The organism is Mucilaginibacter sp. P4_E8, from assembly GCF_056401495.1.
Map to the genome: position 1 here is coordinate 1 of NZ_JBFUJG010000041.1, position 42,801 is coordinate 42,801.

Annotated in this window: 44 protein-coding genes and 1 tRNA gene; 29 read left to right on the forward strand and 16 right to left on the reverse strand. The window is 42.2% G+C overall.

Annotated features, from left to right (window positions below; translation table 11 throughout):
- From AC1DRQ_RS15955 to AC1DRQ_RS15970, 4 genes are all read right to left on the reverse strand, one after another.
- On the reverse strand, positions 1-1,099 hold a 1,099-nt coding region (locus AC1DRQ_RS15955), incomplete at its 3' end, for a site-specific integrase (protein WP_477425655.1).
- Positions 1,100-1,220: 121 nt separating this feature from the next.
- Positions 1,221-1,778: a transposase gene (locus tag AC1DRQ_RS15960; RefSeq protein WP_477425656.1), complete on the reverse strand. Its 558-nt coding sequence runs from the start codon at positions 1,776-1,778 to the stop codon at positions 1,221-1,223.
- 99 nt (positions 1,779-1,877) lie between these two features.
- Complete coding sequence (locus tag AC1DRQ_RS15965) at positions 1,878-2,429, reverse strand: NAD(P)H-dependent oxidoreductase (protein ID WP_477425657.1); 552 nt, start codon at positions 2,427-2,429, stop codon at positions 1,878-1,880.
- Between the two features lie 92 nt (positions 2,430-2,521).
- Positions 2,522-3,067, reverse strand: coding sequence for an NAD(P)H-dependent oxidoreductase (locus AC1DRQ_RS15970; RefSeq protein WP_477425658.1), 546 nt, complete (start codon positions 3,065-3,067; stop codon positions 2,522-2,524).
- A 92-nt stretch (positions 3,068-3,159) separates the two neighbouring features.
- Here AC1DRQ_RS15970 and AC1DRQ_RS15975 point away from each other — a divergent pair, with 92 nt between their 5' ends.
- From AC1DRQ_RS15975 to AC1DRQ_RS16030, 12 genes are all read left to right on the forward strand, one after another.
- Positions 3,160-3,531: a winged helix-turn-helix transcriptional regulator gene (locus AC1DRQ_RS15975; RefSeq protein WP_477425659.1), complete on the forward strand. Its 372-nt coding sequence runs from the start codon at positions 3,160-3,162 to the stop codon at positions 3,529-3,531.
- Positions 3,532-3,990: 459 nt separating this feature from the next.
- The gene (locus AC1DRQ_RS15980; protein WP_477425693.1) at positions 3,991-4,635 is read left to right on the forward strand and encodes a DsbA family protein; all 645 of its coding nucleotides are present in this window, start codon (positions 3,991-3,993) and stop codon (positions 4,633-4,635) included.
- A gap of 37 nt (positions 4,636-4,672) precedes the next feature.
- On the forward strand, positions 4,673-5,761 hold the full coding sequence (locus AC1DRQ_RS15985; protein WP_477425660.1) for an NADH:flavin oxidoreductase: 1,089 nt from the start codon (positions 4,673-4,675) through the stop codon (positions 5,759-5,761).
- A gap of 52 nt (positions 5,762-5,813) precedes the next feature.
- The gene (locus AC1DRQ_RS15990; protein ID WP_477425661.1) at positions 5,814-6,467 is read left to right on the forward strand and encodes an NUDIX hydrolase; all 654 of its coding nucleotides are present in this window, start codon (positions 5,814-5,816) and stop codon (positions 6,465-6,467) included.
- Between the two features lie 255 nt (positions 6,468-6,722).
- Positions 6,723-7,088 carry a hypothetical protein gene (locus AC1DRQ_RS15995; RefSeq protein ID WP_477425662.1) on the forward strand — a complete coding sequence of 122 codons (366 nt, stop codon included), beginning with the start codon at positions 6,723-6,725 and terminating at the stop codon, positions 7,086-7,088.
- 40 nt (positions 7,089-7,128) lie between these two features.
- Complete coding sequence (locus tag AC1DRQ_RS16000) at positions 7,129-7,836, forward strand: TetR/AcrR family transcriptional regulator (protein ID WP_477425663.1); 708 nt, start codon at positions 7,129-7,131, stop codon at positions 7,834-7,836.
- Positions 7,837-7,952: 116 nt separating this feature from the next.
- Positions 7,953-9,089, forward strand: a complete 1,137-nt coding sequence (locus AC1DRQ_RS16005; RefSeq protein WP_477425664.1) for an efflux RND transporter periplasmic adaptor subunit — start codon at positions 7,953-7,955, stop codon at positions 9,087-9,089.
- Between the two features lie 11 nt (positions 9,090-9,100).
- Positions 9,101-12,304 (forward strand): efflux RND transporter permease subunit, encoded by a 3,204-nt coding sequence (locus AC1DRQ_RS16010; protein ID WP_477425665.1) that lies wholly within the window; start codon positions 9,101-9,103, stop codon positions 12,302-12,304.
- 17 nt (positions 12,305-12,321) lie between these two features.
- Positions 12,322-13,728, forward strand: coding sequence for an efflux transporter outer membrane subunit (locus tag AC1DRQ_RS16015; protein ID WP_477425666.1), 1,407 nt, complete (start codon positions 12,322-12,324; stop codon positions 13,726-13,728).
- Between the two features lie 176 nt (positions 13,729-13,904).
- Positions 13,905-14,990 carry an NADH:flavin oxidoreductase gene (locus AC1DRQ_RS16020; protein WP_477425667.1) on the forward strand — a complete coding sequence of 362 codons (1,086 nt, stop codon included), beginning with the start codon at positions 13,905-13,907 and terminating at the stop codon, positions 14,988-14,990.
- Between the two features lie 386 nt (positions 14,991-15,376).
- On the forward strand, positions 15,377-15,820 hold the full coding sequence (locus AC1DRQ_RS16025; protein WP_477425668.1) for a nucleoside deaminase: 444 nt from the start codon (positions 15,377-15,379) through the stop codon (positions 15,818-15,820).
- A gap of 5 nt (positions 15,821-15,825) precedes the next feature.
- Complete coding sequence (locus AC1DRQ_RS16030) at positions 15,826-16,707, forward strand: helix-turn-helix domain-containing protein (protein ID WP_256539303.1); 882 nt, start codon at positions 15,826-15,828, stop codon at positions 16,705-16,707.
- Positions 16,708-16,966: 259 nt separating this feature from the next.
- On the opposite strand, the gene AC1DRQ_RS16035 is transcribed toward AC1DRQ_RS16030, so the two are convergent.
- Positions 16,967-17,377: a winged helix-turn-helix domain-containing protein gene (locus AC1DRQ_RS16035; protein WP_477425669.1), complete on the reverse strand. Its 411-nt coding sequence runs from the start codon at positions 17,375-17,377 to the stop codon at positions 16,967-16,969.
- Between the two features lie 62 nt (positions 17,378-17,439).
- Positions 17,440-17,901 (reverse strand): hypothetical protein, encoded by a 462-nt coding sequence (locus AC1DRQ_RS16040; RefSeq protein ID WP_477425670.1) that lies wholly within the window; start codon positions 17,899-17,901, stop codon positions 17,440-17,442.
- 210 nt (positions 17,902-18,111) lie between these two features.
- Here AC1DRQ_RS16040 and AC1DRQ_RS16045 point away from each other — a divergent pair, with 210 nt between their 5' ends.
- Positions 18,112-19,233 (forward strand): Fic family protein, encoded by a 1,122-nt coding sequence (locus tag AC1DRQ_RS16045; RefSeq protein ID WP_477425671.1) that lies wholly within the window; start codon positions 18,112-18,114, stop codon positions 19,231-19,233.
- Between the two features lie 13 nt (positions 19,234-19,246).
- Here the strand turns inward: AC1DRQ_RS16045 and AC1DRQ_RS16050 are convergent, their stop codons facing one another.
- Positions 19,247-19,594 (reverse strand): helix-turn-helix domain-containing protein, encoded by a 348-nt coding sequence (locus tag AC1DRQ_RS16050; protein WP_477425672.1) that lies wholly within the window; start codon positions 19,592-19,594, stop codon positions 19,247-19,249.
- 1,330 nt (positions 19,595-20,924) lie between these two features.
- A complete protein-coding gene (locus tag AC1DRQ_RS16055; RefSeq protein WP_477425673.1) occupies positions 20,925-21,785 on the reverse strand; it encodes a type 1 glutamine amidotransferase domain-containing protein in 861 nt (286 codons plus the stop codon).
- A gap of 15 nt (positions 21,786-21,800) precedes the next feature.
- Here AC1DRQ_RS16055 and AC1DRQ_RS16060 point away from each other — a divergent pair, with 15 nt between their 5' ends.
- From AC1DRQ_RS16060 to AC1DRQ_RS16075, 4 genes are all read left to right on the forward strand, one after another.
- Entirely contained in the window at positions 21,801-22,043 is a 243-nt protein-coding gene (locus tag AC1DRQ_RS16060; RefSeq protein WP_477425674.1) for a hypothetical protein, read from the forward strand.
- 156 nt (positions 22,044-22,199) lie between these two features.
- Positions 22,200-23,144: a helix-turn-helix domain-containing protein gene (locus AC1DRQ_RS16065; RefSeq protein WP_477425675.1), complete on the forward strand. Its 945-nt coding sequence runs from the start codon at positions 22,200-22,202 to the stop codon at positions 23,142-23,144.
- 85 nt (positions 23,145-23,229) lie between these two features.
- Entirely contained in the window at positions 23,230-24,075 is an 846-nt protein-coding gene (locus tag AC1DRQ_RS16070; protein WP_477425676.1) for an SDR family NAD(P)-dependent oxidoreductase, read from the forward strand.
- 124 nt (positions 24,076-24,199) lie between these two features.
- Positions 24,200-24,493 (forward strand): PaaI family thioesterase, encoded by a 294-nt coding sequence (locus tag AC1DRQ_RS16075; protein WP_477425694.1) that lies wholly within the window; start codon positions 24,200-24,202, stop codon positions 24,491-24,493.
- Between the two features lie 3 nt (positions 24,494-24,496).
- Here AC1DRQ_RS16075 and AC1DRQ_RS16080 read toward each other — a convergent pair whose 3' ends face one another.
- A complete protein-coding gene (locus AC1DRQ_RS16080) occupies positions 24,497-24,976 on the reverse strand; it encodes a winged helix-turn-helix transcriptional regulator (RefSeq protein WP_477425677.1) in 480 nt (159 codons plus the stop codon).
- 177 nt (positions 24,977-25,153) lie between these two features.
- Between AC1DRQ_RS16080 and AC1DRQ_RS16085 the strand changes: the two genes are divergently transcribed.
- Entirely contained in the window at positions 25,154-25,876 is a 723-nt protein-coding gene (locus tag AC1DRQ_RS16085) for a hypothetical protein (RefSeq protein WP_477425678.1), read from the forward strand.
- An 807-nt stretch (positions 25,877-26,683) separates the two neighbouring features.
- On the opposite strand, the gene AC1DRQ_RS16090 is transcribed toward AC1DRQ_RS16085, so the two are convergent.
- Positions 26,684-26,771: transfer RNA gene (locus AC1DRQ_RS16090), tRNA-Ser, on the reverse strand.
- Between the two features lie 262 nt (positions 26,772-27,033).
- Between AC1DRQ_RS16090 and AC1DRQ_RS16095 the strand changes: the two genes are divergently transcribed.
- The 3 genes from AC1DRQ_RS16095 to cdaA all read left to right on the forward strand — a co-directional run bounded on the left by AC1DRQ_RS16095 (position 27,034) and on the right by cdaA (position 29,460).
- A complete protein-coding gene (locus tag AC1DRQ_RS16095) occupies positions 27,034-28,005 on the forward strand; it encodes a polyprenyl synthetase family protein (protein WP_477425679.1) in 972 nt (323 codons plus the stop codon).
- 87 nt (positions 28,006-28,092) lie between these two features.
- Positions 28,093-28,575, forward strand: coding sequence for a group II truncated hemoglobin (locus AC1DRQ_RS16100; protein ID WP_477425680.1), 483 nt, complete (start codon positions 28,093-28,095; stop codon positions 28,573-28,575).
- 93 nt (positions 28,576-28,668) lie between these two features.
- Positions 28,669-29,460, forward strand: a complete 792-nt coding sequence (cdaA, locus tag AC1DRQ_RS16105) for a diadenylate cyclase CdaA (protein ID WP_429400310.1) — start codon at positions 28,669-28,671, stop codon at positions 29,458-29,460.
- Positions 29,461-29,468: 8 nt separating this feature from the next.
- Here the strand turns inward: cdaA and AC1DRQ_RS16110 are convergent, their stop codons facing one another.
- Complete coding sequence (locus AC1DRQ_RS16110; protein ID WP_477425681.1) at positions 29,469-29,843, reverse strand: hypothetical protein; 375 nt, start codon at positions 29,841-29,843, stop codon at positions 29,469-29,471.
- A 199-nt stretch (positions 29,844-30,042) separates the two neighbouring features.
- Between AC1DRQ_RS16110 and frr the strand changes: the two genes are divergently transcribed.
- The 3 genes from frr (at position 30,043) to AC1DRQ_RS16125 (ending at position 33,468) form a co-directional block, all read left to right on the forward strand.
- Positions 30,043-30,606 (forward strand): ribosome recycling factor, encoded by a 564-nt coding sequence (gene frr, locus AC1DRQ_RS16115; RefSeq protein ID WP_429400308.1) that lies wholly within the window; start codon positions 30,043-30,045, stop codon positions 30,604-30,606.
- A 74-nt stretch (positions 30,607-30,680) separates the two neighbouring features.
- Complete coding sequence (locus AC1DRQ_RS16120) at positions 30,681-32,447, forward strand: ABC transporter ATP-binding protein (RefSeq protein ID WP_477425682.1); 1,767 nt, start codon at positions 30,681-30,683, stop codon at positions 32,445-32,447.
- 160 nt (positions 32,448-32,607) lie between these two features.
- Positions 32,608-33,468 carry an SDR family NAD(P)-dependent oxidoreductase gene (locus AC1DRQ_RS16125; protein ID WP_477425683.1) on the forward strand — a complete coding sequence of 287 codons (861 nt, stop codon included), beginning with the start codon at positions 32,608-32,610 and terminating at the stop codon, positions 33,466-33,468.
- Between the two features lie 30 nt (positions 33,469-33,498).
- Here AC1DRQ_RS16125 and AC1DRQ_RS16130 read toward each other — a convergent pair whose 3' ends face one another.
- From AC1DRQ_RS16130 to AC1DRQ_RS16140, 3 genes are read right to left on the reverse strand one after another with little or no spacing between them, the layout of a single operon-like run.
- A complete protein-coding gene (locus tag AC1DRQ_RS16130; protein WP_477425684.1) occupies positions 33,499-34,224 on the reverse strand; it encodes a LytR/AlgR family response regulator transcription factor in 726 nt (241 codons plus the stop codon).
- A gap of 41 nt (positions 34,225-34,265) precedes the next feature.
- Complete coding sequence (locus AC1DRQ_RS16135) at positions 34,266-35,015, reverse strand: 3-keto-disaccharide hydrolase (protein ID WP_429400304.1); 750 nt, start codon at positions 35,013-35,015, stop codon at positions 34,266-34,268.
- Between the two features lie 15 nt (positions 35,016-35,030).
- On the reverse strand, positions 35,031-36,083 hold the full coding sequence (locus AC1DRQ_RS16140; protein ID WP_477425685.1) for a sensor histidine kinase: 1,053 nt from the start codon (positions 36,081-36,083) through the stop codon (positions 35,031-35,033).
- Between the two features lie 237 nt (positions 36,084-36,320).
- Here AC1DRQ_RS16140 and AC1DRQ_RS16145 point away from each other — a divergent pair, with 237 nt between their 5' ends.
- The 3 genes from AC1DRQ_RS16145 to AC1DRQ_RS16155 are packed head-to-tail and all read left to right on the forward strand — an operon-like array spanning position 36,321 to position 38,226.
- On the forward strand, positions 36,321-36,530 hold the full coding sequence (locus AC1DRQ_RS16145) for a hypothetical protein (RefSeq protein ID WP_477425686.1): 210 nt from the start codon (positions 36,321-36,323) through the stop codon (positions 36,528-36,530).
- A complete protein-coding gene (locus AC1DRQ_RS16150) occupies positions 36,524-37,423 on the forward strand; it encodes an ABC transporter ATP-binding protein (protein ID WP_477425687.1) in 900 nt (299 codons plus the stop codon). Before AC1DRQ_RS16145 ends, AC1DRQ_RS16150 begins: the two co-directional genes overlap by 7 nt.
- A gap of 5 nt (positions 37,424-37,428) precedes the next feature.
- Positions 37,429-38,226 (forward strand): ABC transporter permease, encoded by a 798-nt coding sequence (locus tag AC1DRQ_RS16155; RefSeq protein ID WP_477425688.1) that lies wholly within the window; start codon positions 37,429-37,431, stop codon positions 38,224-38,226.
- 377 nt (positions 38,227-38,603) lie between these two features.
- Here the strand turns inward: AC1DRQ_RS16155 and AC1DRQ_RS16160 are convergent, their stop codons facing one another.
- Complete coding sequence (locus AC1DRQ_RS16160; protein ID WP_477425689.1) at positions 38,604-39,986, reverse strand: OmpA family protein; 1,383 nt, start codon at positions 39,984-39,986, stop codon at positions 38,604-38,606.
- Between the two features lie 138 nt (positions 39,987-40,124).
- Here AC1DRQ_RS16160 and AC1DRQ_RS16165 point away from each other — a divergent pair, with 138 nt between their 5' ends.
- Entirely contained in the window at positions 40,125-41,414 is a 1,290-nt protein-coding gene (locus AC1DRQ_RS16165; RefSeq protein WP_477425690.1) for an aminopeptidase P N-terminal domain-containing protein, read from the forward strand.
- Between the two features lie 65 nt (positions 41,415-41,479).
- On the opposite strand, the gene meaB is transcribed toward AC1DRQ_RS16165, so the two are convergent.
- Positions 41,480-42,346: a methylmalonyl Co-A mutase-associated GTPase MeaB gene (gene meaB, locus AC1DRQ_RS16170; protein ID WP_477425691.1), complete on the reverse strand. Its 867-nt coding sequence runs from the start codon at positions 42,344-42,346 to the stop codon at positions 41,480-41,482.
- A gap of 144 nt (positions 42,347-42,490) precedes the next feature.
- Between meaB and AC1DRQ_RS16175 the strand changes: the two genes are divergently transcribed.
- A partial coding sequence (locus AC1DRQ_RS16175; RefSeq protein WP_477425692.1) for a glycosyltransferase family 9 protein occupies positions 42,491-42,801 on the forward strand: 311 nt, incomplete at its 3' end.

The following is a 42,801-nucleotide window of genomic DNA, read 5'->3' on the forward strand; positions in this document are numbered from 1 at the left end:
CCATTGGTACTCCATTATTGAGCGTTATCGTTGTGGCAAAAGTATGCCTGGCGGTATGAAAAGTAAGTTTCTTTTTTATGCAACATGTATCTGCTATTTCTTTCAGGTATGAATTCATTTTTTGATTTGTCAGGACAGGCAAAATAGTTCCGTTATCTAAGCATTTCGGATGATTTTTGTATCGCTTTAAAATCTTTAGTGCACAAGGAAGTAATGGAAGCCTTGTAGGGGAATCTGTCTTTTTTCGGGCCGTCATTATCCATTTTTCTCCATCAATTCCTGTTACTATATCAGAGCTTTGTAATCTATATACATCAATGTATGACAGTCCGGTGTAACAGCTAAACAGAAATATGTCACGCACATATTTTAGTCTTTCAATATCATACCTTTTATTAATTATTTTAACTATTTCCTCTTTAGTTAAGACAGTAGGATATACTTCTATGCGTTTGATTTTAACACCTTGAAAAGGATCTTTTTTTAATAGTCCGCTTTTCAGACTTCCGATTATAATTTTTTTAAAGTTGCCTAAATACTTTATAGCTGTGTTGTGCCCGCAATTCTTTTCGCTCTTAAGCCAGAATAAGAATTGGTCTATAAATTCGTAATTTAACTCTCCTAGTTCCATATCCTCTTTTTCATATCTCCATCTAATAAAATTGCTTATATGCGAGTAGGCTGTCTTATATCGAGTTAGCGTACCTTCAGCAACATTTTTTCCTACTAAAGCTTTCATTTGAATATTGTGTTCCAGAAACACTGCCTTAATGAAATATTTCTTTTCATCTTTTCCTAAAAGTACCTCTTTTATAGTTTCAGCAGTTACGGGCTTATTGCGTTCATATAGTTTGGTTTTTGCTTGATAAACCTTGCTTAAAATAAGATCCAGATAAGAGTTTAATTCCCTTGTTTCTTTATTGTCACCTATGGCTCTACCAAACGATGTATTCCATTGGCTAAGCGCCCATTGCCTTTTAATTGAAAGTTCACGATGAATGCCATCTACTGTAATGCGGAGATAAACATATCTTTTTTCATCCTTTTGATTTTTAGCTTGCTTTAAGTAATAAAATACACCGAAGCTTTTTTCTAACATAAAATTTAAAATTTCGCTAAAGCTTACAAGAGATCTTTTCAAATCAAAATATGTCAAACGTGCTATTAACGCCACATAGAAGACGGTTTATGTAGTCCCGAGTTGTTTTATTGCGACCGTTTTACCTATACCTGGGATCTTTACAATTATGGCTGTCTTTGAATGTAGGAACAACTAATTCTTTGCCCCATATTTTGTTGCCTGCCTTTTGCGCGTTTAATATAAAATGATTGTTCCTGGTTTGAAAATATAAGGTGATAGCTGCCTTGCATTCGTCAAGACTTGTATAATCGCTATTGTGAATAATGGATTTAGCCAGTCCACTGAATACAGATTCAATCACATTTAAAAATTGTGCAGAAGCCGGGAGTGGTGCCAATTCCACCAATGGTGTCTTGTGGACAAGCCGGTAACTGTCGCTATTCAATTGCTCAATATAGCTGACCAACTTTTTAGAGGCGTGCCAGGATGCAGCATCCCAGGAAAAGTAAAGTTTTTCCTCATTTTGATATTTGATTAGTAGCAGGTCTATGAGTTTGACCATTTCTTCGGTATCTTTTTTTTGTGAATAGAAATGCGTGATCTGATTTTGAGATAGTTCCAATGCCGCCGTACATATAGTCCAGCCTTTGCTTTTTTGAATCTGCGGGAACGTTTTTCTTTCGCTCCTCTTGACCAATTAAGCCGACCATTCCGTTTCTATCGGAGATTAATAAAATATATTTTAAGTTATTTAATCATTTATCAAAACTTCCGGTATTGTTATTATTTCCCGTAGTTAGGCCGCGTTGGTTCCCTCAGTTAGCTGACTCAGGAAATCGATGTACAACGGAACGCTTTTTTCTATCCATTCTTCTGAGGGATTATAAGCCATTCCATAATAAGCAAATAGCGGCTGGTAATCGGCTTTTACATAACTAAATGTACGTTCAAATGGGCGGGTTAGTTCTTCAAGTGAATACTTGTAAGCCCCACCAGTTTGCAGCTCTTCTTCTTTTAAGCCAACAGAGGTAGCCATTGCTATTTTTTTCCCCCTTAATTTATAACCGCTGGTGGTGCCATATGCCCAGCCATACGTAAGAACCTCGTCCATCCATTTTTTTAACAACGCAGGTACATAATACCAGTAGTAAGGAAACTGAAAAACGATCTGATCATGTTCTTCGATCAGTTTTTGTTCCGCTGCAATGTCAAATTGTTGGTTAGGATACACCTCCTGTAGTTGATGTACATGATACTTGTCAGGGAATTTTTCTAACTCCTGGACCCATCTCTTATTTATTACTGATTTATTAATATCAGGATGGATGACGATAATCAAAGTTTTCATATTATATAAACTATGTCGCACACCTGTGTCGACAGAAAATTGTCTTTAAACTTTATCTATGCAATTGCAAAATTTGGTTATGCGGCGTTTAGCTAATCATTGTCAGCAGCCAATTGATTCAGAAAATCAAGGTATAACAGCACGCTTTTTTCAACCCATTCTTCCGAAGGATTATAGGTCATTCCGTAGTAAGCAAAAAGAGGTTTGTAAATTGCTTTTAAATACTCAAATGTTAATTCAAAAGGCCGGGTTATTTCTTCAAGCGAATACTTGTAAGTTGCGCCAGGCTGCACTTCTTCTTCCTTTAGACCTAATGATGTAGCAATGGCGAATTTTTTTCCTTTTAACTTATGGCCACTTTGACTGCCATATGCCCAGCCTCGTGTAAACACCTCGTCCATCCATTTTTTTAATAAAAACGGGCAATTGAACCAATAATAAGGGAACTGCAAAACGATCCGATCATGTTCTTCGATCAGCTTTTGTTCTGCCGCTATATCAAATTGCTGTGTAGGATAAACCTCGTGTAATTGGTGTACACGATACCTTTCCGGGAATTTTTCTAACTCTCTGACCCATCTTTTATTTATTACAGAATTTTCAATATCGGGATGGATTACGATAATTAATGTTTTCATATTATAGTCAAATTATGCATCAAAGGTAGGTGCGCTTATTTAGATAGTGTACATTAGCAACCCATTGTAGGGTACTATAAAAAATGTAAGTAGTGTCTAAAATCAAAGAAACATCCACCAATTTTGCCAACAAGCAGGCCCTGGCTGACCATTGTTCAGAGGTTTACGCATCCATCCTCCTGGGCGGACAATGGGCTATCCCCATCTGTTCCTGGTTGATCAATGGTAAGCTTAGATTTTGCGAACTGAAAAAATCCCTGCCAAACATCACGGAACGTATGCTCACCCTACAACTCCGGAAACTGGAAGACCATAAGATCATTAGCCGGTCAGTTTATGCTGAAGTRCCAGTCAGGGTGGAATACGAGTTAACCTCTATAGGCTATGAGTTGGCCCCCATCATTCAATTGCTCGAAAGCTGGGGGGAAAAACACAGGCAATGCATTAAAGGATCAAATACTTAATTGGCTCAATGCTTGGATATACCGCTGATATATGCTATCTTTCCATCAATATTTCCTGGGAATGCAAAATAACCTGATATCTCAAAACCATGGCGTTTCCATATCATCCGGAAAATCACGGCTCCCCTGTCCTTGGCTATCTTACCCCGTTAAAGAAATTGACTTATCAGGAATAATGCAGTTTGACATCTGCTGAATTGTCTCATCGGATAAGCTGTTACCTGACAGCACAACATTAATTTTAATCGTGTGAATGCCTATGCCAAATACCCTGGTCAGCGTCCTTCATCACTCCCGGCAATAAGTCAATGCGGACTTGTCAACTTTTAAAAAATCCTCCATCAGATAGTAAAAATCCTCCATTCTATTAAAAGGATTGACACAGCACCTTTGCTAAGTAAACAAAACTATTCAGAAGTAAAAGTTGGAATTATGAAAATGTATTATTTCACAGACCCAATGTGTTCGTGGTGCTATGGCTTTAGTCCTGCCGTAAAAAAATTGAAAGAGAACTACAAAGATATAGACCTTGAGATCATTTCAGGCGGATTTTCGCCCTATAGCAAGCAAGTTGTTGACGATGAGTATAAGGAATTCCTGGCTTATCACTGGAACAATGTAAACGCGCGGAGCGGACAGTTTTTCGATCACTCGATGAAGTTCATCTCTGATACCTTCCGCTATGATACCGAACCGTCAAGCCGTGCATTGATGGTGATAAAGGAATTGTTGCCTGATCAGGACTTCGTGTTTCTGAGCCTGATGCAAAAAGCATTCTACGTAGGAGGAAAGGATATTACCAATGGCGCGGTACTCGCAGAACTGGCTGCAGAAATCGGCGTTGAGAAGCCGGTCTTTTTGGAGCGGTTCCATTCCGAAGAAATGAAGCTAAAAACAAATCAGGGCTTTCAATTTAGCCGTCAGCTAGGCGTTCAGGGCTTTCCGACGCTGCTTACCATCGATAACGGAAACATTAAAGTCATCACCCGTGGATTCCAGGATTATGACGGCCTGAAAATCGTTGTCAACGATTGGTTAAACAGTCAACATGTTCTGCTGCCAAGTAACGGGGGATCGTGTTCAGGTGATACTTGTGAATGCTAAACAATAGAAATGATGTATAAAGTAAAATATAATCAAGATGGCTGTATCTGATCTGTTTAAGCCGCTGCCGTTGCTACATGGTCCGGCCATGCGAAACCGTTTCATGCTGGCACCGCTTACAAATCAACAAAGTGAATTCGACGGTACGGCATCCGAATTTGACCATATATGGTACGAACAGCTTGCAGAAAGCGGTTATGCACTGATCCAAACCTGCGCTACTACTGTGGAAGCAAGTGGCATTGCGTTTGCCCGCCAGCTTGGTATTCACAGCGATGAACATTTGCCGGGGCTGACAAGGATAGCGTCAACCATACGAGTGGGCGGCGGTTTGTCCGCAGTGCAATTACACCATGCCGGACACCGTGCCAATCCGCTCTTAGGAGGTATACCTGCACCCGCTTCGAGCGACACGGTACCTGGAGTTGATGCGATCACCACCGAAGAGGTGGAGCGGATCCGCGACAGCTTTATCACGGCCGCAAAGAGAGCCCAGCTCGCAGGGTTCGATGGCGTCGCCGTACACGGAGCTTTTGGTTGGATCCTTTCCGAATTTATGTCACCCTATTTGAATGGCCGTAATGATAAGTACGGGGGAAGCCTGGAGAACCGTGCACGTCTGACAATCGAAGTCATCGAGGGTATTCGCCGGGAATGCGGCCCTGATTTTCAAATCGGCTGGCGCTTATCTATCGAGCGATATGGACTGGTTTTGGAAGAACTGCGTGCTGTTACCGCTTATATCTTTGATCGCGAGCTGATCGACTACCTGGACCTGGCTTTATGGGATTCAGCCCAGGTCGTTCACGAAGGACAATTCAAGGGAAAAAGCATGCTCAGTCTTTTTACAGAGCTTCCCCGCAAGGGCGTTCGCCTGGGTGTAGCCGGCAAGATCATGACCGCCCGGCGTGCCGGAGAGTTGCTGGATGAAGGCTGCGATTTTGTGCTGATCGCGCGGGCAGGAATTATTCAGCGGGACTTTCCGCTTCAGGTAAAGGCAAACCCGGCTTACGAAAGCGTAAAAATGCCGGTGATGGCAGAACATTTACGTCAGGGAGGACTTCCCGAGCGCTTTATCAATCACTTACGGGGATGGCAGACGATCGTTTTTCCAAACTCGCCGTGATCAATGGCTGCTAACTCTCACTACGGCAATGAACCGTTTTAAAATACCTGATATGGCTGCAAAAAAAACATTCTCTTCATTTATAGAAAAGCTTAGTTGTAACCTGAAAGAGCAGCTTCCCGGTGAAGCGGCTCACCAGATGATGGAAGCCACATCCGCGGCATATCTTGGTATCAAACCTAACGAAGGATCCCGGAAGAGCGCTGTATTAATGTTGTTATATCCTTTCAGGGATGGGATCTATTTGCCTTTGATATTGCGGAATTCCTATGATGGCGTTCATTCGGGGCAGGTTGCATTTCCGGGCGGCAGGCACGAAGTGACTGACAGCGATCTGATCCAAACCGCGCTCCGCGAGGCGCAGGAAGAGATCGGGTTGAAGATAGCAGACGTAACAATATTGGGAACGCTCACCGAGATCTATATCGCACCAAGCGATTTTCTGGTGCTTCCGGTCATCGGCTACCTCAATTACAGGCCGGAATTCCTGCCCGATCCCAGAGAAGTCAAAGCTGTTTTTGAAACCCGGATTGATCATTTTTGGGAGCCAAACAGCGTCGGATGCAGCGAAATCCTGATTCCTGGTGACCGGGTTTTAACACCGCATTATGAAGTAGAGGGCCACAAGATCTGGGGCGCCACGGCTAAAATGATCCGTGAACTATTGTCAGTTATAAACGCTGATCTTATGCACACTGAAAGGTGATATTGTCTGTTTCACCGTCGCCTTAGTATCTGTCAAACCATATGGAAAGGCCTGCGAGTATTCTACTTGCAGGCCTTTTTATTTTCAAAAAATGATGTGGCTGGTCAATGAAAGCCGGTCTGTCATATGAATCATTTCTGTTAGCGCAACGGTGCCAGCTTTATAAAAAATCATCCATTAGATAGTAGGAATCCTCCATTCATGACGAATGAATAGCAGGGCATCTTTGCATTGTAAATAAATACAAAAGATAATATGAGCAAAACAGCTATCATAATTCTGTCTGATCCCAAGGCTGGTTCAGAAGAAGCACTCGGACGCGTATTCAACGCTTTGGCATCGGCATATGAATTCAAACATGCAGGTGAAGATGTAAAAATTATTTTCCAAGGTGCCGGCATCAGGTGGCCTGAGCAACTGGAAAAACCTGAGCATCCGGTTTACGGGCTTTATAAGGAAGTGAAGGATCATGTTCACGGGCTTTCCAATGGCTGCGTTGCTGTATTCGGAACCGAAGTATCGGGTTACGACCTGTTGGGTGATAACGAAGTACCCGGAACACCAGGACTTCCAAGTTTCCTTAACCTGAGAAATGAGGGGTATAACATCCTGATCTTCTAAAATTATTACTGATCACTGTTTCCGGCCAGATCCGGGAGCAGTGATCTTATTCCCGGCTAATCGAAATACTTTAAGGAAATCAACACAAGTAACAAAGTTTCCGTTTCGTAACGCCGTTAGACAATTTAATAACACAAAAGTGGCAAGTAAAGACAGAATTCAACGCTTAAAAGATGAAACCCGGATCAATATCCTGGATGCATCGCTGCGCATCGCGATTGAGGAAGGATGGCAGTCTTTAAGCATGCGCAAAATTGCTGATGCAATTGAATATACGCCGCCCGTTATCTATGAATATTTCAATAACAAAGAAGCCATATTGCTTGAACTCACGAGGCGCGGCTACCTGATCCTGTCAAAAGATATACAGGCGGCCCGAAATAAGCACGATCTTCCGGCAAGTCAACTGGAAGCGATGTGGCTGGCCTACTGGGACTTCGCATTCGCGAACCAGGAACTCTACCAGCTCATGTTCGGTGTACAGATCAACTGTTGCTGTGGTGTAGTCGAAGAGCTGCCGGAGTCCAAGAATCCGCTTAACCAATTCAGGGAAGTGATCGTAAGCCTGATGAATTCGGCTAACCCTTCCCCGGATGTCATCTGCTTAAAATATTACACTTTCTGGTCTGTTGTTCACGGGCTAATTTCTATTAATATCTTGAAAAGAGGGTATTCCGATGAAATGAATAACCAGGTACTGAAAGTCGCGATAAGCGATATCATCAATTCCATTGCAAAAGCAACTTAGCTTTTGACCCTTCGTTAACGGTGTTCTTTTATTTTTCGCCGTTAACCGATTTAACTCATTGTCTGCCATCAGGCAGTACTGATTCTTCCAATTAACATCATTAAAAAATTAATCAAATGAAAAATATCATTTTAGCGCTTGTCGCCATTGCATTATACGGCTGTTCATCAACACCGCAAACACCCCAGGCCCCGCCGCCGTCATTGCCGGTAGGCACTATCGCCAGTGCTTCCGAAACTACTTTCCAGGAATACCCGGCATCCATTCAGGGTGCGGTAGATATTGATATCCGCCCACAGGTCAGCGGATATTTACAAAGTGTTTTAGTTAACGAGGGCGCTTATGTTTCTGCAGGGCAAACCTTATTCCAAATCAATGCGCAGCCTTTTAAAGAGGCGTTAAATAATGCCAAAGCAAGCTTGCACGCTGCTGAAGCGGCAATCCTGAACGCGCAACTGGAAGTGGATAAACTCACCCCGCTCGTAGAGAATAAGGTCGTTTCAGATTTTCAGCTAAAAACCGCAAAGACCACGCTTCAGATCGCCCGGTCGAATGCAGAACAGGCCAGGGCAAATGTTGCGTCGGCCCAGATCAATTTAAGCTATACCAATGTTAAAGCAACCGTAAGCGGTTATATCGGCCGCATTCCCAAGAAACAGGGAAGCTTAGTTTCCCCTGCTGACCAGATCGCCTTAACGCAGCTGTCTGATATCCACGAGGTGCATGTTTACTTCGCTTTGGCAGAAAATGATTTTAACAGTTTCAACCTGCATTACCCAGGCAAAACGCCTGCTGACAGGATCAAACATTTACCGCCGGTTGAACTGGTTCTGGCTGACCAGTCCGCGTATCCTGCAAAGGGTAAAATTGATATGATCGATGGTCAGTTCGATAAAAACACCGGAGCGATCACTTTACGAGCCAGCTTTCCAAATGCCAGCGGCATTTTACGCTCGGGTAATACCGGTAAGATCAGGCTGGGCCTGCAGCATGACGATGCCATCCTGGTACCCCAATCTGCCACCGTAGAGATGCAGGATAAGGTATTTGTTTTTGCAGTCGGCAAAGATAACAAAGTAGCCAAAACGCAGATCTCGGTCATTGGCAAAAGCGGCGACAAATATCTCATTAAAGATGGTGTAAAGTCGGGCGACCAGATCGTACTGAGCGGTTTTGACCGCTTGCAGGACGGGCAGGAGATTCACCCGGACAAAGCCGCGGATAAAACAGCCCAATTAATTAACAAAAACTAAGTTTTACGACCATGTTCAAAGTATTTATACAAAGACCAGTATTGGCGACAGTGATCTCCATCATACTGGTGATATTGGGTGTGATCAGTTTGATCAAGTTGCCCATACAACAGTTCCCCGATATTGCACCGCCCTCAGTAGTGGTAAGTGCTCTTTATCCGGGCGCGAATGCAGAAACCGTGTTGCGTTCCGTAGCACCATCGCTGGAGGAATCCATCAACGGTGTTGAAGATATGACCTATATGAATTCAACTGCCAGTAATGATGGTACCTTATCGATTGCCGTTTACTTTAAACTGGGCACTAACCCGGACCAGGCAGCGATCAACGTACAAAACCGGGTATCACAGGCATTAAGTCATTTACCCGCTGAAGTTATCCAGCAAGGGATCACCACTTCTAAGCAACACGTTACCTTCATGATGGGTATCGGCCTGTATACAGAGGATGAATCCAAATATGACCAAACCTTTGTGGGCAATTATGCAGAGATCAACATCCTCCCTGAATTAAAACGTATTCCGGGCGTAGGCCAGGCAAGTATATACGGCGGGTCCAAGGATTATTCTATGCGGGTATGGTTAAACCCATCACAAATGTCGGCCCACCAGGTCACTCCCGACGAAGTGACGCGTGCCATCCAGGATAAAAGTCTGGAAGCCGCGCCGGGTAAATTCGGTCAGCACAGTAAGGAGATATTCGAATATGTGATCAAATACAAAGGTAAGTTAACCAAGCCGGAAGAATATGAGAATATCGCGATCAGATCCAATGCCGACGGATCAGTACTTCGCTTAAAAGATGTGGCGAGAGTGGAATTAGGTACTTTTTCTTACAACAGCTTAACGCGTTTAAGCGGTAAAAAAGGCGTGGTCCTCGGTATCCTTCAGTTATCAGGTGCCAACGCAAATGAGACGCAGATTGCGGTTAGGAAAGCGATGGAAAAGGCCTCGAAAAGCTTTCCGGCAGGGATCAAACACCAGATCTTTTTTAGTACTAAAATAGCCTTGGATGAATCAATTGACCAGGTTAAAGATACATTGATAGAAGCATTTGTTTTGGTATTCATCGTGGTATTCCTGTTCCTGCAGGATTTCAGGTCGACATTGATCCCGGCTATTGCTGTCCCCGTGGCGATATTAGGCACATTCTTTTTCATGCATATCTTTGGTTTCTCGATCAACTTACTGACACTGTTTGCGCTGATCCTGGCCATCGGTATCGTAGTGGATGATGCGATCGTGGTCGTCGAGGCGGTCCATGCCAAGATGGAGCATAAAGGTCTGGGGGCGAAAGCGGCTACCCATGAAGCCATGCATGAAATTTCCGGTGCGATCATCTCTATCACGTTGGTGATGGCGGCCGTGTTCGTGCCGGTGGGTTCTATGGAAGGTTCAACCGGCCTGTTCTACCGCCAGTTTGCCTTTACCATGGCCATAGCAATCGTCATTTCGGCAGTGAATGCTTTAACTTTAAGCCCGGCATTAGCTGCATTGTTCCTGAAAGATGTCCATTCGCACGATCATGTAGAAGGAACAGCTGTCAACAGAAGCTTTAAAGAAAAGTTCTTCATTGGGTTCAACAGCAGTTTTAACGCCATCACCAATCGTTATATAGGCGGCTTAAAATTCCTGATCAATCATAAATGGCTCAGCATGGCTGGTTTAGCACTCGTAACGGTGGCCACTGTCGTGATGATCAAATTTACGCCGTCCGCATTTATACCCACCGAAGATCAGGGATTCATCGCTATTGCTGTAAATACACCATCCGGTACCACACTGGACGGTACTCAAAAGGTAATGAAGGAGGCCGAAATCAGCTTAAAGAAAATGGATGCTGTGCGCTTTGTGACCGCCATTTCCGGTTTTGACGTACTGACCAACTCCATGAGTCCGTCCAAAGGCATCATATACATTTTATTGAAGCCGAACAAAGAGCGGGGTAAAGTAAGAAACCTCGATGCGGTTATGGACGTGGCAAGAGGTAAAATGAGTGCAATTACCGGGGCCGGTGCATTCGTTTTCAGTTTCCCGACAGTTCCGGGTTTTAGCAGTGTGGAAGCATTAGACCTGGTGTTGCAGGACAGAACAGGTGGTAAACTGGATAAGTTCAGTAATATCTCCCAGCAGTTTATCGCAGAATTAATGAAACGTCCTGAAATTGGCGTAGCCTTTACCAGCTTTAAAGCAGACTACCCGCAATTACAGATGGAAATCGATGATGACAAAGCAGGTCAGCTGGGTGTCAACGTAAAAGATATCCTGGAAACCATGCAGGCTTACTTCGGTAGCGCCCAGGCATCAGATTTTAACCGTTTTGGTAAATATTACCGCGTGATGGTGCAGGCGGATATTGTTGACCGGGCGGATCCGTCATCCATAGACCGTGTTTTTGTTAAGAACAAAATGGGTGATATGGTTCCAATGAACACGCTGGTGAAACTAACCCGTGTATATGGATCAGAGACGGTTTCCAGATATAACATGTTTAACTCAATCTCGGTCAACGCCATACCGAAGACCGGGTTCAGTTCCGGTGCTGCTATCAAAGCGGTTGAGGAAGTAGCTGCAAAGCAACTGCCGGAAGGCTATTCCTACGAATTCTCCGGTCAAACGCGTGAAGAGATCGCATCCGGGGGGCAGTCAACACTTGTCTTTATCTTATGTCTGGTGTTTGTTTACTTCTTGCTGGCAGCGCAATACGAAAGTTATATCCTTCCACTGGCGGTAATCTTATCCCTGCCAGCAGGAATATTCGGTGTGTTTGTGGCCATCGGGTTAACCGGTATTTCCAACAGCATCTATGTACAGGTAGCCCTGATCATGCTGGTTGGTCTGCTTGCTAAGAATGCGATCCTGATCGTGGAGTTTGCCGTTCAGCGAAGAAAGGCCGGGCAGTCGCTGGTTTCAGCAGCGATAGAAGCAGCGAAACTCAGGCTCCGCCCGATCATCATGACCTCGGTTGCGTTTGTGGCCGGTTTGTTTCCGATGAGTATTGCTACAGGGCCATCTGCGCAGGGTAACCATTCTATCAGCATTGGCGCAGCCGGCGGCATGGTATCCGGTGTGTTATTAGGCTTGTTCATTATACCGGTCCTGTTCATCATATTCCAGCACCTGCAGGAAAAAGTTAGCGGGGCACCGGTTGAAAAGCATCCGGACGATGCTAAAGACGGGCATGACATCAAACAGTTAGAACCGGAATTATCATAATATCAATATCTCAACAAATGAAAAAAATAATAAGCGGGCTCACCTTACTGATGATCATAAGCGCCTGCAACGTTTCCAGGAACATAGAGACACCGAAACCGGCATTGCCTGCTGCTTTCAGGAATGCCGTTGCCACTGCCGATACAAGCAGCATTGCTGACATACAGTGGAAAAACTTTTTTACTGATGCTACCCTGCAACAGCTGATCGATAGTGCGATCAGCAACAATTATGATATGCAGATCGCATTAAAAAACATCGAATCCTCGCGGCTGCTGTTCAAACAGACCAAATTTAATTACACGCCACAGGTCAACCTGAACGTTTCGGCGAATACCAGCAATCCGTCAAACAATAGTTTGAATGGTTTAACCGTAGGCCAGTTTTTAGGTACTAACCATATCGAAGATTACAACGCTAATCTTTCGTTATCATGGGAGGCCGATATCTGGGGTAAGATCCGTAATCAGAGTAAAGCCGCGCTGGCTCAATACCTGCAAACGGCTGAAGCCAGGAAGGCGATCCAAACCAATATCGTCTCATCGGTATCACAAGGCTATTATAACCTGTTGATGCTGGACGAACAGCTGGACATTGCCCGTCGCAATGTAAGGCTGAACGATAGCACGCTTCAAATTATCAAATTGCAGTTGCAGGCGGGACAGGTGACTTCCCTGGCTGTTCAGCAGGCTGAAGCACAGCAACTGGCAGCCGCTCAACTGGTGCCCGAATTTGAGCAGAACATCGCCATACAGGAAAATGCCCTGCGCATCCTTACCGGTGCTTTGCCTGCTCAGATCGGACGCAATACGCGTTTAGATCAGCTTAGGGTAACAGAGGGCGTGCCGACCGGGCTGCCATCAGAAGTCGTGAGCCGCAGACCGGATGTACGGAGTGCCGAGTTAGCGCTTAATGTCGCCAATGCAAATGTTGGTTTCAATAAAGCCAACATGTATCCCGTGCTGAATATAACAGCCGCGGGTGGCGTAAACTCCTTAAAGGCCAGTAACTGGTTCAATATACCGGCATCCTTATTCGGCACGGTAGCGGGTAGTGTTTTGCAACCCATATTTAACCGCAAAAAATTAAAAACCCAATACGAGGTATCAAAAATTGAGCGCGAGAAGGTCGTGCTGCAATTCCGCCAGTCTGTACTCAATGCCGTTGGTGAAGTATCGGATGCCCTCGTAAAAATTGAAAAATTGAAAGAACGGCAGGCCATTGCTGCAAATCGTGTAACCACCCTGCAGCAGGCTACAGGCAATGCCAACCTGTTATTTAAGAATGGCATGGCTAACTACCTGGAGGTGATTACGGCACAAAGTAATGTGCTGCAAAGTGAACTCGAACTGGCCTCTGTTAAGCGCCAGCAGTTAAGTGCCGTAGCAGAGCTTTACCGCTCGCTTGGCGGTGGCTGGAAATAATCTTTATTGATGAGTGATGTGAGGGAAGCCATTCCCAACTTCGGTTGGGGTGGCTTTTTTTGTACGATATCCAAAATCATCCATTAGATAGTGCAAATCATCCATTCTATAGGGGCAATTTCCTGGGCATCTTTGTCATAGAGTATATAAAAACAATATCAATAAACTTAATCGAAATGGCAGTCTGTGATCTATTCAAACCCCTTACTTTGCTGCACGGCAAGGCAATGAGAAACCGTTTCATGATGGCCCCTTTGACCAGCCAGCAAAGTGAATTTGACGGCACGGCATCCGAATATGATCAATTTTGGATTGAGCAGCTTGCGCAAAGCGGTTACGCGCTGATCCAAACCAGCGCGGCTACTGTAGAAGCCGGGGGTATCGCGTTTGAGCGACAGCTGGGAATTCATAGTGATGACCACTTGCCGGGGCTGACCAGTATGGCTACAGCGATCCGCGAAGGCGGCGCTTTATCGGCAGTGCAGTTACACCACGCGGGCCATCGCGCCGTTCCGGAAGTCGGGGGAATTCCCGCGCCTGCGTCAGACAAAACGGTAAAAGGTGTCAAAGCGATCACGACCGAAGAGGTTGAGCGGATCCGTGACAGTTTTATAGCGGCGGCCAAAAGAGCTCAGCTGGCAGGGTTTGACGGCGTTTCAGTTCATGGAGCTTTCGGATGGATCCTTTCAGAATTCCTGTCGCCGAATCTGAACGACCGGACGGATAAATACGGCGGCAGCATAGAGAACCGCGCGCGTTTCACGATTGAGGTCATTGAGGGTATTCGCCGGGCCTGCGGACCGGATTTCCAGATCGGCTGGCGCTTATCGATCGAGCGTTATGGACTACGCCTGGAGGAACTGCGGGAGATCACCGCAGAGATCTTTGATCGTGAGCTCATCGACTACCTGGACCTGGCCTTATGGGATTCGGCCCAGGTCGTCAGAGAAGGAACATTCCAGGGAAAGACCCTGCTCAGCATATTTACCGAACTTCCCCGCAAGGGCGTCCGTTTAGGGGCAGCCGGAAAGATCTACAGTGCGCAGCGTGCGGGCGAATTACTGGATGAAGGCTGTGACTTCGTACTGATCGCGCGGGCGGGCATTCTTCAGCGGGATTTCCCGCTTCAGGTCAAAGCGAACCCGCTGTACGAAAGCCCAAAGATGCCGGTAACAGCGGAATATCTGCGCCAGGGCGGACTGAGCGAGCGCTTTATCGAAACCATGCGGGGATGGCAAACTTTCGTACGCCCGGGCTCCTGATAAATAACACCTGCCATAGCAGAGCTCTACCGCTATGTTTTTATTGGAAGGAAATGATTTTACTAATGACTGATCTCAGAAAAGCCGTTCCCGATTTATGTTGGGGCGGCTTATTATGTGCCGGACAAACTGCCAGCATTTGAATTTTGCAGCCTCAAAAATTTTGCAATATCAGGAAACAGCAAGGCTTTTGAATTAAAAAATCATCCATCATAAAGTAAAAATTGTCCATTCCCCGGTAAGGAAGACTACCACATCTTTGCAGTGGTTACCTGTGCGTACACCATGATTATTTATTTTTAAGTAATTTTATGTATTGTGCCATCCCAATTTCCAATGGGGCAAACGTTATAATGGAGCTCATGGAGGAGGAATATAATATTTACATGCGCCAGTGTTTAGAGCTTGCTAAGATCGCTTTGGCGGCCGGCAATCCACCTGTGGGCGCGATCATCGTTTCTGATGGAAATGTGATCGGCACCGGTATAGAATCAGGGAGGTCCTCGGGTGATGTTACCAACCATGCGGAAATATTAGCGGTAAGGGATGCTGTAAAAAACGGACATGCAGACCAATTGGAAAGATCGATCATGTATACTACGCATGAACCCTGCATCATGTGTTCCTACGTGATCCGGCATCACAAGATCCCTGAACTGATATATGGGGCCTCTGTACCATATATTGGTGGTTCAACTTCCCGATTTAATATCCTGTCTACAGCGGACGTACCAAAATGGGGAACCGGTCCAAAGATCACCAGCGGAATTTGTTCGGATGAGTGTAAAGCCCTCAGCGAACAGTTCAGTAAAACATTTATTAAATCGTAAGTACCATGTTATCTCAATCTGTATATACACTCGTCAATCAGCAGAACGGAAATTTGTCGTTCAAACTATTTGAGTTCGACAATAACAGCTATTTTGATCATATTCAGCGGAATAATTATTTCACGCTCATCTTCATCACTTCCGGTGAAGGGTTGGCCAGGGTTGATATGTGCGACTATTCCTTCCAGGAAAATACCCTTTTCGCATTCTATCCTTACCAGCCATTTATGTTGCTGTCAAAAGGGACTTTGACGGGTATCGCGATCCAGTTTCATCATGACTTTTTCTGTATTTACAGGCACCATAAAGAAATAGCTAATAACGGCCTCCTGTTTAACAATATCTATGAACAGCCATTTGTCTGCATCAACAAAAGCTGTAAAAAAACGATCTTAAACCTCATCGAACAAATAGCCAATGAATTAAAAGACGAAGAGTTCAGGAAAGATGAGGTGCTTGTCTCTTACGTGAAAATATTACTGGTGATGGCCACCAGGATAAAACTTGAACAGCAAACCCTTCAGGATGCTGATAACACCAACAGTAAACAACATTTTTTGATCCAGAACCTGAAAAACGCGATCGAGGACAATTTCCGGTTAAAACATTCTGCAAGCGATTACGCCGATATTTTAAATCTAACGCCGGTTTCACTTGCCCGGATCACCAAAAATCATTTTAATAAAACACCATCAGACCTGATCACCGAACGGATCATTATTGAGGCCAAAAGGGAATTATATCTTACTGATAAGACCATTAAAGAAATCGCGTGGGAACTCGGCTATGAGGACGAGTATTATTTCAGCCGGGTTTTTAAAGGCAAAACAGATATTTCGCCGCAATTTTACAGGGATACGATAGGATTTAACCGGGGGGCATCTTGATCAGGCTCAAAATTCTTTAAGAATTCAATACCTAATTTGGCGCTCAGAAATTTATAAAGTTGAATATAGTGGATAAACCACACCTGATTGACACCGTTTGGCCAATTTCAAAATGACCACCTTCTAGTGCTTAAGTTCAATCTTCTAGAAAAAGAAAGGAAATTGGCGGTAAGGGGTCAGTCCTATTGGTTTATCCAATATATCTATCAATATCCAAATCTGCAAAGTAAATAACCACACCCGGGTGCTGACTCTATTATCAATGTTCCAGAAAAGGAGCTACGATCTTTTCCCGGAAGTTGGGATCTGGACTTGTCAACACTTCCCTTGTCTTGCGGTAAACATAACCCTCTTTTTTAAGATAAGCCGATATGGTGGAGCCGGATATGTAAATGCCATATACCTTTTGATAAACGGCAGATAAATCTGCCAGAAACCAGGATGTACGATTGATCCCGTGTAATTTGGGGGACTCATGAATTAGCCTTACCAAATTGTCGCGCTTTTCCTTGATTCCGTTTATGATATCCTTATTCGCACGACGGGGTTGCTTTTCGAATCCTTTAATGCCTTTTGCTTTGTAGTCCCTGATCCAATCCGATACTTTATCAGCGCCGCGATCTACCTTAATAGCAATATCAGCCGCCGATTTAGAATGAAAAGACTCCATGATGACCACTGACCGTTCCCATTTACGTCTGTCGGAGGATCTACGCCATCGTTTCAATATTTTCAAGTCTTCCGCAGGTATCGTAAGCACTTGCAAAAAGTGACGAAGCACGACTTTGTTCTCTTTTGCCCATTTTGAAAAATGCAGGCAAAACGCGGAGCGATTGTAACCTTTTGGATAAATCGCCAAATTACGTAGCCAGACTGGATATACCGCTGATATTGCCAGACATCCTTTGCGCTGGCGGGTTTATCTAAACCTATTAATAATGACAAGACGTTTATCAATTCCTGATATTTATCATTCTGTGGATATTCGATTTTGAAAACGGGAATTCCAACATCTTGATAAACTGCTCCGCCTGGACGGTTATCGGCAAATGCCTTGTATTTTTTGATATAACTTTTCACTGTGTTTCTGGAAATGGCTAATTGCCGGGAGGTTTGTCTGATATTGATTGCTCCGTTTAAAAGCATGCGACCAATAGATATTTGTTTTTTCTCAGGGATTCTTGTACGTGCCATTCTTAAAAATTTAGTGTACCGACAGTATTACCTAATAAAACTTCGTTATGTTAATATGGTTTCCAAAGACGTGTTAATGCGAAATTTAAGTTATACCTTAAAATTGCATTATTTTAAGGTAGTCAATATCATCCGAGATGATTTTAATGCCATTAAACTCATTGACATTAAAATAGTTAATTTTTAAGGTCAATAGTATATATTTGTATTATGCCATACCCGATAAACCCTGACCGGAATGTTCCCTGGAATACCTTGCCGGAACTGCCAATTGACAAAAACCTCTATGAGGATGTCGAAATTTACAGTCAATTGGGTAATGCCAAAGCCGCGCTTGGCCGCTTACAGGGCAGAAGTATCGTCATTCCAAATCAAGGGCTGCTTATTAATTCCATTAGTTTACAGGAAGCGAAAGCATCCAGCGCAATAGAAAATATCTTTACAACTGATGATGAATTGTACCAGGCCTACAGTGAAGAACAAATCCAGCAATTAAACGGGCCGTCCAAAGAAGTACTGTATTATCGGGAAGCTTTATGGGAAGGTTATACGTATTTAAAGGAAGAGCAGATTTTTGACGAAAATTACTTTGTGAAAATGTACCGGATAGTCAGCCAGTTTAATGATGGCATCAGAACACCCATCGCCCAAATTGTTATCAAAGAGGGCGGCACCGGGCCAAATGCTGGGAAAGTATCCTACACGCCGCCAAGGGGCAAAGGAATAGTCGAAGCAAAACTCCACAACCTGATCGAATTTTTGAACGACGACAAAACTTATGCCATAGACCCATTGCTCAAAATGGCCATCGGTCATTTCCAGTTTGAAGCAATACACCCTTTCCGCGATGGCAATGGCCGCACCGGCAGAATTTTCAACATTCACTACCTGACAAAAAAAGGCTTGCTGGATTATCCGATCCTTTTTTTAAGCCGTTACATCATGGACCATAAAGAAGATTACTACGCCGGACTTGCCGGGGTAACCCAAAGAGGAAGTTGGAAGAGCTGGTTGTTGTATATGCTGAAAGCTGTCGAGGTGACATCGAACATCACCTATGACAAGATCAACGACATCGTTGGTGCAAAAGATGCCATTTTAAAAGCCATCATCGAAGATACCGACATCGCACGCCCCGAATCGCTGGTCAACGCCATATTTACCCAACCTTACACGCGGGTAAAGCATCTTGTTGGTGGCAATATTTATGCGGAAAATACTGCCAGAAAATATCTTGACCAGTTAACAGACATGGGGGTTTTGGAAAAAAGAGTGATTGGTAAAGGTAACTATTACCTAAATCTGGAACTGTACAGGATACTATCTGAATAATTTGTGCTAAACATTATTTTCTTCGCAGCTTACGCTTAAGTTTCAGGGTTTCCGCTTTTTCCTCTATTTCCTGGTGCGTAAGCTTTTGATGAGATAGCAACCAGTTCATTAACATCTTTTTTGAAAACCGGATACCCCCGCCGGGTAAACCTATATAAGGTAATTCTCCGGTAGATTTTAACTGGTAAAGCGTTTGACGGGAATACCCGGTTATTGTTTCGGCGATCTCGTATCCGCCAATTTCGTCTTCGTCATTTAAGGTTTCATCAACCGACATGAACCCGGTCATGCATTCTTTTATAATGACCTTTAAATCAGCGACGGTCAGATCAATCAAACGCGTATTTTTATCTATACTCATAGTTGCAAATTTACCATCACCAACCGGTAACCATTATCTCTATTACCTTCTTTATTACCATCTCTATTACTTGCCTACCATCAGATGTCTCAGCAGGTTTACTCTGATTTTTGTGTATTAAGCCTGAATGGATAAGGCTGTAGCACGGGTAATCCAATATAAAGGCATGAGGTTTAGCTTGTTTCATCAGTACTATAAAATTACGGCCGAATTCCGCATAGTAACTCTCAAAGTAATCTTAATATATCTGGGATTTAAAGTGGGATTATACTCGATTTTTTTAAAAACCATAACTAACTTATTATTAGATAGTTATATTTTCTTATAAAGCATGTTTATACTTTATTGTAACTCATTCATTTACAATAAACTAAGTCAGAAAGCGTCTTTTTTTGGAAAAAAAAGACGATACGAAAGACGCAATGGAATTGTGATTGTTTTTTGATTTTTAAAGAGAGTTAAAATTGAAAAACCCCTTAATTTCGCTAATTAAGGGGTTTTTCAATTTAAAAAAGCAAGATTCAAAATCTTTTGCGATCCTTAAAATATCGCCATAACTGTCTGTTTATCAGTTGGTTACTGCTTCAGCGGAGAGGGCGGGATTTGTATTTTGTTTAAAAATCCACCCTATTTCACCTTTATGATAGTTTCTCAAGAAGAGGTCTCCTTTAAGCCTCTATCAAATTCGATTAAAATTGACAAAATCTGATTACCAAATTTACAGATATTAAATAAATAAAAAAAGATTTGATCGAGTAAACTACTGAAAATCCTTGTGTCGCTGGTTCGATCCCAGCTGATACCACTAAAATGAGTGTCAACTCCAATCACAACCCTGTAAATGTCTGATTTACAGGGTTTTTTTGTTTCCCACCAGATCAAAATAACCCATAGTTTCTCAATGTTTATGACACCTAAAAGGATACCTGTTTTAGTTCCTTACCTTCGAGGTATCAGAAAGTGGCATAATTATCTGTAATACAGTTAATTATACTAAATAAAATTGAGGTATTTTAACCCGTTTTGAGCCTTTTTGATACCAGTTTTTTAGGAACGTTTTGCACCTATTTATCAAATCGTAACAAAACAAACAGTATTAAATGAAAACAACAAACACATTTGGCGTACATTTTCTTATCCGCCAGGATAAGTTAAAAGAGGGAACCATGACCTGCTCTTGCATTTTGATAACGACTTCTTTTTTATGGTTAAACTGATCAGGAAAATGAGCTAAATCACAGCGGCCGGCTATTTAAGGGCCGGCTGCTGTTATCGTTATTGATCTCCGCCTTGGGATGAACAGATCTCCGCTGATCTTATAAAAAGATTATTAGTTCAGGGCGGCGATCACAGCATCTGCCATAGCAGCTGAAGAAGCCGGGTTCTGGCCGCTGATCATATTGCCGTCGCGAACCACGAACTCACCCCAGTTCTTTTCGCCGCGTACATAGTCGGCACCGCATTCTCTTAATTTGGAAGCTAATAACCATGGGGCATTATCGGCAGTACCGAATTCCACTTCTTCCTCATCACTGAAGGCGGTTATTTTACGGCCTTTGAACAGCCATTTGCCGTCAGGGCCCACAGCGCTCAGTAATGAAGCCTGGCCGTGGCACACAGTAGCAATGATCTTTTTCTGCTTGTCTGCTGAGATCAGCACCTGGCCCATGCCTTTATCTTTGTAAAGGTCCACAACCGGGCCGTGTCCGCCGGGGATCACGACTGCATCGTAATCTGCCATATTGATCTTGGTCAGCGCATAGGGATGGTCAAGGTCTTTGGAAATCTTTTTCAAATAGCTTTTGAAATGCTCCAGGTTCTTGCCGGCAAATTTTTCGGTCAGGCTGTGTGGGTCAGCTGTCGGTTTTACGCCGCCCGGAGTGGCCAGGTCCACGGTATAACCGGCATTCGCGAATTTTTCATGGATAACGATAAATTCTTCAGCCCAGTAACCGGTTGGATATTTGGTGCCATCTTTCCTGATCCAGGTATCTGCCGCAGATAACACGATCAGTACTCTTTTACCGGCCTTTGCCGGAGTCTTTTTACCCGGATTCCCGGCGAATGAAGTGCCGGCAAGGGTGATCAATAATAAAACGCTAAGCATGGCGCGTTGCGCGAAAGTTGCCATATCTGATAAGGTAACTTTTGATACCGGGTTTACCGGCATGTTGTTGTTATTTGTTTTCATTTTGAATAGACCTTAATGTCTGATACAAAGGAACGGCGCCTCCTCAGTCCGGCATTTGCGCAAATCATAGGGATAATTGCGAGTTTCAAAGATGTGCCTTCAATTCCGCCGGAGCTGACCATGATCTTTGAGGTGCCCATTATGATCGGAACAGCAACCGGGAACCTGCTCCTGCGACTGGCCGGCGCCGATCGCCCGCTGGCAGGCAATGGACGATATAAGTGTTTTTTAGCGGTGCAAAGTTTCATTGCCTTTTAATGTATTTCCGGTATATAAAAAGCTTTTTAAATGATATACCTGTATATACATATACTTGTGAGGAATGGACGTGCAGTGCTGTCCGGTTTTTGTCAGGCTGGACAGCACCATTAAAATTCCCTAACTTTGCGCCGGATCAAATTACATTACCGGCACATGGAAAATTCAACGATACCCCGGATGGCATTGGAAACGTTCGCAGCGGAAAGCTACCAGCAGCCGCTTTTCAACGTAGAGCATTACCCTGTCGACTCGCATTATTTCGTGATCCAGAACAGGGACACTTATCCGGTCAAGGATTATATCTCGCCGCACCGCCGTAAATTCTACAAGATCTTCCATATGACACGAGGAACGGGAGTTTTGACCATTGGGCTGCACCGCTATGAAATGGGCCCGAACGAGATCGCTTTCCTGCACCCTGACGAGATCATGTCCTGGCAAACCACTTCTGAAGAGACCGGCGGGCATTTCTGCCTGATCCATCCCGATTATTTCGGGCGCGAAGCGGACCACGTCCTGCATCTTTTCCGCCAGTTCGCCGCATTTGAGACCGATAAAGCGGTGATCCAGCTGACCGAAACTCAGTCCGCAGCAATAAACGGTTATTTTGAAGTGATGTACCGGGAAGACCGCGGGGATAGCGAGGATAAGAAGCAGGCGATCCTAATACAGCTGCAAATGCTGCTGCTGGAAAGCCAGCGCGCCGGCAAGAACCGGATGCGGACAGCGGCACCCGAAGGGTACGGTTATATCTACCGGTTCCTTGCGCTGCTGGAATCAGCATTTCAGGTGCAGGACCGCGACTCTTATGTTAAATTGAAGACAGCGACAGAATTTGCGGATCAGCTGCATGTACATCCGAATTATTTAAATTCACTGGTCCGCAGCCAAACCGGTAAGACTCTGCGCGATCACATACAGGACCGACTGATCCACGAAGCTAAATCCCTGCTGGTCCAGACGGACTGGGGCATCAGCGAGATCAGCGATGGCCTGGGCTTCTCCGGGCAGGCCGCATTCACCTCCTTCTTCAGGAAGAAAGCGAATGTTTCCCCCTCGGAGTTCCGCAAAAACACCGCACTTCCTGCTCATATTTGAAATTCACAAATATCCCTGTGATTTGAATAAGGCCTTCCAGACTGTTCGTGGCCACCTTTGTATCATACAAATAAATGATCACGACATGAAAACACAAAAAGTATGGTTCGTTACAGGAGCCTCAAAAGGATTAGGATTAACATTAGTAAAACGTTTATTAACTGAAGGCTATAAAGTGGCGGCCACCTCAAGGGATGCCGCAGCCTTACGCAGCGAAGTTGGCCACGAAGGCGATGACTTCCTTCCGCTGCAGGTCAACCTGACCGACAATGCCAGCGTCGGCGAAGCCGTTGCTGAGATCGTTGCCAAGTTAGGCACCATCGACGTAGTAGTGAACAATGCCGGTTACGGTCAGCTGGGTACACTGGAAGAACTGAGCGACGAGGAAGCCCGCAAAAACTTTGATGTGAACGTATTCGGTTCACTGAATGTGATTCGCAACGTAATGCCTATTTTCCGTGCTAAAAGTTCAGGTGCCTACTTCAACATCTCATCTATCGCCGGTTTCCTGGGTACTTTCCCTGGCTGGGGCATCTACAATGCCACTAAATTTGCGGTAGCCGGTTTCACTGAAGCACTTTCCGCAGAAGCTAAATCTTTAGGTGTTAGCGCGACCATCGTCTACCCTGGTTATTTCAAAACCAACTTCCTGCTGCAGGGCTCACTGCGTACTGCTGCACATCCGATTACCGAGTACAAGGAAGCCCGCGACCTGGAGGTGATCCACAACGAGCAGATCATCGGTAACCAGCCTGGTGACCCTGAAAATGCGGCTTTAGCATTTATCAAGGTGGCTGAGATGGAAGAACGCCCACTGCACCTGTTTCTGGGTTCGGATTCGTTCGGCATGGCACACGGCAAGATCGAAGCCGTACGGAAAGACCTGGCCGCTTTCGAGAGCATCAGCAAATCAACTGATTTCCGGAAATAATATGATTAATAGCCCCTGTTACAATGGCCGGCCAGTGATGGCCGGCTTTTTTTTTGGCCTGACCAGGCACGATGCACGGGCGGCATGGCCGGACAAACCCCGCCGGTTCTTTACATAGGGGATCATCGCTGCGATCATGGACGACCTTATCGGGGCTGCAATAATCAGTCTTGGTAAAAGCGTATTTTACGTAACGATAAACAATGTTATTGAATACTTTGCTGCTGCAAGGCCGGGCGATGTGGTACAGGGTAGAACTAGGATCATTAAGTTAGGCCGACAAATTATCTCAGTTGAGTTTGAGCTTTGGCTTCCCATTAAAAATAGATTGCTCGCACGCGGTTCATCAAATTTAATGAAAACCGAACTGCCAATGTCGGAGGAAGGCAAACAGGTAATATTGGCACAGAATGTTTAATCTTTAGACGCTGGCGAGATCAGGTTCTATCCTTGATTCCTTCCTTTGCTCATATATCTCTAGATGTGTATCCGCCAATGCCGATAAAACACCTGCCTTATCATTTTTGAGTGCTGCCGTCAATTCCTTTTTGATCTCGATGTTATTTTCTGACACCCCCCAAAGGGCCATTTCCATAATGATAGGGATAAGTCCGACACCCCTCTCCGTAAGACAATATGCCACCCTCGGCTTGCCGGGAACTGGGTATTTCATAATGAAACCTTCGCTTTCCAGCATTTTTAACCGATCTGTTAATACATTTGTCGCGATGCCCTCAGTTGACTGAATGAACTCGCCAAAGGTATTTTTATTGTTAAGCAAAATGTCCCGGACGATCAAAAGCGTCCATTTATCGCCGAGAAAGTCAAGGCTGAAGCTAATAGGACAAGCCGAACGTTTCTTAATCTTTTTTATCATATCGTCGTAATCATTACCGTTCATTGCGCTTGCTGATTACAAGTGCAAATTTAAGCATAAAAGGTCAACAGTAAAATAAAAATCAATAACAAAATTTGCACTTGCAAATAACAAGTAGAAGTATGTATATTTGCACTTGTAAAAAGCAACTGAAAATATATACTTAGTTTCTTTTGATCAACAAAGCAAATAACATACTATATGAATGATCTACTAAAATTTACAATCGATGCCCATGGCGGCTTAGATAAGTGGAAAAAATTTGAAAAAATTTCCGCTCACCTGAAGGTTGGTGGTGTTACCTGGGCATTTAAACAGGTGCCGGGTATAATGGATGATATTAATGTCGTGTCGAGCACGACAAAACAACGTGTATCTTTTTATCCTTTCTTAAAAGAAGGTTGGCACAACACGTTCGAAGCACATAAAGTTGCGATCATTGACGATCGGGACGTCCTGGTTGATCAACTTTATTTTCCGCGAAACAGCTTCAAGGGATATGCGACAGAAACCCCCTGGTCAAAACTACAGGTAACTTATTTTACCGGTTACGCAATGTGGACGTATTTGAACGCACCATTTTGCTTTGCGGAGGCTGGGTATGAAGTGAAAGAACTGGAACCATGGAATGAGAATGGCGAGGTGTTAAGACGATTACATGTCACCTTCCCGGAAAACATTGCGACGCATGGCAAGGAACAGGTATTCTATATTGATGAAGCAGGACTCTTCAAGAGACATGATTATAATGTCGAGATTCTTAACAATGCGTCCTCCGTGCATTATATAGCTGATTATAAAGAAGTTCAGGGAATTAAGTTTCCTACAAGCAGGCATGTTTACAAACGGAATGACGATAATACCGCTTTGATTCCTGCACCGCTATTCATTTCCATTGAATTAAGTGATATCAAATTGAGTTAAGCATTAAACATGCTTTATCAGGGTAAAGCCGGCATTTGCTGGCTTTACTGGATAAACCAATAGCACTGACCCCTTACCGCCAATTTCCTTTCTTTTTCTAAAAGATTGAACCAAAGCACTAAAGGTGGTCATTTTGAAATTGGCCAAAAGGGGTCAATCGGGTGTGGTTTATCCAAGGTCAATCAAACGCGTATTTTTATCTATATTCATGGCTGCAAATTTACCATCACCAACAGATAGCCACCACTATCTCCATTACCTTCTTTATTACCATCTCTATTACTTATCTACCATCAGATGTCTCAGCAGGTTTACCTTGATGTTTGTGTGTCAAGCCTAAATGGAAAAGGCTGTAGTACAGGTAATCCAATACTAAGGCATGAGGTCTGGCTTGTTCCATCAGTACTGTAAATTACGGACGTATTCCGCAGAGTAACTCTCAAAGCCATCTTAATATATCTGTATATCTGGGATTAGAGTGGGAATATGTCTGACTTAAAAAAACGTAACTAACTCATTATTAGTTTATTATGTTTTCGTGTAAAGGGTGTTTGTATTTTTATTATAACTCATTCATTTACAATAAATTAAATCAGAAAGCGTCTTTTTTTTCCAAAAAAAAGACGCTACGAAAGACGCAATGGAATTGTGATTGTTTTTTGATTCTTAAAGAGAGTTATAATTGAAAAACCCCTTAATTTCTCTAATTAAGGGGTTTTTTAATTTGAAAAAGCAAGATTCAAAATATTTTTCGATCCTTAAAATATCGCTATAACTGACTGATTATTAGTTAGTTATAGCTTTCAGCGGAGAGGGAGGGATTCGAACCCTCGATACCCTTTTGAAGTATACACACTTTCCAGGCGTGCTCTTTCGACCACTCAGACACCTCTCCGGATCAAATGGGTTTGCAAAGGTAAAATAATATTGCTTTCGTAGGCAATAAAAAAGCGAAGCCCTTTTTAAGGACTCCGCTCCACGAAAACTTTAACTCAACTTATAAAAAATATGGCATTTATAGTATAGAGTATAATTATGGCGTTTGGTTTAATTTGAGTAAAAAATTTTTACCCGTAATGCAGATAAATAATTTTAGCTTATGTTTGCTTCATATTGCCAAATGGCAGTTTTATACATAAAAAGCCTGTTTAGTTTAAATGCTGAGCATCAACAACATTAAAAAACCTATCGCTGCCGATATTGATGTGTTTGAGGAGAAGTTCAAAACTTCTATGCAAAGCTCGGTACCTTTGCTTGACCGCATAACCCATTATATTGTTAAGCGTAAAGGCAAACAGATCAGACCAATGTTTGTATTTTTTGCGGCCAGCATTTGCGGTGGCATCAATGAATCAACCCATCGTGGCGCCGCTTTGGTAGAGCTGCTGCATACGGCCTCGCTTGTTCATGACGATGTGGTTGATAACTCCTATCAGCGCCGGGGCTTTTTCTCTATCAATGCTTTATGGAAAAATAAAATAGCCGTTTTGGTTGGCGACTACCTGCTGTCAAAAGGCCTGTTGTTGTCTATCGATAATAATGATTTTCAGCTGCTTCGGATTGTATCAGATGCGGTAAAGCAAATGAGTGAGGGTGAGTTGATGCAGATAGAGAAGGTACGCCGCATGGATATTGGCGAGCCTGTTTATTATGAGGTGATCAGACAAAAAACGGCATCACTTATAGCTTCCTGCTGTGCATGTGGTGCGGCATCAGCCGGGGCATCAGATGAGGTGGTTGAAAAAATGCGTTTGTTTGGCGAAAAAATAGGTATTGCTTTTCAGATCAAGGATGATATGTTTGATTTTGGTACCGACGATGTAGGTAAACCCTTAGGGATCGATATCAAAGAGAAAAAAGTTACCCTGCCGCTGATATATTCGCTGGCTAATACTACCGATTCCGAAAAGAAAAGAATTATAAACCTGGTTAAAAATCATAATGACGATCCTGTTAAAATTGCACAGATCATTAAGTTTGTAAACGACACAGGGGGGCTGCAATACGCCGAAACCCAGATGAAAAAATACCAGGACGAAGCCTTTGCCATATTGAACACTTTCCCTGATAGCGATTCGCACAGGGGGTTGGAGCAGTTGGTAAGGTTCACTACCGAACGCGATAAGTAAGCCCATTTATTGTTAATCGGCATTGTATTAAACTTTTAACTTTCGCCCGGCTCTGCTATCTTTATCATAAATTAAACATATACACATATGGATAATATGAATAAACCAGGCGTGCCTACACTTTTTGAATGGGCCGGGGGAATGGAGGCCTTTGAAAAGCTTTTTGATCGGTTTTATGATAAGGTATTGGCAGATGACCTGCTTGAGCCTGTTTTTAAACACATGTCTGATCAGCACCGCCTGCACGTGGCACATTTTGTTGCCGAAGTTTTAGGTGGTCCAAAAATTTATAGTGAGGAGGAGGGAAGCCATTTTATAATGATCAGTAAGCACCTGCAAAAATACCTGACCGAGGCGCACCGCAAACGATGGATGGAACTATTACTATTAACAGCTGATGAACTTTCGCTGCCTGATGATCCGGAGTTTAGATCGGCTTTTATGGCTTATTTGGAGTGGGGTACCCGCTTAGCGGTAATAAACTCAAAAACCGATGAGGTCACGGAGCCTGCCGATGTCCCGATGCCAAAGTGGGGCTGGGGCGTACCTGGCGGACCATACATTCCCTGAATTTTATAAGGTGATAAAAGTCATGGCGATTTAAAAAAATGGCCTTGTATGCTATGCAGTTATAACTTCTCCTTAAACTTATTAACTTCGTAAATGCAATCCTTATATCAAAGCTTTCCCAAAATCACATTTTTTGATATTCTTGATGTGATATTGGTGGCCTTTATCATTTACCAACTATACAACCTGATCAGGGGTACCATAGCGGCCAACATATTTATTGGTTTCGCGGTGATATTTATCCTCAACTTTGTGGTAAAGGCCCTGGATATGAAACTGCTTACCGTAATACTGGGCAAGTTTGTTGATGTGGGGATCATTGCCGTTATTGTGGTTTTTCAGCAGGAGGTGCGGCGGTTTTTGCTGCTGGTAGGTAAAAATGCATCGCTGCAGCGTAATAAGGCATGGTGGCAGTATTTTTTTGGCAAGGCTGAGGTGGAGAAGAATAATTATGCCCGCATAAAACCTATTATTGATGCCTGTAAAAGCATGAAGCAAACGCGTACCGGCGCTTTAATAGTATTTGCCAAATATTACGACGAACAATTTTATCAGAACAGCTGCGAGGTTGTGGATGCCAAAATATCAAAACGCCTGCTCGAAAGTATTTTTCAAAAAACAAGTCCGCTGCATGACGGGGCTGTGGTGATCTCTGAAAATAAAATTAAATCGGCCAGTTGTATTTTGCCCCTTACCGAAAAAACTGACCTGCCTGCGCAATTTGGCTTGCGCCACCGGGCGGGTATTGGAGTAACTGAGGCAAACGAGGCAACGGCTATCATCATATCTGAAGAAACCGGTGAACTCTCTTACGCCAAACAAGGCCGCGTTAAAATGAACATTAGCTTTGCCGAACTGGAAAAGGTGCTGAATAAGGATTTTTAACTGCTTAGTTAAGGACGGGTCACTGTTCTGTTTTTAGCAGAATTGGCCTTACCATAATCTTGTATCAGCATCGTATAATGGGTATTAGGATCTCCGGGTTTAACTATCGGCATTTTATCATCTGAGCGTAGCTTTACAATCGGCATATTATAAGCTGTTTCAGCTGCCATTACTTCCTTAATCGTGGGTATAACCGTTGATTGTTGGCCTGCTTCTGGCGAAATAGGTGCTATTTTGGATAGATTATTATCGGGCTTCGCTTTAAAATATTGATATATTGAATTATCAGGAGTTTTACCAGGCGTAATGGGTTGAATTAATTGCTGGGCCCTTAATTGAGTAACACCGCCTATCATTAAAATAAATATCCAAATGTTTTTCATCACGCTAAAGGTTTACACTAATATAAGTACAAATAATAAGTTTTGATGTTAAAAAAGGTTATTTAACATTTGACAATTTATATAGTAACAGTTTAAAGTTAGCTGTATTTATTTCTCTACGGTTTATTAAATATGAATACTCCTATTCGGGAGTAAGTAAAATGGTAGATTTTATTACTTTTGTGAAAAATTAAAAACAATGAGCGAACTCATTAAAAAACAAGTGACTGATGCAAAGGCTTTAATGGACAAAGCCATAGACCATGCTGATAGTGAATTAAATAAAATTCGTGCCGGTAAAGCAAGTCCATCTTTATTGGATGATGTTATGGTTGATTACTACGGCAGCCCAACTCCTTTGAGCCAGGTTGGTAGTGTTAACACACCAGATGCACGTACTATTGTTATTCAGCCCTGGGAAAAATCATTGCTGGCTCCTATTGAAAAAGCAATTAAAGAAGCTAACCTTGGTGTTAACCCCCAAAATGATGGTATCATTATTCGTATAAACGTACCACCGTTAACAGAAGAACGCCGCCGCGACCTGGTTAAAAAGGCCAAAGCCGAAGCAGAAACCGGTAAAATAGCTGTTCGTAACATTCGTAAGGATGCCAACGAAAAGATTAAAAAATTAAAAACTGAAGGCGTATCTGAAGATGAAATAAAAGTAGGAGAGGCCGAGATACAAAAATTAACCGATGCCTATATCATCAAGGTTGATCAGCTTTCTGAAGCTAAAGAAAAAGATATCATGACGGTATAAATATTATCTTTATGTCAAATTAAAAGGGAATGAGCTACTTAGCCATTCCCTTTTTTTATTTTTGTTGTTGAAACATGAATATATTACTTTCTTACTTAAAAAAGCATCGTCTGGTAGTTATACTGGCCCTTTTCTTAGCGGCCATGAACATTGGCTTTTCACTGCTCGACCCATGGATAACCGGCCGCATTGTTGATCGTGTTATCGAAAAACGCACCAGCCTTCAATATGATGAATACCTGCACCAGGTATTGATGCTGATTGGGGCTGCAATTGGTGTAGCCATGGTATCGCGTATTGCAAAAAATTTCCAGGATTATTTTACCAATATCATTACCCAAAAGGTAGGTGCCGAAATGTATGCCGATGGGCTAAAACACTCTTTGGAGCTTCCTTATCAGGTTTTTGAAGATCAGCGCAGCGGCGAAACTTTAGGGATTTTACAAAAAGTAAGGCTTGATTGCGAAAAGTTCATCACCTCATTTATCGGGATTCTTTTTGTATCGCTCATTGGGATGGTATTTGTTATTGTGTATTCGGTAAGCGTGAGTTACCAGGTAACGCTGGTGTATTTTGCAGCTATCCCCGTAATTACTTTTGTAAGTATGGCCATGAGCCGCAAAATAAAAACCATTCAAAAAAAGATAGTATCTGAAACAACCGCTCTGGCAGGTTCAACCACGGAATCATTGAGGAATATTGAACTGGTAAAAAGTCTCGGTCTTGCTAAACAGGAAATCGCGAGGTTAAACAATACAACCTACAAGATCCTTGATCTGGAACTTAAAAAAGTGAAGTATGTACGCAGCATGAGCTTTGTACAGGGTACTACTGTAAACTTTGTACGCAGTGTAATGGTGGTGGTATTATTACTGCTTATTTTTAAAAACACCATTTCGCCGGGCCAATATTTTAGCTTTTTATTTTACTCCTTCTTTTTATTTAACCCGCTGCAGGAACTGGGCAACGTTATTCTGTCATGGCGCGAAGCCGAGGTATCATTGGGTAACTTTAAAGGTATATTAAGTACGCCTATTGATATAAAGCCCGAGAAACCGGTACTATTGGAGAAGGTAAATACCCTTACTTTTAGCGATGTTACGTTTAAGCATTTAACCGCCAACCGCAACGCGCTTAATCATATCAGTTTTGAAACAAACAGCGGCGAAACCATTGCGTTTGTTGGCCCCTCGGGTTCTGGAAAAACAACGCTGGTAAAATTGCTGGTTGGTTTATACCAGCCATTGGATGGCAATATTTTATACAATAATATTTTAAGCAAGGACATTGACCTGGACCAACTACGCGAAAAAATTGGTTTTGTAACCCAGGATACCCAGCTGTTTTCGGGTACCATACGCGAAAACCTGCTGTTTGTACGGCCCGAGGCTACAGACGAGGAATGTATGGATGTACTACAGCGTGCGGCCTGCCAAACCCTGCTGGCCCGTGCTGACAAAGGCCTGAGCACAGTAATAGGCGAGGGTGGGGTAAAAGTATCCGGAGGCGAAAAACAACGCCTCTCTATCGCCCGTGCGCTGTTGCGCAGACCGGATCTCCTGGTGTTTGACGAAGCTACCTCATCTTTAGATTCAATAACCGAAGAGGAGATCACTGAAACCATTCGTAATGTTTCCGAATTTGAAAACCATATCACCATTTTAATAGCCCACCGCCTGTCAACCATTATGCATGCCGATAACATTTATGTGCTTGAAAAGGGCCGTATCATCGAATCAGGCAAACATCATGACCTGATAGCTCAAAAAGGGCTTTACTACGCCATGTGGCGCCAGCAAATAGGCGAAAAGGATACAGTGGAAGAAGCCGAAGTGAAATAGAAATAGTGATAAATTAATATACATGAAAAGCCGGTAGCCATTTAGTTACCGGCTTTTTTGTGAGATATAAAATTTAAACAGTACGTTATTAAATCCCCAATATTAGGGATTGTCTCCATACCTATAATCTTATAGCTTTAAGTTTTTAATTGAAGCATAAATGAAAAATATAATAATTACAGGATGCAGCAGCGGTTTTGGCTTGCTCATGACCAAACAATTGGCAACTGAGGGAAATACGGTATATGCCACCATGCGGAATGTTAAAACGAGTAATTATAAAGCAGCGGAAGAGTTAAATGCATGGGCAAAGGAAAATAAGGCCAATATCACTATAACGGAACTTGACGTAAGTAACGAACAATCAATAAAAATAGCCATTGCAGAAATTGCCCGGCTATGTAATGGCAAAATAGATGTTTTAATTAACAACGCAGGATTGGGCAGTGTAGGGCTGGTAGAGGAGTTTGACGGACAACAGAAGCGAGATCTTTTTGAAACCATGGTGTTTGGCCCCGATAACATGATCAGGGCTGTGCTCCCGTATATGCATCAGCATAAAAGTGGCCTTTTGATATTGATAGCAAGCCGGATGAGTGCGTTTCAGTTGCCTTTTATGGGGATGTACAGTGCTGCTAAAGTCGCCATCCACTCTATTGCCAAAAGTTATAGTTATGAATTAAAACACCTATGTATTGATTCGGTTGTTGTTCAGGCTGGATCATTCCCTACAGCTATTGCTTCCAAGTATTTGACTGTAGAAAAAGAAGAGGTAGCAAAAAACTATGGCGACTGGTATGTTAAAGCGAAAAACAAAATAATTGACTTGTTTACCAAGCATAACCAACCTCAAAGTGTACAGCTGCTTACTGATCTGGTGAGTACGATCATCAATACGCCCCAAGGCAAGCGGAAGATGGTTTACCCGGTGGGTCTTGGCGTTTTGGAGGCACCTATTAATGAAATGAATTTACTGGCCGAGAATATCTCAGCTACTCTGATCAATAAAATGGAGATATAACAGMTTCAATATACTTATTCGGGGCCAGAGCTAAATATTTTTATCCTCAATGATCCTGAAAAATTCATCGCGGTAGGTGTCACCAACGGGGATAATTTTGTCGGCTATCTGTATGCGGCTGCGCTCAATGCTATCAATTTTATTGAGGGCCACAATGTATGATTTATGTACCCGTACAAAATGTTTTTCGGGCAGGGCATCTTCCATCTTCTTCATGCCCTGCAGGGTAATAATGCGTTCGGCCGGGGTAAATATGGATATATAATCTTTTAAGCCTTCAATAAACAAAATATCGTGCAGGTAAACCTTTTGTATTTTATGCTCGGTTTTAACAAAAATAAAGTCGGTCGAAAAATCATCCTGCTGTACCGGTTCGGCCTGTTGCGTGGATTTAACTACGGGCTGTATAATACTTTGCGCTTTTTGAACCGATTTAAAGAACCTGTCGAATGCGATAGGTTTAAGCAGGTAATCAACCACATCAAGCTCATAACCCTCTAAAGCATATTGGGGGTAGGCTGTTGTCAGGATCACTTTGGCTTTTCCGTTAGATATTTTTAAAAACTGAATGCCGGTAAGCTCGGGCATCTGCACATCTAAAAACACCAGGTCAACATTGCCGCCCTGTACCAAAGTTAAAGCTTCAATAGGGTTGGTTGTGGCTTTCACCAATTGCAAAAAAGGCATCTTGGAAATATAATCTTCCAAAATATGCAGCGCTAAAGGCTCATCATCAACTACCAGGCATCTGATCATGTTGTAAAAATAAGTGTTCTAATTGTTTATCGTTAATTTTTTTATTTACTCACATTGATTTCCCTGATCCAAATATTACGGAACGATACCGGGAACTCGTGCTCCTGCAGCATTAAAGGCTGCGCAAAAGGATGTTTTTGGTATTTGGGTTGCCCAACATGCGCTACCGTTCCTTTTATTTCTACATGATTTTGTACCAAAACACCGTTATGTACAACAGTAATGTAGGCCGGCGTTTTTACCGTGCTGTCCAGATTGAAACGCGGAGCGGTATAAAAGATGTCATACTTTTGCCACACGCCGGGTTTTAATGAGGCATTAACCAACGGCACGTACTGTTTATAAATAGCGCCGGCCTGCCCGTTTGAGTAAGTGCGGTTGTTATAACTATCCAGTATCTGCAGTTCATAGCGGCTTTGCATCAAAACACCGCTGTTGCCACGTTCCTGGCCTTCGCCTTTAACAATGGCGGGTGTACGCCACTCGACATGCAGCTGGCAATCAGCAAAATTTTGTTTGGTAATGATAGAGCCGCTGCCGGGTTTAACGGTCAGGATGCCATCTTTGATGATCCAGCCGGGGGGCTTACCTTTTTGATCTGTCCACTGGTTAAGATCTTTACCATCAAACAAAATAATAGCATCTGAGGGAGCCTTATTACCTGCGCCAGGCAATACCATAGCTGGTTCAGGATCCCAAACTTCGGTAAGTTTAGGATCATTCTGGGCAAGGCAATTATAGCCACATGCTGATAGTAGAAGGATCAGGAAAAAGCTTTTTAATTGGCTCATGGTTTGGTTTTTATCTTATAAAACTATAGATAATTCACAAGTATACGTATCAACCTCGTCCCTTATATTTAATTTGTGTTTTCCGGGATAAAGCAGGTTAAGCCGCCTTTGCACATTATTAAGGCCAATGCCTCCTATTGCATCGCGGTTATGGGTGTGCTTTTTATTTTGAATATAAAAGTGCAGGTTACACTCATCTACATTGATCAGTAATTTTATGGGAGACGTAACATCATTAGCTACCCCATGCTTAAATGCGTTTTCAATAAAGGCTATAAGTAACAACGGTACAATTTGTTGATTGGTTACATTGCCCATTACTTTAAAATCAATAAAAGCTTTGTTGCCAAACCGTATTTTTTGAAGGTCGATATAATTATGCAGGTATTGAAGTTCCTTGCTCAGGTCAACTTTATTATCATTACACTCATACAGCATATAGCGCATAATTTCTGATAGCTTAAGAATAGCTTCGGGGGTGGTTTCAGAGCGCTGGTAGGCCAGGGAGTAAATGCTATTTAATGAATTGAATAAAAAATGTGGGTTTATTTGCGATTTAAGGAATGCCAGCTCGGCGCTTAAACGCTGGTTTTCCAGATCATGCTGTATGCGTTCATTCAAAAACCAGTCGGTAGTGAATTTAAGCACGGTGCTTAAAAAAACAAATATAAGGCTGGTAAAAATAGTACTTAAAAAGAAGGCTGAAAATGTAATTACTTCGCCTTTTGCACGCACCAATACATATTGCTTAAATAGCAGCCCCACACCATATTTGCCAAATCCATAAGCTATAATGGTGATAATAATAAACAAAGTATAGGCCCAGTAACGTTTTTTATCTAAAAATTTGGGTATGAATAGCAAGAAGTTAATATAAAACAAGCTGATGTTGATAGCTGGGTATAGCAGGAACAAAATCAACAGCTCTTTATTGCTTAATTTAGTATTGCTACGGGCCAGGAATAAAAAAAGCGATATAATGCCTAACCAAAATAGCAAATGCCAAAATACCTGCCAGCCCGTTTTTATGATATGTGTTTGTTTTTCAGATGAAATTAAAGCCTGCATGCTTTTGTTTTTAATAGCCTTTATACAAAAGGTTATGGCATCTAATTTAATATTTTGATTGTTATATGTTGATACATTTATATATAGTAATTTTTTTTATCGATGAACGGGCATTTCAAATCGATGAACGGGTTATTTTGGTTAACTGGCTGTTCATCTATAAACTCAGTGCGTTGGTCTAATACATTTTAGCAGGTTAAATATTTAATATTTCTTTGTTCTATCAAATCACGCACAATGAAAACGCTTATCAAAAATTCGAATCCTTTTGTAATGTTACTGATACCTGTAATGTTTGCCCTTATATTAGGTGTTAGCTATCAGTTCGATCGAAAAAAGGAATCGGCAGTAGTTGGTACAACAGTACATGCTACATCATTATTTTATAAAGGTGTTACCCTGGTTAAAACAGTATGCACCATAGCAAAGAATAATAATGTATGGTAATCCATACCGAAGGGTTATCCTTCAACTTTGGCGATCAGCAGGTTGTTAAATCATTAGCACTGCAAGTTCCCGAAGGAAGTATATATGGTTTTCTTGGCCCAAACGGCGCCGGGAAAACCACTACTATCAAACTCCTGTTAAACCTGCTAAAAACTCAACACGGCAGTATTCATATTTTTGAACAGGAACTCCAAAAAAATCGTATCAGCATATTATCTCAAATTGGGTCGCTTATTGAGCAGCCGGCAATTTATCAGCATTTAACCGGAAAAGAAAATTTATTGAACAGGGCATTGTTATTACAGGTGCCTGTAAACCGGGTTGACGAAATGCTCGACATTGTAAAGCTAAACAGTGCTGCAAACAAAAAAGCAGGTCAATACTCCCTTGGAATGAAACAACGCCTGGGTATTGCATTGGCCCTGCTTAGCAACCCTAAGTTGCTTATATTGGATGAGCCAACCAATGGCCTTGATCCTAATGGTATTATTGAGGTACGCGAACTACTACTCAAGCTTGTTAACCAACACCAGAAAACTGTTTTTATATCGAGCCACTTACTGGCCGAAGTGGAATGTATGGCTACACACGTAGGTATTATTAACCATGGTGAGTTGCTGTTTCAGGGAAGAATAAAAGATCTGGAAGCCATAAGCCAGCCGCTGATACGTATTGAAACTGATAACACAGTTGATGCTGCTAATTTGCTTACCCGTAAACACCATACCGTTGCCGATGTAACCAACGAACACATATATGTTCCGTATGCTTCAAAAGAACAAATGGGCGATATCAATACACTACTCACCCAAAACGGATATATCATATTTAGCATTGTTAAGCAGCAAAAAGACCTGGAGAAACTGTTTTTATCAATAACTCAAACTGCCTGATCAAAATGAAAGGGTTCATATTATCATTCAGGTCAGAATTTTTTAAGAGCCGTAAAACGTTAGGTTTTTGGTCGGCCATATTATTGCCCCTGCTTATTTGCCTGTTGCTATTTATTGGCTTTTATATAAAAAGCGAAAAGCTTGCGGGCATGGCTCCCATGACGTTATGGATGCAGTTTGCCGGCGCTATATTAAAAGTAATGGGTTCATTATTGTTACCTATATACGTTATTTTTATAGCTTATTCTGTTAACAATATAGAGCACCGGGCCGATACCTGGAAAAGTTTATTCAGCCTGCCTGTTTCGCGGTGGGCAGTATATGGTGCCAAATATTTTTATGCCTTGTTCCTGGTATTTTTATGTCTTGCCCTTTTTGTGTTGTTTACCATTAGTTTTGGCAATTTACTAAGTGTGGTAGCGCCACAGCTCAGGTTTGATAACTACCATATGGAAAAAGAACTAATACTGGTTTATTTCAAACTATTTCTATCGTCATTAGGCATACTTTCCATACAGTTTTTACTGAGCTTGCTCTGGGCCGATTTTTTAAAGCCCATGGGTATTGGTTTTGTTTGTACGATAGCAGGTGTTATTTTAGCTTCACATAACTGGGAGTATAGTTATTTGTTCCCATACGCGCATCCAACTGTGGCTATAGCCACCATGATAAGCCGGAGTAACCAGGCCATGGGTAAGCTGCAAATTGATGTTTTTACTAAGGATGTACCGGTAAGCATCATCATCTCCGTCCTTGTTTTTATAGTCGGCTACTTTATTGTACTCAAAAAAAGCGTAAAGTAAGGCAGATGTGTGGATCTGCAGATTAAAATCCTGGGAGTTCCCTTAATCTGTTTAACGCCGAATCCTTCTTGAATTCCATTTAAAATAATCACTATTGTGAAAAATCATGGTTCAAACAAAACAAATGTGCAGATCAGATTCCTGATGATCCATTAAAATCCGCTTAATTCTGGGTTCAGACAAACCGATGTGCAGATCAAAATAGGAGTGATCCATTAATCCTGTCAATCATGGTTCAAACAACGAACCAATGAGCCTTCCCCTCCTAATTAAGGTTTAAATGAAGCAGAGTAACCTACAGAGGCTCCATAAAACTCATTAAAAACAAAGAAGGCTCCGGGTTATCCGGAGCCTTCGCAAATAATATTTAATTGATATTATTTTTGTTTGAATTGAACACGACGGTTAAGTACGCGGCCTTCTTCAGTTGAGTTGTCAGCAATTGGGTTAGTTTCACCAAAGCCTTTTACTTTAACTTTCTTAGCATCAACACCTGAGTTAACTAAGTAAGTTTTTACTGAGTTAGCACGGTCTTTTGATAAAGCGATGTTATGAGCAGCAGTACCTTCAGATGAAGCGTAACCATCTACTTGAACAGATTTACCAGATGATCTAAGATCAGCTGAAGTTGCATCTAATACTGGGTAAGATGAAGTTCTTAATACTGAGCTATCAAATTCAAACTGGATGTTTGAGTAAGCAGTAGCAGCAGGAGCAGCAGCAACAGTATCTTTAGGGAATACGATAACGCAACCAGAACCATCAACTACGCTGCCAGCAGCAGTACCAGGGCATTTGTCAAACTGATCAGCAACACCGTCACCATCTGAATCTTTTTTCAGATCATTAACAGCGCTTTCAACATTTGTTACACGGCCTTTTAAAGCTTCAACTTCCTGACGTAATGCTGCATCATACAATTCATCATACATCAAGGCTACAGGGTTTACCCACTCTAAGCTTGGTTTTGATTTTGAACCTAAAGTAAACTCTAAGCCAGCATATCCGTAACCATATTTATCTTTAGTAGGGTATCCTCTGTTAACACCGTCAAAGTTATCACCATCAACAAATGTTTCGGTATAGCCTAAGTTTAATGCAACCGCATCGCTTAGTCTGAATTTAACACCTGCACCGATAGGAATAATAAGTTCTTTAACGAATTTGCTTGTTCCTGGGCTTGTAGGAGTTCCGCCGGCATGACCGTCAAAATCAACTACAGTACCATTTTTGTAAGTAACTTTAGGAGTGTATAAAGCTAAACCAGCACCTGCAGTAACGAAGAAATTAACTGAATTTTTACGTCTTAAGAAGTCGATTGTAGCAACATTTACTACACCACTTAAAGTACCTGACCAAAATTTGGTTTCAAATTCAGAAGCATCGTAAAGGTTGGCATAACCATTATCTTTACTGTTATCACCTGCTACTTTACCACCACGTAAATCCAATTGTAAGCCAAATGAATGCGCAAGTTGCTCTCTGAATGAAATTCCGTAGCCTAACTGTACTTTATTGTGTGTAAAATCATTTGAACCACCGGTTGCAACAGATGGTGATGTTGCACCGACGTTTACACCAATGCTAAATTTTTTGTACTGTCCTAAACCACCAAATACCTTTGGGGTAGTAGTTTCAGACGACGTTGTCGTTGCTGTAGTTGTTGTTTTGGTTGAATCTGTTTGTGCATTCACCATACTTACAACCATCAAAGAAGCAAATGACAATGCGACTGTTTTCTTTAATGTAGAATAATTCATAGTTTTTAAGATTAAACGATTTTAATTGTGATTTTTTTCAAATTTAGTAATTATGTTTGAAACCATGACCAAACATTGTTCCAAAAAATGTAATAGTTACACAAATAAAGAAAAAAAAATGATAATCAACATATAAATATGAAATATCCTTTAATAGAAAATAACCTATTTACAAATAATAGAAAAAATTTCGTTTCGCGAACAAAACATAACTCCATAGCCATATTTCATGCAAATGATGAATTTCCAAGGAGTGGCGACCAGACTTTTTTGTTTAAGCAAAATCCCGATTTTTTTTATCTTACAGGGATAGATCAGGAGCAGTGTATACTTGTTTTATTCCCGGATTGTCCTAATAAAGGATACAAAGAAGTACTTTTTTTAAGACAAACCAATGAACATATAGCTATTTGGGAGGGACATAAATATACCAAAGAAGAAGCCAGGGCCGCATCAGGAATTGAAAGCATTTACTGGTTAAGTGAATATGAAACTATTTTACAGAATATTATTAACTATGCCGAACATATATATATTAACACTAACGAAAATGACCGGTATAATCATACTGTACCATACCGGGATTTGAGGATGTATGAAGCACTAAAATTAAGATACCCTTTGCATAAGTATGAGCGTTCGGCGCTGATACTGCGCGACCTGCGGGTTATAAAATCAGAAACTGAAATAGAACTGACTCAAAAGGCTTGTGATATTACCAATGATGCTTTTGTAAGGGTATTAAAATTCCTGAAACCAGGTGTTGCTGAGTATGAAATAGAAGCCGAAATAACACATGAATTTTTAAGACAACGTGCTACAGGGCACGCATATAACCCTATCCTGGCTTCGGGCAAAAACGCAATTGTGCTGCATTATACTGATAACAATCAGGTTTGTAATGATGGTGATGTGATACTTTTTGACTTTGGGGCCGAATATGCTAATTACAACGCAGATATGAGCCGCTCGGTGCCTGTTAACGGGCGCTTTACCAGCCGCCAGCGCGCTGTTTATAATGCTGTTTTACATGTAATGCGTGAGGCTACTAAAATGATAGTTGCCGGAACTGTTTGGAATGAGTATCATGATGAAGTTGKTAAAATAATGACCAGCGAACTGATAGACTTAGGTTTATTGGATAAACATGATGTTGAAAAACAGGACCCTAATGCACCCCTTTATAAAAAATACTTTATGCATGGTACTTCACACCATTTGGGTTTGGATGTACATGACTTTGCCAGTAGGTATAAAGCGTTTGAGGTGGGTAATATATTAACCTGTGAACCAGGTATATATATACCTGAAGAAGGCTTGGGTATCAGAATTGAGAATAATATTTTAATTACTGAAGGCGGCAACAGGGATTTAATGGCTAACATTCCGGTAGAAGCCGAGCATATTGAAGATATAATGAATAATTGATATGTCACGTTTTATTTACAATTAAAACAATTTAGCCCGTTATCAAATTGTAAATTAATCATAAACTATACATAAGTATCTACAAAACTATACAGATTGAATTTTTTATCGCTTAAAGCTTTGGCAACATCATGCTGAAGCTTTTTTTTATCAATGTGTTGCGTTAATTTTTGCTGAATAAGCTTGTATGCTTTTTCGGTCATTAACAACTCGCGTCGTTTATGCGGCAGGTTTGCAGATGATTTGATAAAGGCTGCAACTTCGGCAATACCACTTGCCTGTGATGCGATGGTTTTAAACACAGGTGTATGCTCACCTTTTTTTTGCCCTATTATCTTTTTCAAATTGTTTGTAAACACATCGGCATCGGCCCGGTCGGCCTTGTTAATAATAAAAGCATCAGCAATTTCCATTAAGCCCGATTTAATATGCTGTATCTCATCGCCGCCTTCAGGCACCAATATTACAAGCGTTATATCCGCAAGCCCGGCTATTTCAACTTCTGACTGGCCAACGCCAACCGTCTCAATCAGTACATAATCAAACTCGGCGGCACGCAGCACATCAGCCATTTCAATGGTTTTGGTTGATAATCCGCCCAGGGAACCACGGGTAGCTAAGGAGCGTATAAAAACATCCGGGTGGTTAAAGTGCGATGCCATCCTGATCCTGTCGCCAAGTAATGATCCAAAATTAAATGGCGAGGTAGGGTCGATGGCCAAAACCGCTATTTTACTGCCATCCTTTAAAAGCAGGTCAATTAAGGAATTTACCAATGTGCTTTTACCTGCCCCCGGCGGGCCGGTAATGCCTATTATAGGTGTAGTTTTATTAAATGAGAGGTTTTTTAATAACCCGGCACTGCCTGCCAAGTTATTTTCAACAATAGTTAAGGCACGTGCAACCTGCTTAAAGTTGTTGTAATTAATCATCGTTGATTGGTTAAAAACAGTTGCCACATTAATGTTTGTGAGTACAAATGAATAAAATTATCGTTACAAAAGTTAATTTAATCTTTATTATTGCAATTGTACAGCTGTTAGCCTGCTAACAGATTATTACGAGTAAAATGCGCAATGCCCGGTATTAACAAAACAAAAAAGCAACATATTTTAATCAGCAGAACTGATGCCATTGGCGATGTGGTGCTTACTCTGCCTATGGCTGCCTATATAAAAACACTGGTGCCTGATGCTATTGTTTCCTTTTTGGGCCGCACGTATACCAAACCTGTGATTGATACCTGCACTGCGGTTGATGGTTTTATAAACTATGATGAGATCAGGAAGCTACCTGAAAATGCCCAGGTTAGTTATCTTAAGGATAAAAAGATAGACGTCATTATTCATGTTTTTCCTAATAAACATGTAGCTGCAATAGCCAGAAA

What these genes read in the sequence shown, in the direction of transcription:
- AC1DRQ_RS16085 (WP_477425678.1), top strand. Translation starts at nt 25,154, where the DNA reads ATGAATGATCTACTAAAATTTACAATCGATGCCCATGGCGGCTTAGAT.
- AC1DRQ_RS16055 (WP_477425673.1), bottom strand. Translation starts at nt 21,785, where the DNA reads ATGAAAACAAATAACAACAACATGCCGGTAAACCCGGTATCAAAAGTT.
- AC1DRQ_RS16100 (WP_477425680.1), top strand. Translation starts at nt 28,093, where the DNA reads ATGGATAATATGAATAAACCAGGCGTGCCTACACTTTTTGAATGGGCC.
- AC1DRQ_RS16060 (WP_477425674.1), top strand. Translation starts at nt 21,801, where the DNA reads ATGTCTGATACAAAGGAACGGCGCCTCCTCAGTCCGGCATTTGCGCAA.
- AC1DRQ_RS16030 (WP_256539303.1), top strand. Translation starts at nt 15,826, where the DNA reads ATGTTATCTCAATCTGTATATACACTCGTCAATCAGCAGAACGGAAAT.
- frr (WP_429400308.1), top strand. Translation starts at nt 30,043, where the DNA reads ATGAGCGAACTCATTAAAAAACAAGTGACTGATGCAAAGGCTTTAATG.
- AC1DRQ_RS16155 (WP_477425688.1), top strand. Translation starts at nt 37,429, where the DNA reads ATGAAAGGGTTCATATTATCATTCAGGTCAGAATTTTTTAAGAGCCGT.
- AC1DRQ_RS15995 (WP_477425662.1), top strand. Translation starts at nt 6,723, where the DNA reads ATGAGCAAAACAGCTATCATAATTCTGTCTGATCCCAAGGCTGGTTCA.
- AC1DRQ_RS16125 (WP_477425683.1), top strand. Translation starts at nt 32,608, where the DNA reads ATGAAAAATATAATAATTACAGGATGCAGCAGCGGTTTTGGCTTGCTC.
- AC1DRQ_RS16035 (WP_477425669.1), bottom strand. Translation starts at nt 17,377, where the DNA reads ATGGAGTCTTTTCATTCTAAATCGGCGGCTGATATTGCTATTAAGGTA.
- AC1DRQ_RS16050 (WP_477425672.1), bottom strand. Translation starts at nt 19,594, where the DNA reads ATGAGTATAGATAAAAATACGCGTTTGATTGATCTGACCGTCGCTGAT.
- AC1DRQ_RS16135 (WP_429400304.1), bottom strand. Translation starts at nt 35,015, where the DNA reads ATGAGCCAATTAAAAAGCTTTTTCCTGATCCTTCTACTATCAGCATGT.
- AC1DRQ_RS16015 (WP_477425666.1), top strand. Translation starts at nt 12,322, where the DNA reads ATGAAAAAAATAATAAGCGGGCTCACCTTACTGATGATCATAAGCGCC.
- AC1DRQ_RS16010 (WP_477425665.1), top strand. Translation starts at nt 9,101, where the DNA reads ATGTTCAAAGTATTTATACAAAGACCAGTATTGGCGACAGTGATCTCC.
- AC1DRQ_RS16020 (WP_477425667.1), top strand. Translation starts at nt 13,905, where the DNA reads ATGGCAGTCTGTGATCTATTCAAACCCCTTACTTTGCTGCACGGCAAG.
- AC1DRQ_RS16040 (WP_477425670.1), bottom strand. Translation starts at nt 17,901, where the DNA reads ATGGCACGTACAAGAATCCCTGAGAAAAAACAAATATCTATTGGTCGC.
- AC1DRQ_RS15980 (WP_477425693.1), top strand. Translation starts at nt 3,991, where the DNA reads ATGTGTTCGTGGTGCTATGGCTTTAGTCCTGCCGTAAAAAAATTGAAA.
- cdaA (WP_429400310.1), top strand. Translation starts at nt 28,669, where the DNA reads ATGCAATCCTTATATCAAAGCTTTCCCAAAATCACATTTTTTGATATT.
- AC1DRQ_RS16130 (WP_477425684.1), bottom strand. Translation starts at nt 34,224, where the DNA reads ATGATCAGATGCCTGGTAGTTGATGATGAGCCTTTAGCGCTGCATATT.
- AC1DRQ_RS15965 (WP_477425657.1), bottom strand. Translation starts at nt 2,429, where the DNA reads ATGAAAACTTTGATTATCGTCATCCATCCTGATATTAATAAATCAGTA.
- AC1DRQ_RS15990 (WP_477425661.1), top strand. Translation starts at nt 5,814, where the DNA reads ATGGCTGCAAAAAAAACATTCTCTTCATTTATAGAAAAGCTTAGTTGT.
- AC1DRQ_RS16025 (WP_477425668.1), top strand. Translation starts at nt 15,377, where the DNA reads ATGCGCCAGTGTTTAGAGCTTGCTAAGATCGCTTTGGCGGCCGGCAAT.
- AC1DRQ_RS16150 (WP_477425687.1), top strand. Translation starts at nt 36,524, where the DNA reads ATGGTAATCCATACCGAAGGGTTATCCTTCAACTTTGGCGATCAGCAG.
- AC1DRQ_RS16005 (WP_477425664.1), top strand. Translation starts at nt 7,953, where the DNA reads ATGAAAAATATCATTTTAGCGCTTGTCGCCATTGCATTATACGGCTGT.
- AC1DRQ_RS16065 (WP_477425675.1), top strand. Translation starts at nt 22,200, where the DNA reads ATGGAAAATTCAACGATACCCCGGATGGCATTGGAAACGTTCGCAGCG.
- AC1DRQ_RS16140 (WP_477425685.1), bottom strand. Translation starts at nt 36,083, where the DNA reads ATGCAGGCTTTAATTTCATCTGAAAAACAAACACATATCATAAAAACG.
- AC1DRQ_RS16145 (WP_477425686.1), top strand. Translation starts at nt 36,321, where the DNA reads ATGAAAACGCTTATCAAAAATTCGAATCCTTTTGTAATGTTACTGATA.
- AC1DRQ_RS16110 (WP_477425681.1), bottom strand. Translation starts at nt 29,843, where the DNA reads ATGAAAAACATTTGGATATTTATTTTAATGATAGGCGGTGTTACTCAA.
- AC1DRQ_RS15970 (WP_477425658.1), bottom strand. Translation starts at nt 3,067, where the DNA reads ATGAAAACATTAATTATCGTAATCCATCCCGATATTGAAAATTCTGTA.
- AC1DRQ_RS16045 (WP_477425671.1), top strand. Translation starts at nt 18,112, where the DNA reads ATGCCATACCCGATAAACCCTGACCGGAATGTTCCCTGGAATACCTTG.
- meaB (WP_477425691.1), bottom strand. Translation starts at nt 42,346, where the DNA reads ATGATTAATTACAACAACTTTAAGCAGGTTGCACGTGCCTTAACTATT.
- AC1DRQ_RS16095 (WP_477425679.1), top strand. Translation starts at nt 27,034, where the DNA reads ATGCTGAGCATCAACAACATTAAAAAACCTATCGCTGCCGATATTGAT.
- AC1DRQ_RS16070 (WP_477425676.1), top strand. Translation starts at nt 23,230, where the DNA reads ATGAAAACACAAAAAGTATGGTTCGTTACAGGAGCCTCAAAAGGATTA.
- AC1DRQ_RS16120 (WP_477425682.1), top strand. Translation starts at nt 30,681, where the DNA reads ATGAATATATTACTTTCTTACTTAAAAAAGCATCGTCTGGTAGTTATA.
- AC1DRQ_RS16160 (WP_477425689.1), bottom strand. Translation starts at nt 39,986, where the DNA reads ATGAATTATTCTACATTAAAGAAAACAGTCGCATTGTCATTTGCTTCT.
- AC1DRQ_RS15985 (WP_477425660.1), top strand. Translation starts at nt 4,673, where the DNA reads ATGGCTGTATCTGATCTGTTTAAGCCGCTGCCGTTGCTACATGGTCCG.
- AC1DRQ_RS16080 (WP_477425677.1), bottom strand. Translation starts at nt 24,976, where the DNA reads ATGAACGGTAATGATTACGACGATATGATAAAAAAGATTAAGAAACGT.